49 protein-coding genes, 1 pseudogene and 2 riboswitches (1 of these 52 running past the window's edge) are annotated in these 50301 nt (G+C 66.1%); of the genes and pseudogenes, 35 read left to right on the forward strand and 15 right to left on the reverse strand.

The features are described 5' to 3' along the window. Window positions 1–352, forward strand: the 3' portion of a protein-coding gene (locus tag AC1DT6_RS20910) for an acyl-CoA thioesterase (RefSeq protein ID WP_441631486.1). The gene continues 479 nt to the left of window position 1, outside the view; the window shows 352 of its 831 coding nt (coding positions 480–831); the start codon falls outside the window, past its left edge; its stop codon occupies window positions 350–352. Window positions 353–375: 23 nt separating this feature from the next. On the opposite strand, the gene AC1DT6_RS20915 is transcribed toward AC1DT6_RS20910, so the two are convergent. Next, window positions 376–1632: a muropeptide transporter gene (locus AC1DT6_RS20915; RefSeq protein WP_441631488.1), complete on the reverse strand. Its 1257-nt coding sequence runs from the start codon at window positions 1630–1632 to the stop codon at window positions 376–378. A gap of 259 nt (window positions 1633–1891) precedes the next feature. Here AC1DT6_RS20915 and AC1DT6_RS20920 point away from each other — a divergent pair, with 259 nt between their 5' ends. Beyond that, a complete protein-coding gene (locus tag AC1DT6_RS20920; protein ID WP_477114875.1) occupies window positions 1892–2788 on the forward strand; it encodes a M48 family metallopeptidase in 897 nt (298 codons plus the stop codon). 130 nt (window positions 2789–2918) lie between these two features. Here AC1DT6_RS20920 and argC read toward each other — a convergent pair whose 3' ends face one another. Beyond that, window positions 2919–3866 (reverse strand): N-acetyl-gamma-glutamyl-phosphate reductase, encoded by a 948-nt coding sequence (gene argC, locus AC1DT6_RS20925; protein ID WP_441631489.1) that lies wholly within the window; start codon window positions 3864–3866, stop codon window positions 2919–2921. A 189-nt stretch (window positions 3867–4055) separates the two neighbouring features. Between argC and AC1DT6_RS20930 the strand changes: the two genes are divergently transcribed. Further along, complete coding sequence (locus AC1DT6_RS20930; protein WP_477114856.1) at window positions 4056–4313, forward strand: type II toxin-antitoxin system MqsR family toxin; 258 nt, start codon at window positions 4056–4058, stop codon at window positions 4311–4313. Beyond that, complete coding sequence (locus tag AC1DT6_RS20935; protein WP_477114857.1) at window positions 4310–4711, forward strand: type II toxin-antitoxin system MqsA family antitoxin; 402 nt, start codon at window positions 4310–4312, stop codon at window positions 4709–4711. The genes AC1DT6_RS20930 and AC1DT6_RS20935 overlap by 4 nt, the downstream gene beginning before the upstream one ends. 24 nt (window positions 4712–4735) lie before the next feature. Here AC1DT6_RS20935 and AC1DT6_RS20940 read toward each other — a convergent pair whose 3' ends face one another. Beyond that, window positions 4736–5512: an exodeoxyribonuclease III gene (locus AC1DT6_RS20940; RefSeq protein ID WP_441631494.1), complete on the reverse strand. Its 777-nt coding sequence runs from the start codon at window positions 5510–5512 to the stop codon at window positions 4736–4738. A gap of 30 nt (window positions 5513–5542) precedes the next feature. Here AC1DT6_RS20940 and pyrE point away from each other — a divergent pair, with 30 nt between their 5' ends. The 4 genes from pyrE to AC1DT6_RS20960 all read left to right on the forward strand — a co-directional run bounded on the left by pyrE (window position 5543) and on the right by AC1DT6_RS20960 (window position 9513). After that, a complete protein-coding gene (gene pyrE / locus AC1DT6_RS20945) occupies window positions 5543–6232 on the forward strand; it encodes an orotate phosphoribosyltransferase (RefSeq protein WP_477114858.1) in 690 nt (229 codons plus the stop codon). Between the two features lie 162 nt (window positions 6233–6394). Then, a complete protein-coding gene (locus AC1DT6_RS20950) occupies window positions 6395–7135 on the forward strand; it encodes an acetoacetate decarboxylase (RefSeq protein ID WP_441631498.1) in 741 nt (246 codons plus the stop codon). Window positions 7136–7229: 94 nt separating this feature from the next. Continuing rightward, window positions 7230–8012 (forward strand): 3-hydroxybutyrate dehydrogenase, encoded by a 783-nt coding sequence (locus AC1DT6_RS20955; RefSeq protein ID WP_045236184.1) that lies wholly within the window; start codon window positions 7230–7232, stop codon window positions 8010–8012. 283 nt (window positions 8013–8295) lie between these two features. After that, window positions 8296–9513: a DUF3734 domain-containing protein gene (locus tag AC1DT6_RS20960; RefSeq protein ID WP_477114876.1), complete on the forward strand. Its 1218-nt coding sequence runs from the start codon at window positions 8296–8298 to the stop codon at window positions 9511–9513. Window positions 9514–9570: 57 nt separating this feature from the next. Here the strand turns inward: AC1DT6_RS20960 and AC1DT6_RS20965 are convergent, their stop codons facing one another. From AC1DT6_RS20965 to AC1DT6_RS20980, 4 genes are all read right to left on the reverse strand, one after another. Continuing rightward, complete coding sequence (locus tag AC1DT6_RS20965; protein ID WP_441631500.1) at window positions 9571–10380, reverse strand: polyphosphate kinase 2 family protein; 810 nt, start codon at window positions 10378–10380, stop codon at window positions 9571–9573. A 48-nt stretch (window positions 10381–10428) separates the two neighbouring features. Further along, window positions 10429–11295, reverse strand: a complete 867-nt coding sequence (gene dapF, locus AC1DT6_RS20970; RefSeq protein ID WP_477114859.1) for a diaminopimelate epimerase — start codon at window positions 11293–11295, stop codon at window positions 10429–10431. A gap of 100 nt (window positions 11296–11395) precedes the next feature. Then, the gene (locus AC1DT6_RS20975; RefSeq protein ID WP_441631504.1) at window positions 11396–12289 is read right to left on the reverse strand and encodes a lipid A biosynthesis lauroyl acyltransferase; all 894 of its coding nucleotides are present in this window, start codon (window positions 12287–12289) and stop codon (window positions 11396–11398) included. After that, complete coding sequence (locus AC1DT6_RS20980; protein ID WP_477114860.1) at window positions 12286–13224, reverse strand: lysophospholipid acyltransferase family protein; 939 nt, start codon at window positions 13222–13224, stop codon at window positions 12286–12288. Before AC1DT6_RS20980 ends, AC1DT6_RS20975 begins: the two co-directional genes overlap by 4 nt. 381 nt (window positions 13225–13605) lie before the next feature. Between AC1DT6_RS20980 and metK the strand changes: the two genes are divergently transcribed. Together metK and AC1DT6_RS20990 are read left to right on the forward strand one after the other, a co-directional pair. Beyond that, on the forward strand, window positions 13606–14769 hold the full coding sequence (metK, locus tag AC1DT6_RS20985) for a methionine adenosyltransferase (RefSeq protein WP_035874278.1): 1164 nt from the start codon (window positions 13606–13608) through the stop codon (window positions 14767–14769). A gap of 310 nt (window positions 14770–15079) precedes the next feature. Beyond that, complete coding sequence (locus AC1DT6_RS20990) at window positions 15080–15970, forward strand: Kdo hydroxylase KdoO (RefSeq protein WP_441631527.1); 891 nt, start codon at window positions 15080–15082, stop codon at window positions 15968–15970. Between the two features lie 176 nt (window positions 15971–16146). On the opposite strand, the gene AC1DT6_RS20995 is transcribed toward AC1DT6_RS20990, so the two are convergent. Next, window positions 16147–17550, reverse strand: a complete 1404-nt coding sequence (locus tag AC1DT6_RS20995; protein ID WP_477114861.1) for a coniferyl aldehyde dehydrogenase — start codon at window positions 17548–17550, stop codon at window positions 16147–16149. A 291-nt stretch (window positions 17551–17841) separates the two neighbouring features. Between AC1DT6_RS20995 and AC1DT6_RS21000 the strand changes: the two genes are divergently transcribed. After that, complete coding sequence (locus AC1DT6_RS21000; RefSeq protein WP_477114862.1) at window positions 17842–19521, forward strand: GMC family oxidoreductase; 1680 nt, start codon at window positions 17842–17844, stop codon at window positions 19519–19521. Window positions 19522–19588: 67 nt separating this feature from the next. Here the strand turns inward: AC1DT6_RS21000 and AC1DT6_RS21005 are convergent, their stop codons facing one another. Continuing rightward, window positions 19589–21136 (reverse strand): methyl-accepting chemotaxis protein, encoded by a 1548-nt coding sequence (locus AC1DT6_RS21005; protein WP_477114863.1) that lies wholly within the window; start codon window positions 21134–21136, stop codon window positions 19589–19591. A 273-nt stretch (window positions 21137–21409) separates the two neighbouring features. Continuing rightward, entirely contained in the window at window positions 21410–23071 is a 1662-nt protein-coding gene (locus AC1DT6_RS21010) for an acyl-CoA dehydrogenase family protein (protein ID WP_477114864.1), read from the reverse strand. 267 nt (window positions 23072–23338) lie between these two features. Between AC1DT6_RS21010 and AC1DT6_RS21015 the strand changes: the two genes are divergently transcribed. The 10 genes and pseudogenes from AC1DT6_RS21015 (at window position 23339) to AC1DT6_RS21060 (ending at window position 32310) form a co-directional block, all read left to right on the forward strand. Continuing rightward, the gene (locus tag AC1DT6_RS21015) at window positions 23339–24730 is read left to right on the forward strand and encodes an RtcB family protein (RefSeq protein WP_477114865.1); all 1392 of its coding nucleotides are present in this window, start codon (window positions 23339–23341) and stop codon (window positions 24728–24730) included. Between the two features lie 191 nt (window positions 24731–24921). After that, window positions 24922–25023: riboswitch (TPP riboswitch) on the forward strand. A 104-nt stretch (window positions 25024–25127) separates the two neighbouring features. Beyond that, window positions 25128–27014, forward strand: a complete 1887-nt coding sequence (gene thiC / locus AC1DT6_RS21020; protein ID WP_477103457.1) for a phosphomethylpyrimidine synthase ThiC — start codon at window positions 25128–25130, stop codon at window positions 27012–27014. A 144-nt stretch (window positions 27015–27158) separates the two neighbouring features. Next, entirely contained in the window at window positions 27159–28337 is a 1179-nt protein-coding gene (locus AC1DT6_RS21025; RefSeq protein WP_477114866.1) for an FAD-dependent oxidoreductase, read from the forward strand. Window positions 28338–28358: 21 nt separating this feature from the next. Beyond that, window positions 28359–28556, forward strand: coding sequence for a sulfur carrier protein ThiS (gene thiS, locus AC1DT6_RS21030; RefSeq protein ID WP_035868404.1), 198 nt, complete (start codon window positions 28359–28361; stop codon window positions 28554–28556). 6 nt (window positions 28557–28562) lie between these two features. Then, entirely contained in the window at window positions 28563–29411 is an 849-nt protein-coding gene (locus AC1DT6_RS21035; protein WP_441635675.1) for a thiazole synthase, read from the forward strand. Beyond that, the gene (locus AC1DT6_RS21040; protein ID WP_441635677.1) at window positions 29408–30550 is read left to right on the forward strand and encodes a thiamine phosphate synthase; all 1143 of its coding nucleotides are present in this window, start codon (window positions 29408–29410) and stop codon (window positions 30548–30550) included. The genes AC1DT6_RS21035 and AC1DT6_RS21040 overlap by 4 nt, the downstream gene beginning before the upstream one ends. A 63-nt stretch (window positions 30551–30613) precedes the next feature. Next, entirely contained in the window at window positions 30614–31177 is a 564-nt protein-coding gene (locus tag AC1DT6_RS21045; RefSeq protein ID WP_441635679.1) for a GNAT family N-acetyltransferase, read from the forward strand. Next, window positions 31174–31359, forward strand: a pseudogene (locus AC1DT6_RS21050) (AAA family ATPase); the annotation flags it as partial. The gene AC1DT6_RS21045 and the pseudogene AC1DT6_RS21050, both read left to right, overlap by 4 nt. A gap of 51 nt (window positions 31360–31410) precedes the next feature. Then, window positions 31411–31728, forward strand: a complete 318-nt coding sequence (locus tag AC1DT6_RS21055; RefSeq protein ID WP_441635681.1) for a hypothetical protein — start codon at window positions 31411–31413, stop codon at window positions 31726–31728. Window positions 31729–31863: 135 nt separating this feature from the next. Next, complete coding sequence (locus AC1DT6_RS21060) at window positions 31864–32310, forward strand: PaaI family thioesterase (protein WP_045236253.1); 447 nt, start codon at window positions 31864–31866, stop codon at window positions 32308–32310. A 4-nt stretch (window positions 32311–32314) separates the two neighbouring features. On the opposite strand, the gene AC1DT6_RS21065 is transcribed toward AC1DT6_RS21060, so the two are convergent. Together AC1DT6_RS21065 and thiD are read right to left on the reverse strand one after the other, a co-directional pair. Then, complete coding sequence (locus AC1DT6_RS21065; protein ID WP_477114867.1) at window positions 32315–32755, reverse strand: PGDYG domain-containing protein; 441 nt, start codon at window positions 32753–32755, stop codon at window positions 32315–32317. Window positions 32756–32933: 178 nt separating this feature from the next. Next, on the reverse strand, window positions 32934–33764 hold the full coding sequence (thiD, locus tag AC1DT6_RS21070; RefSeq protein ID WP_477114868.1) for a bifunctional hydroxymethylpyrimidine kinase/phosphomethylpyrimidine kinase: 831 nt from the start codon (window positions 33762–33764) through the stop codon (window positions 32934–32936). Between the two features lie 73 nt (window positions 33765–33837). Continuing rightward, window positions 33838–33918: riboswitch (S-adenosyl-L-homocysteine riboswitch) on the forward strand. 127 nt (window positions 33919–34045) lie between these two features. Between thiD and ahcY the strand changes: the two genes are divergently transcribed. From ahcY to AC1DT6_RS21105, 7 genes are all read left to right on the forward strand, one after another. Then, window positions 34046–35479 carry an adenosylhomocysteinase gene (gene ahcY / locus AC1DT6_RS21075; RefSeq protein ID WP_441635687.1) on the forward strand — a complete coding sequence of 478 codons (1434 nt, stop codon included), beginning with the start codon at window positions 34046–34048 and terminating at the stop codon, window positions 35477–35479. Window positions 35480–35602: 123 nt separating this feature from the next. Next, window positions 35603–35956, forward strand: coding sequence for a phage holin family protein (locus AC1DT6_RS21080; RefSeq protein WP_477114869.1), 354 nt, complete (start codon window positions 35603–35605; stop codon window positions 35954–35956). Between the two features lie 62 nt (window positions 35957–36018). Next, window positions 36019–36849, forward strand: a complete 831-nt coding sequence (gene metF, locus AC1DT6_RS21085) for a methylenetetrahydrofolate reductase [NAD(P)H] (RefSeq protein ID WP_045236164.1) — start codon at window positions 36019–36021, stop codon at window positions 36847–36849. A gap of 23 nt (window positions 36850–36872) precedes the next feature. Beyond that, the gene (locus tag AC1DT6_RS21090) at window positions 36873–37232 is read left to right on the forward strand and encodes a TfoX/Sxy family protein (protein WP_276289833.1); all 360 of its coding nucleotides are present in this window, start codon (window positions 36873–36875) and stop codon (window positions 37230–37232) included. A gap of 55 nt (window positions 37233–37287) precedes the next feature. After that, entirely contained in the window at window positions 37288–38046 is a 759-nt protein-coding gene (locus AC1DT6_RS21095) for a Mut7-C RNAse domain-containing protein (protein WP_441635689.1), read from the forward strand. Between the two features lie 436 nt (window positions 38047–38482). Continuing rightward, window positions 38483–38719 (forward strand): hypothetical protein, encoded by a 237-nt coding sequence (locus AC1DT6_RS21100; protein ID WP_441635691.1) that lies wholly within the window; start codon window positions 38483–38485, stop codon window positions 38717–38719. A gap of 309 nt (window positions 38720–39028) precedes the next feature. Beyond that, window positions 39029–40200, forward strand: a protein-coding gene (locus AC1DT6_RS21105; RefSeq protein WP_477114870.1) for an IS3 family transposase whose coding sequence is annotated in 2 segments (ribosomal slippage) — window positions 39029–39293 and window positions 39293–40200 — 1173 coding nt in all. Because the reading frame shifts where the segments join, the coding sequence is not laid out codon by codon here. Window positions 40201–40329: 129 nt separating this feature from the next. On the opposite strand, the gene AC1DT6_RS21110 is transcribed toward AC1DT6_RS21105, so the two are convergent. Further along, window positions 40330–40938 (reverse strand): 5-formyltetrahydrofolate cyclo-ligase, encoded by a 609-nt coding sequence (locus AC1DT6_RS21110; protein ID WP_441635695.1) that lies wholly within the window; start codon window positions 40936–40938, stop codon window positions 40330–40332. A gap of 96 nt (window positions 40939–41034) precedes the next feature. Here AC1DT6_RS21110 and AC1DT6_RS21115 point away from each other — a divergent pair, with 96 nt between their 5' ends. The 4 genes from AC1DT6_RS21115 to AC1DT6_RS21130 all read left to right on the forward strand — a co-directional run bounded on the left by AC1DT6_RS21115 (window position 41035) and on the right by AC1DT6_RS21130 (window position 46264). Then, entirely contained in the window at window positions 41035–42987 is a 1953-nt protein-coding gene (locus AC1DT6_RS21115; protein ID WP_477114871.1) for a lytic transglycosylase domain-containing protein, read from the forward strand. A 95-nt stretch (window positions 42988–43082) separates the two neighbouring features. Continuing rightward, a complete protein-coding gene (locus AC1DT6_RS21120) occupies window positions 43083–44108 on the forward strand; it encodes a complex I NDUFA9 subunit family protein (RefSeq protein WP_441635698.1) in 1026 nt (341 codons plus the stop codon). A 222-nt stretch (window positions 44109–44330) separates the two neighbouring features. Beyond that, the gene (locus tag AC1DT6_RS21125; protein ID WP_441635700.1) at window positions 44331–45020 is read left to right on the forward strand and encodes a glutathione S-transferase family protein; all 690 of its coding nucleotides are present in this window, start codon (window positions 44331–44333) and stop codon (window positions 45018–45020) included. Between the two features lie 8 nt (window positions 45021–45028). Further along, on the forward strand, window positions 45029–46264 hold the full coding sequence (locus AC1DT6_RS21130; protein WP_477114872.1) for a multifunctional CCA addition/repair protein: 1236 nt from the start codon (window positions 45029–45031) through the stop codon (window positions 46262–46264). 7 nt (window positions 46265–46271) lie between these two features. Here the strand turns inward: AC1DT6_RS21130 and AC1DT6_RS21135 are convergent, their stop codons facing one another. Continuing rightward, window positions 46272–46466: a DUF2905 domain-containing protein gene (locus tag AC1DT6_RS21135; RefSeq protein WP_035870430.1), complete on the reverse strand. Its 195-nt coding sequence runs from the start codon at window positions 46464–46466 to the stop codon at window positions 46272–46274. Window positions 46467–46495: 29 nt separating this feature from the next. Next, window positions 46496–47695 (reverse strand): class I SAM-dependent methyltransferase, encoded by a 1200-nt coding sequence (locus AC1DT6_RS21140; protein WP_477114873.1) that lies wholly within the window; start codon window positions 47693–47695, stop codon window positions 46496–46498. 15 nt (window positions 47696–47710) lie between these two features. Between AC1DT6_RS21140 and AC1DT6_RS21145 the strand changes: the two genes are divergently transcribed. The 3 genes from AC1DT6_RS21145 to ttcA all read left to right on the forward strand — a co-directional run bounded on the left by AC1DT6_RS21145 (window position 47711) and on the right by ttcA (window position 50072). After that, complete coding sequence (locus AC1DT6_RS21145) at window positions 47711–48538, forward strand: SDR family oxidoreductase (protein WP_477104705.1); 828 nt, start codon at window positions 47711–47713, stop codon at window positions 48536–48538. 61 nt (window positions 48539–48599) lie between these two features. After that, on the forward strand, window positions 48600–49001 hold the full coding sequence (locus AC1DT6_RS21150) for a dihydroneopterin aldolase (protein ID WP_035870426.1): 402 nt from the start codon (window positions 48600–48602) through the stop codon (window positions 48999–49001). Window positions 49002–49139: 138 nt separating this feature from the next. Further along, window positions 49140–50072 carry a tRNA 2-thiocytidine(32) synthetase TtcA gene (gene ttcA / locus AC1DT6_RS21155; protein WP_045236154.1) on the forward strand — a complete coding sequence of 311 codons (933 nt, stop codon included), beginning with the start codon at window positions 49140–49142 and terminating at the stop codon, window positions 50070–50072. Window positions 50073–50301 lie beyond the last annotated feature (229 nt).

Here is a 50301-nt window from a genome sequence, read left to right on the forward strand (position 1 = left end):
CAAGCCAAGCACGGAACCGGGCACCGAGCACCCGGACAGCCTGACGCAGTTCTGGCTGCGCGACGCGCCGGCGCGTACGCCGGACTTTGCCGCGATGGCGGCATGGTGCGATACCTTCTACCCGCGCATCTTCCTCAAGCGCGCCGGTTTCGTACCGGCCGGCACGGTGTCGCTGACCACGTATTTCCATGCGGACGCGCCCACGCTGGCCGCGCTGGGTGACAGCCATGTGCTGGGCAGCGCCCAGGCCCAGGTGTTCCGCCAGGGCTTCTTCGACCAGAGCGCGCAGATCTGGAGCCCGCAGGGCGAGTTGCTCGCGACCTCGCACCAGATCGTCTACTACAAGCAGTAAGAGTAAGCGCGTGCTAGCTGGTCTCAGGCCGCGGCGCGGGCCTGCGCCTCGTAGTGGTGCACGGTGTGGCGCATCGCCCATAGCAGCGCCACGCCGGGCAGCGCCGCCACCACGGTGCTGAGGTAGAACGCCGGCCAGCCGAAGGCCTCCACCAGGTAGCCCGAGCTGGGGCCCACATAGACGCGCCCGACCGAGGCCAGCGCCGACAGCAGCGCGTACTGGGTGGCCGAGAACGAGCGGTTGCACAGCGTCATCAGCAGCGCCACGAAGGCCGCCGTGCCCATGCCGCCGCAGAGGTTTTCCACCGCGATGGTGGCGCCCATGGTCCACAGGTGCTGCGGCGTCACCGCCAGGATCCAGTAGCCCAGGTTGGATACAGCCTGCAGGATGCCGAACAGCATCAGCGAGCGATACAGCCCCAGGCGCACCATCAGCGTGCCGCCGAACAGCGCGCCCACGATGGTGGCGGCCAGCCCCAGCGTCTTGTTGACCAGGCCGACTTCGCCAGCCGAAAAACCCACGCCGCGGATCAGGAAGGTGGTGGAGAGGCTGCCGGCAAACGCATCGCCCAGCTTGTAGAGCACGATCAGCAGCAGCAGCCACCAGGCACCGGGGCGCGAGAAGAAGTCGCGCAGCGGGCCCAGAATCGCTTCCTCCATGGAGCGCGGCGTGCGCGCCGGAGATTCCGCCTCGGGCGCCCACAGCAGGCTGAAGATGCCGATGCCCATCAGGCCCGCCATCAGGATGTACATCTGCTGCCAGCCCATCACGCGGTCGGCCAGCCACAGCGCCAGCCCGCCCGACACCAGCATTGCCAGCCGGTAGCCCAGCACCTTGACCGCCGCCCCCACGCCGCGCTCGGGCGCGCGCAGCACGTCGGTGCTGTAGGCGTCGAACACGATGTCCTGGGACGCCGACAGGAAGGCCACCAGCGTGGCCAGTGCCGCCAGCGTCCACAGCGCCTCGTGCGGCGGACAGAAGGCCATGCCCGCGATGCCCAGCACCAGGCCGAGCTGGGTCACCAGCAGCCAGCCGCGGCGCCGGCCCAGCAGCGGCGGCGTGTAGCGGTCCATCAGCGGCGCCCACAGGAACTTGAAGATATAGGCCTGGCCCACCAGGGAGAAGAAGCCGATGGTCTTGAGGTCCAGGCCTTCCACCGTCATCCAGGCCTGCAAGGTGCCGGACGTGAGCGCCAGCGGCAGCCCGGAAGCGAAGCCCAGCGTGAGCATGGCGCCAATGCGGCGATTGCGGAAAATGTCGAGATAGTCTTGGAAGGTCATGAATCAGGATGGCAATCAGGCGGGGCAAGGCGCCGTGTATTATTGCATTACCGTCAGCACAGGCCTGGTGAGCGGGATGCGCCGGGTCCGTGCGGTGCCCTGGCCGCGCCAATCCTTCAGCGCCCTGCTTGCCGAAAACCGCATCCGAGGAATCGCCATGTCCGATCGCCAGCGTTGTCAGAACCGCCACCAGCGGGCCGGGATTGCGTTGCCGCGGCAACTGGCCGCGCTGGCGCTGGCCGCCAGTGCCACGCTTGGCATGGGAGTGGMACAGGCCCAGGGCCAGGCGCAGCCACAGGACGCGGACGAGGGTATCCGCGTGCAACGCGGCGGGGCGTCCATCCGCCAGATCGTGCCGGTGGAGGTCATCGAGCAGCAGGCCTCGCAGGAGTACGAGCAGATCAAGGGGGAAGCGCAGGCCAAGAAGACGCTGGTCGGCGACAACAATCCACAGTTGCAGCGCCTGCGCGCCATCGCCAGGCGCATCCTGCCGCAGACCACGCGCTGGAACGAGCGCGCGAAGCAATGGAAGTGGGAGGTCAACCTGATCAATGCCAAGCAGGTCAATGCCTTCTGCATGCCGGGCGGCAAGATCGCCTTCTACACCGGCCTGCTCGACCAGCTCAGGCTGACCGACGACGAAGTCGCCATGGTGATGGGGCACGAGATCGCACACGCGCTGCAGGAGCATGCGCGCGAGCGGGCCGCCAAGTCCGAGATCACCAACCTGGGCGCCAACGTGATTTCGCAACTGTTCGGCTTCGGCAACCTGGGCAATATGGCGCTGGGCACCGGGGCGCAGTTGCTCACGCTGCGGTTCTCGCGCTCGGACGAGACCGAGGCCGACCTGGTGGGCATGGACATCGCGGCGCGCGCCGGCTACGACCCGCGCGCCGCCGTATCGCTGTGGCAGAAAATGGGCACGGTGTCCCAATCCACGGCGCAGTCAGGCTCGGAGTTTCTTTCCACCCATCCCTCGGGCCGCACCCGCATCGCCGAACTCGAGAAGCACCTGCCCGAGGTGCTGCCGCTTTATGCCCGCGCGATCGACTCCAGCGTCGGCAAGCTGCCGCCTTACCGCGCCAATATGGCCAACCTGGGCGGCGCGCCGATGGACAGCGGCGACGACGACCGGCAAAAGCCGCTGAAGAAGTAAAGGCGCCAGCGGTACAGGGGCGCATCCTGAGCGAGGATGCCGAGCGGGCTGGTCCGGGCGCTTCGGCCCCAGACAAAAAAAGAGCCACACATGGTGGCTCTTTTTTTGTTCTCGAGGACGTTGGCTTGCTTCAGGCGCTCAGGCCGGTCGCTTCATCCGCGCCCACATGCACGTTCATGCATTGCACCGCGGCGCCGGCAGCGCCCTTGCCCAGGTTGTCCAGGCGCGCCATCAGCACGATGCGCTCGGCCGAGCCGAACACGAACAGGTCGACGCGGTTGGTGTCGTTGCTGCCCTGCACGTCGAAGAAGCCGCCGTCGAGGTTGGCTTCGTCGCCCACTGGCATCACGCGCACGAACTGCTCGCCTTCGTAGTGCTTGCGGTAGATATCCGCGATCTGCTCGGGCGTGACCTTGCGCGCCAGGCGATCCGGGTACACCGGTACCGTCACGGCCAGGCCCTTGAGGAAGTTGCCGACGATGGGGTTGAAGATCGGCGCTTGCGCCAGGCCGGCCTGCACGCGCATCTCGGGCAGGTGCTTGTGCGCGAGGCCAAGCGAATACGGACGCGGGCTGTCCAGCTTCGGGTTACCGCCGGCTTCGAACTCGGCAATCATCTGCTTGCCGCCGCCGCTGTAGCCGGTCAGCGAGAACGCCGAGACCGGGTAGTCGGCCTGCATCACGCCGGCTTCCACCAGCGGACGCACCGCCATCAGGAAGGCGCTGGCGTGGCAGCCCGGCACCGCGATGCGCTTGCTGGTTCGGATCTTCTCGCGCTGGCCGCGCGTGAGTTCCGGCAGGCCATAGGCCCAGCTGTCGGTGGTGCGGAACGCCGTGCTGGCGTCGATCACGCAGGTATTGGGGTTGGTCACCAGCGCCACGGCTTCGCGCGAGGCGACATCGGGCAGGCACAGGAAAGCGACGTCGGCGGCATTCAGAAAGCGTGCTCGTTCGGCCGGATCCTTGCGCTTGTCATCGGCGATACGCAGCAGCTCCACGTCGGAACGGCCGGAGAGATAGTCGAGCAACCGGAGACCGGTAGTGCCTTCCTGACCATCTACGAACACTTTGAAAACCATGGCGGACTCACTCGGAAATACGAAAGGTCCCATGCCGGAATCGGATGGGAACCAGCATTGTAACTAGGTTGGGGGACGTCGCAGGGTGCATGCCGCGGTGCATCGCAAATTCCCTTGTTAGTTGTAACCTAGTAGGTTAAATTCGATGGAGAAACATACGCCTCACTGCAGGCTCTCGGTGATCAGGACTTGGCCATCGACGGGCTGATTTGCCTGACCAGCTCTGCTGCCGTTCACAGTCGCAAGCTCGGATTCGACAGTGCCGACGTGATCGCCGTCATTGCTTCGCCGACTTCGGCCGACTTTTACAAGAGCATGACGACCTACGCGGATCACAAGGTATGGCAGGACGTTTACCGGCCGATTACCGCCGCCGGTGCCCTGTATCTGAAACTGACGGTCACCGATGCGGTGCTGGTTGTGTCATTCAAGGAGCTGGAACCATGAAATGTCCAGAATGCGGGGGTGCGGAACTGGTGCAGGACACGCGCGACGTGCTTTATACGTACAAGGGCGAAACTGTCATCATTTCCGCGGTCTCGGGCGGCTTTTGTCCGGCGTGCGGGGAAATCGTGCTGGATCCGGATCAGGCGGACCGGTACGGCGAAGCGGCGGTGGCGTTCCAAAAGCAGGTCAATGCCGCCATCGTCGATCCCGCCTTCATCGTGGCCGTGCGCAAGAAGCTGAGCCTGGACCAGCGTGAGGCCGCCGAGATATTCGGCGGCGGCGTCAATGCCTTCTCGCGCTACGAAACCGGAAAGACCAAGCCGCCGCTGGCGCTGGTCAAGCTGCTCAAGGTGCTGGAGCGGCACCCGGAGCTGCTGGAAGAGGTGCGCTCGGCGTAGCCGGTGCGCCCTTGGCCGTACTCGTTACAGCGGGAAGTCGTAGTCGATCGACAGCGGCGCGTGATCGCTGAACTTCTCGTCCTTGTAGATCGAGGTGGCTCGCGCGGTCTCGGCGATCTTCGCCGTGGTCAGGTGGTAATCGATGCGCCACCCGACGTTCTTCGCATAGGCCTGGCCTCGGTTGCTCCACCAGGTGTACTGTTCGGGGCGCGGGTCCAGCTTGCGGAACACGTCCACATAGCCATGCACGTCGAAGAGTTCGCCGATCCAGCCGCGCTCTTCCGGCAGGAAACCCGAGTTCTTCAGGTTGCCCTTCCAGTTCTTGATGTCGATTTCCTTGTGCGCGATGTTGACGTCACCGCACAGCACGATCTCGCGGCCGCTGGCCTTGAGTTGCAGCAGGTGGGGCAGGAAGGCTTCCATGAAGCGGAATTTCGCCTGCTGGCGTACTTCTCCGCTGGAGCCCGAGGGCACATAGACCGAGATCACGGCGAGGTGCGGATACTGCACCTCGACATAACGGCCTTCGTTGTCGAACTCGGGGACGCCGAAGCCGGTGATCACGCGCTCCGGCTTGTGCCGCGTGTAAAGGCCGACACCGCTATAGCCTTTTTTTTCCGCATAATGGAAGTAGCCGTGGTAGCCATGTGGCGCCAGAAACGCTTCCGTCATGTCGGCAGCCTGCGCCTTGAGCTCCTGGACGCAGACCATGTCGGCGTCCTGCTTGCCCATCCATTCGAAAAAGCCTTTCTTGGCCGCGGAGCGGATGCCGTTGAGGTTGGCGCTGATAATCCGTAACATCTCGGGAAATTTTGAAATCAGAGAGAAAAGATGACGCAGCAGACGACGACGCAGCCCGGCGCTGGCGACCTGAGCCAGACCTTCATCCGCTTCGCGCTGGACGCCGGCGTGCTGTCCTTCGGCGAATTCGTGACCAAAGCGGGCCGCAAGTCGCCGTATTTCTTCAACGCGGGCCTGTTCAACCAGGGCGCGATGCTGGGCCAGGTGGCGCAATTCTATGCGAAAACCCTGCTGGCCTCCGGTTTGGAGTTCGACGTGCTGTTCGGGCCAGCCTACAAGGGCATCACGCTGGCGTCCGCCACGGCGGTTGCGCTGTCCGGTCTCGGACGTGATGTCGGCTTCGCCTACAACCGCAAGGAAGCCAAGGACCACGGCGAGGGCGGCACCCTGGTGGGCGCCAAGTTGCAGGGCAAGGTCGTGATCATCGACGATGTGATCTCGGCCGGCACCTCGGTGCGCGAATCGATGGCGATGATCCGCGCCGCGGGTGCGGAGCCCGCCGCCGTGCTGATYGCACTGGACCGCATGGAAAAGAGCGGCACCGCGGACCAGGTGGGGACGCATTCCGCGGTGCAGGATGTGCAGCGCGAATATGGCGTGCCGGTGATCTCGATCGCCAGCCTGACCGACCTGCTGGCCTACCTGGATGCTTCGCAGGATCCCGCGCTGGGCGGCTCGCGCGAGGCAGTGGCTGCCTATCGGCAGCGCTACGGCGTATAGTCTGGAACCTGTTGCAGGTTGCGTCGCAATGCAGCAGATGACGGGAACCGCGCAGGAAGGACGCCGGTCTGACTGATCTAGCTGGCTGGCCAGCCCGGCCGCCGGCAATTCGCCTTGCCGCCCGGCAAGGCGACGCAGCATCTCTCAGGAGGTTAGCTGGCGATGGACATCAAGACGATCCGCGAGCAGGCATTCGCCATGCCGCTCACCAGTCCGGCCTATCCGATGGGGCCATACCGCTTCATCCATCGGGAATTCTTCATCATCTCCTACCGCACCGATCCCGGGCTCCTGCGCGCCGTGGTGCCGGAACCCCTGGAGATCGCCGATGCGGTGGTCAATTACGAATTCATCCGCATGCCGGACTCCACCGGCTTCGGCGACTACACCGAATCGGGCCAGGTGATTCCCGTCACCTACCAGGGCAAGCCCGGCAACTACACCCACGCCATGTACCTCGACGACCTGCCGCCACTGGCGGGCGGGCGCGAGCTATGGGGCTTCCCGAAGAAGCTCGCCTCCCCGCAGCTGGCCGTCCATACGGATACACTGGTCGGCACGCTCGACTACGGTCCGGTGCGCGTGGCCACCGGCACCATGGGCTACAAGCATCGCGAGCTCGATGCGGCCGCATTGGGGGTGGCGCTGTCCACCACGCCCAACTATCTGCTCAAGGTCATACCCCACGTGGATGGCACCCCGCGCATTTGCGAACTGGTCTGCTACTTCCTCAAGGACGTGGCAATGAAGGGCGCCTGGACCGGGCCGGCGGCACTGTCGCTGTTCCCGCATGCGCTGGCGCCGGTGGCCGGCCTGCCGGTGCTGGAAGTCATTGGAGCCAAGCATTACGTTGCCGACCTCACCCTCGGGCTGGGCGAGGTGGTGTTCGACTATCTGGCCTGAACGGCCTGCATCCACATCGGTCTCCATCGGCTCGACCCATGCGGTCAATCCGGTCAGCCCGATCCACCCGCATCATCCGCAAGGGAGGTACGTCATGAAGCTCCAGGGAAAATCCGCCATCGTTACCGGCGCCGCCAGCGGCATTGGCAAGGCTATCGCTGATTTGCTGGCCAAGGAAGGCGCAGCGGTCGCCATCGCCGACCTGAACCTCGAGGCGGCGCAGAAGGCCGCTGCCGATATCGAGGCAGCAGGCGGGCGCGCTATCGCCGTGGCCATGGACGTGACCAGCGAAGACGCCGTCAACAATGCAACCGACGCGGTCGCCAAGGCGTTTGGCGGCATCGACATCCTCGTTTCCAACGCCGGCATCCAGATCGTCAACCCGATCCAGAACTACGCCTTCTCCGACTGGAAGAAGATGCAGGCCATCCATCTCGACGGCGCCTTTCTCACCACCAAGGCCGCGCTCAAGTACATGTACCAGGACAAGCGCGGCGGCACCGTGATCTACATGGGGTCGGTGCATTCGCACGAGGCCTCGCCGCTGAAATCGGCCTACGTGGCCGCCAAGCACGCGCTGCTGGGCCTGGCGCGTGTGCTTGCCAAGGAAGGCGCGGAGTACAACGTGCGCTCGCACGTGATCTGTCCGGGTTTCGTGCGTACGCCGCTGGTGGACAAGCAGATTCCCGAACAGGCCAAGGAACTCGGCATCAGCGAGGAAGACGTCATCCGCCGCGTCATGCTGGGTGGCACGGTGGACGGCGTATTCACCACCGTGGACGACGTGGCGCAGACCGCGCTGTTCTTGTGTGCGTTCCCGTCGGCGGCTTTGACGGGGCAGTCCTTTATCGTGAGCCACGGCTGGTACATGCAATAAGCGGCAAGGAAACGGCCTTGCGGCGGGATGGCCGGGCGCTGGCGCGCCACGGCACCGCCGCCCGGCCGGCATGGCTGCAGGCAACGTTGTTAAGCAAAGCAATCAAGGAGGGGTCGTGGCAGGCGGACGTCGGCAAAAGCAGGATCAGGCAGTACCAGGAAGGAGCGCGCCGAAGGCGGCCGTGAAGAGCGCAGCGGCAGCCGTTGTGGCGGACCCCGCAGCGCCGGCGATCAAGCGCGAGGCGCGCAAGAGCGAAGCGCTGGACCCGCCGGAGCCAAACCTCCTGCCGCCCGGCGGCTGCGCGCCGCCGGACCCGGAGCCGCAAGGGGACGGCAGCAAGCGGCCGGTTCACCACGAATACACCGTCAGGGCGCTGGTGCTGCAAGGCGGCGGCGCGCTCGGTTCCTATCAGGCGGGGGTGTATCAGGGCCTGGCCGAAGCCGGCATCCAGCCGAACTGGGTGGCAGGCATCTCGATCGGCGCGCTGAACGCCGCGGTGATTGCAGGCAATGCGCCCGAGCGCAGGGTCGAGCAATTGCGCGCCTTCTGGGAGTACATCTGCCGGCAGCCCTGGCTGCCCAGCCTGCTGCCGTATGAGGTCGTTGCCGAGAGCGCCGTGCACTGGCCCGATCCGCTGCGCGTCTGGTTCGACGGCATCGAAGCCGCGCGCGCGGTTTTAGAGGGACAGCGTGGCTTCTTCCAGCCACGCCCCTGGCCCAGCCTGCTCGAACGCCAGGCCGGGCCGGGCGCCTCCAGCTACTATGACACCTCGCCGCTCAAGAGCACGCTGGAGCGTTTCGCCGATTTCGACCGCATCAACGAGCAGCATCACGAGATGCGGGTGTCGGTTGGCGCGGTCAACGTGCATACGGGGAACTTTGCCTATTTCGACAACACCCGCCGCAAGCTGCGTGCCGAGCATTTCATGGCCTCGGGTGCCTTGCCACCCGGCTTCCCGGCCGTTGAGATCGATGGCGAGTTCTACTGGGATGGCGGCCTGGTGTCCAACACGCCGTTGTCCGAGGTGCTGACCGCCCAGCCGCGGCGCGATGCGCTGATCTTCCAGGTGGACCTGTGGAGCGCGCGAGGCAAGTTGCCGCACAACCTGCTGGACGTGGCCGAGCGCCAGAAAGACATCCAGTATTCCAGCCGCACGCGCACCATCACCGACTACATGGCCGAGCAGCAGAACTACCGCCGCATGCTGAGCGAAGTGATGGCGCTGGTGCCGCAGGGCCAGCGCGACAACGACTGGTACCGGAAAGCGGCGGGGTACGCGTGCGACGCGAGACGCAATGTGATCCAGCTCATTTATCGCGATAAGACATTCGAGGGGAATGCCAAGGATTACCAGTTTGGACGACTGACGATGAATGAGCACTGGACCAGCGGGCTGGATGATATTCGGGAGACGTTGAAGCATCCGGAATGGCTGGCTATGCCCACGCATGAGAAGCCGTTTGTCACGCACGATATTCATCGGGGGAACGGGCATTCGTGATTGGGCGGGGAGAAGGCTTGACTGCGGTCGCGGTCGCAGTTAAAGCCCCCGCCAACCCTACACCACCTTCAATTTCGCCAACTCCGGCTTGCCCGGCGGATACTCCGGCTTCAACCTGGTGAACACCTCCATCAGGATCTCAGCCACCATCAGGTTCCGATGCGTCTTGGAATCCGCCGGCACGATATACCACGGTGCTTCCGGCGTGCTTGTGGCGGCAATGGCGGCCTCATAGGCGGTCGCATAGCTCTTCCAGTACTGCCGCTCTTCCAGGTCCTTGGGGTCGAACTTCCAATGCTTCTGCGGATCCGCCAGCCGCGCTTCAAGCCGGGATTTCTGCTCGTCCTTGGAAATATGCAGGAAGCACTTGACGATGGTGGTGCCAGTTTCCAGCAGCATCGTCTCGAATGCGCGTAGCTGCTTGTAGCGGCGCTCGCATTCGTCGTCGTCGATCCATTCGTGTACGCGCGTGATCAGCACGTCTTCGTAGTGGCTGCGGTTGAACACGACGATCTCGCCGGCGCGCGGCACCTGGGCGTGGATGCGCCACAGGTAGTCGTGCGCGAGTTCTTCGGCGGTAGGGGCCTTGAAGGCGACCACGCGAATGCCCAGCGGGTCGAAACTGCGAAACACGCCACGCACGGTGCCGTCCTTGCCGCTGGTATCCATGCCTTGCAGCACCACCAGCAGCTTGCGCTTGTGTTCGGCGTAGAAGATGTCTTGCACCGCGTCGAGCTGGGTGCTCAGCTCGGTCAGGCGGGCCTGGTCGGCGATTTTGTCGCCGCTGGAGAACGGCTTGGCGCCACTGTTGAAGTCGGCAAGGCGAAAGTTCTTGCCCGAGGTGATGCGGAAATCGGCGAGCGACATTGGCACTCCATGGTGGGCGCGGCCGTGGCTGGCCGCAAGCCCCTATGGTCAGGCCGGCAGCCGGTCCAGGTCAATGCTGCCTTCGAATACCGTGGTGGCCGGGCCGGTCATTCGCACCGACTCGCCTTCGCCGTCCCAGGCGATGGAGAGGTCGCCGCCATGCGTATGCACCAGCACCGGCGAGTCCAGCAGACCACGGCGGATGCCGGCGACGACCGCCGCGCACGCGCCGGTACCGCAGGCCAGCGTCTCGCCGGCCCCGCGCTCGAACACGCGCAGGCAAATGGCATGACGCTCCAGCACCTGCATGAAGCCCGCGTTGACGCGGTTGGGAAAGCTCGCGTGATGCTCGATGATGGGACCGTCCTGCAGCACGGGGAACGCCTCGGTGTCATCCACCACTTGCACCGCATGCGGATTGCCCATCGAAACCGCGGAGATCCATTCCGTGCGGCCGTTCACTTCCAGCCCGTAGAGCGTATCGCGGCCTTCGGCCCTGGTCGGCAGGCCGTCGGGGCGGAAGGGGACGCGGGCCGGCTCGAGTTCCGGCGCGCCCATGTCGACCGTGACCTGGCCGTCGTCTTGCAGGGTCAGGGTGATGACGCCATTCATCACTTGCACGCGTACCGAGCGCTTGTCGGTCAGGCCCTGGTCCGTGACGAAGCGCACGAAGCAGCGGGCGCCATTGCCGCAGTGCTCCACCTCGCCGCCGTCGGCGTTGAAGATGCGGTAGCGAAAGTCGACGTCGTCGCGGGTGGGCTTCTCGACCACCAGGATCTGGTCGGCGCCTACGCCGAAATGGCGGCTGGCCAACGCGCGCCATTGCCCGGGCGTCAGGTTCAGGGTCTGGTGGATGCCGTCGAGCAYGACGAAGTCGTTGCCGGCACCGTGCATCTTGGTGAACTGGAGTTTCATAGTGCGATTGTAGTCGGGCTGTCCGGCGCTTGCCGGCGGCTTATCGAAGGTGGCTCGGGCGGCATATCTGACAGGTGGTGCCCGCGCCGTGCCTGCCTGGTCAGTAGTTTTCGCGCTCGCCGTCCGGGCGGTGCTTGAAGCGCTTGTGCACCCAGTAATACTCGGTCACGCGCGGGCGGATGCAATCTTCGAAGAAGGCGTTCATGCGCCGGGTGTCCGCGGTCACGCTGTCGCCGGGATAGTTTTCCCACGCTGGCAGGATGCGCAGCACATATCCCTTGTAGTCGGGCAGCATCTCGGTATAGATCGGCACGACCTTGGCGCCGGTCAGCCGCGCCAGGCGCGATACCGAAGTCAGCGTGAGGGCTTCCACGCCGAAGAACGGCACGTATTCCGAGTCGCGCTCGCCGAAGTCCATGTCGGCGATCAGTTGCAGGGCTTCGCCTTTGCGCAGGCAGCGGATGATGTCGCGCGCACTGTCGTTGCGGGCAATCATCTTGGCGCCGAAACGGCCGCGCGCATGCTTGAGGAAACCGTCGAACAGTTCGTTCTTCTGCCTGGTGTAGAGCGATGCGCCGGAGCGCCTCACGTGTTCGCGCAGATGGATGGTGAGCCGGATCGCGCCGGCCTCCACGCCTGAGAGATGCAGCGTGACAAGGATGTGGGGCGTACCATCCAGCGCCACGAGATCGGCCTGGTCGTCGATCTGGACCCAGCGGCGCATCTGTTTCTCGCTGCCAGTCCAGAAGATGCCGCGCTCGGCAAAGCTGCGGAAGACATTGCGGAAGGTCTGGCGCGAGAGCGATTCGATCTCGGCCTCGGTCCGCTCGGGGAAGCACAGGCGCAGGTTGGTTTGCACCACGCGGCGGCGGCTGCTGGGGATCAGGTAGAGCAGGCTGCCGAGTCCTTCGCCGAAGCGTGCAACAAGCGGATAGGGAAGCTTGCCCAGCACGGTCAGCAGGCCGATGCCAAGCCAGGTGAAAATGCGGCTCATTTTTGGTCGTCAGAGAGGGATGCGGATGCTGTGGGCGGCACTTCCAGTGGATTGCGCGAGGCGTCGCCCGGCGGCGCCCGGGGCGGATCCGCTGGTGGCAACTCCGCGCCACCCGGATGCTTGTAGCGGTTGTAGCCCCACAGGTACTGGGTCGGGCATGCCCTCACCAGCTTTTCGACGGCTTCGTTGATGACAGCGACAGCTTCGGCCGGGTCGGCGGGCAGAAGATGGTTGATGACCTGCATATGGCCGAGATAGCCGACGCCGCGCGGCAGGCGCTCGGCGAAGACCACCGCGATCGGTGCGCCCGTGAGTTGCTGCAGGCGCTGCACCAGCGTCATGGTGTAGGCGGGCTTGCCGAAAAACGGCGCCCAGGCGCCTTCGCCGCCGGTCGGAACCTGGTCCGGCAGGATGCCAATGGCCTCGCCGCGCTTGAGTGCCTTCACCAGCATACGCACCCCGCGCGGCTGCGCGGGCGCCATGGCCAGGTTGGGCCGCGTGCGCATCTTGACGATCCAGTCGCGCAGCCAGGCCTGGTGTGGTGGCTTGTACAGCGCCGTGACCGGATGCCGCAGTGCAAATGCCTGCGGGAGCACTTCGAAGCAGCCCAAGTGAGGCACCAGGATGATCAGCCCGCGCCCCTGCGCCATCAGCCGGTCGAGTTCCGGCCAGAGCCGGTCGGCAAAGCCGTACATGCGCGCCTCGGGATTGCGCCGGCTCCAGAAATAGGGCATTTCCAGGATCATGCGCCCCGTCGAGCGGGCCGCTTCGGCCAGCATCGCCTTGCTGGCATCGGGGTAAGCCTGGCGCAGATTTTCGGCCAGCCGCCTGCCATAGCGTCCTGGCAGGCGTGCCGCCRATAGTCCGAGCACGCCGCCAATGGCGTGCAGCCACCAGAGCGGCAAGCGGGAAATCAGCCAGAACAGGAAGGTCATCGGGTTGCGATAGCGGCCCGGTGGGCCGGGTGGGTAATTAATGTTTTGCCGGGCGGTGCCGTTAGTGGGGCTATCAACAAGCATTCAATGCTGTAACGGGGCCCGCCTTGCGGCGTGCACGGCCTGCGGGCAGGTGCCAAGCCAGCGGTATGCCGCTAACTGGATTGCGCTAGCTGGCGACAGCGCCTGGTATGCAAGCAAGTCCAAGATAACGACACGCTGCAGCACCGCTTGCAGGCGCGTATAATAGCGCGTATCGCCGAGTTAACTGACAACTTGCGGGGCGATACCGTTCTACCGGAACGGCTTGAAAATACCGCTAAAGCGTCGCCGCCCGGGCTGAGAGGTTGGCGCGCAATAGCCAAACCTGGAGAAAAGTTCGTGGCAAACGACTTCCTGTTCACTTCGGAATCTGTCTCCGAAGGCCATCCCGACAAGGTCGCTGACCAGATTTCCGACGCAGTCCTCGATGCCATCCTGGCGCAGGACAAGTACGCGCGCGTGGCAGCTGAAACGCTGTGCAACACCGGGCTGGTAGTCCTCGCCGGGGAAATCACCACGACCGCCAACGTCGATTACATCCAAGTCGCGCGCGACACCATCAAGCGCATTGGCTACGACAACACCGAATACGGCATCGACTACAAGGGCTGCGCCGTGCTGGTTGCTTATGACAAGCAATCGCCCGACATCGCCCAGGGCGTGGACCGCGCCTCCGACGACTACCTGAACCAGGGCGCCGGCGACCAGGGCCTGATGTTCGGCTATGCCTGCGACGAAACGCCGGAGCTGATGCCCTTCCCGATCTACTATTCGCACCGCCTGGTCGAGCGCCAGTCGCAACTGCGCCGCGACGGACGTCTGCCCTGGCTGCGTCCGGACGCCAAGTCGCAAGTGACCGTGCGCTATGTCGACGGTCGTCCGCACAGCGTGGATACCGTGGTGCTGTCGACCCAGCACGCGCCGGATATCAGCCAGGCGCAGATCCGCGAAGCCGTGATCGAGGAAATCATCAAGCCGGTGCTGCCGGCCGAGATGCTCAAGGACACCAAGTACCTGGTCAACCCGACCGGCCGCTTCGTCATCGGCGGCCCGCAAGGCGATTGCGGCCTGACCGGCCGCAAGATCATCGTCGACACCTACGGCGGCGCTTCGCCGCACGGCGGTGGCGCCTTCTCGGGCAAGGATCCGTCGAAGGTTGACCGCTCGGCTGCCTATGCCGCGCGCTATGTCGCCAAGAACGTGGTCGCCGCCGGCCTGGCGCGCCAGTGCCAGGTGCAGGTCAGCTACGCCATCGGCGTGGCCCGCCCGATCAACGTGACGGTGTACACCGAAGGCACCGGCAAGATCTCAGACGAGGCGATCGCCGCGCTGGTGCAGGAGCATTTCGACCTGCGTCCGAAGGGGATCGTGCAGATGCTCGACCTGCTGCGCCCGATCTACGAAAAGACCGCTGCTTACGGCCACTTCGGCCGTGAAGAGCCGGAATTCTCGTGGGAAGCGACCGACAAGGTCGCTGTGCTGCGCGCTGCCGCCGGCCTGTAAGCGCTGCACCCGCCGCACCGGAACGCCGCCCTCGGGCGGCGTTTTTTCGTCTGGCAGGTGCCGCGCGCGGCTTGGGGCGAGCCTTGTCCTGGATCAAGCGGGCCGATGCGGGGCATGGCGGGGCACGGTCGCGAGGGTAGAATCGCGGGATGGCAAAGCGGTGCGGCGAGTGGCGCTTTGTTATCCCGGCGCAGCGTGTGCATGTGCGCACTGAAGCCCGCCGGAGCCCGCATACCGAGGATGCCCCATGTCACCTGATTCGACCCTTACGCCTTCCGCGCCCAGCCCGGCCACCGCGCCAGGGGCAGGCATGCCCGCGCTCAACCTGATCCGGCCTCAGCCCTATACCGAGTGGGCGCCGCAGGTCGATGCCGGCACCAAAGCCGAACTGCGCCGCGAACTGGAGCAGGGCGCGGTGCTGTTCTTCCCCCAGTTGCGCTTTCAGTTCGAGCCGGGCGAGGAACGCTTTCTCGATAGCCGCTGGTCGGACGGCAAATCCAAGAACATCAACCTGCGCGCCAGCGACCAGGCTGTGCGCGGCGCGACTGGCGGCGAGCAGGACCTGAAGGACCTGTACCGCCTGATTCGGCGCTATGCCGAATACAGCGAGAAGCTGGTGCTGAGCCTGTTCCCGGAATATGGCCCGCACATGGTGCGCGCCGGCACCTCATTGCGCCCGAGCGAAATCGCCGGGCGGCCGGTGAGCTGGCGCAAGGACGACACCCGGCTGCATGTGGACTCCTTCCCGTCCAATCCGCTGCTGGGTCAGCGGCTGCTGCGCGTATTCCACAATATCGACCCGCAGGCGCCGCGCGTGTGGCGGGTGGGCGAACCTTTTGGCGACTTCGCGAAGCGCTTTGTGCCGAAGACCAAGGGGATGTGGCCGGGGCAGGCGAAGGTGATGGAGTTGCTGCATATCACCAAGCGCCGGCGTTCGGAGTATGACCATCGCATGCTGCAGTTGCATGATCTTGCCAAGGCCGATCTGGCGTACCAGGCGAGCGTGCCGCAGCAGGAATTCCATTTCCCGCCGGGGTCGACCTGGATTGTGTTCAGCGATCAGGTGCTGCACGCGGCTATGCGGGGGCGGGCCATGATGGAGCAGACTTATTATTTGTCGCCGAAGGCGATCGGGGACCATACGCATTCGCCTGAGGCGGTGTTGTCGCGGATGTTGGGGCGGCCGATGGTGGTGGGTTGAGGCCCATCTTCGAAGTCAAAGGCTTAAAGTCAACGGCGGTTTCACCCCCCTGCGGGGGGCGACCTACTTTCTTGTCTCGCCAAGAAAGTAGGCAAAGAAGGCGCCCCATACGGGATAGGTAAACCTTGACGGCTCGCTTCGCATCGCGGGCCGCACATCCAGTGGCGTGTCTTCCCTCAGCGCAGCAGCAGCCGGATCATCGTTTCGAACCGCTTGCCGTAGGGCGGCTTGAGCAGCCCGGCGCCATTGAGCCGGGACTGGCGGAAGATCGGTTTGAGCTTGGAGAAGGTCTCGAAACCCGCTTCGCCGTGGTACGCGCCCATGCCGCTGGGCCCCACGCCGCCGAAGGGCAGGTCTTCCTGGGCGATATGCAGCAGCGTTTCGTTGATGCTGACGCCGCCGGCCACGGTCTGCGCCATCACCCGGTCGATCGCGCCGGGGTCTTTCTCGAAGAGGTAGAGCGCCAGCGGGCGCGGCCGTGCATTGATGTAATCAATGGCCTCGTCCAGCGTGCGGTAGGCCACCAGCGGCAATACCGGGCCGAAGATCTCTTCCTGCATCACGGTGGCGTCGGCGGGCACGTCAAGCAACAGTACCGGCGCCAGCCGGCGCCGTGCCGGGTCCGATGGTGCCTGGGACAGCGGCACCACGCGCGCGCCCGCGCGTTCGGCGTCGTTGACCAGCCCGTCCAGCCGGGCAAAGTGGCGCGGGCTGATGATGGTGGTGTAGTCGGGGTTGCCGGCCAGGTCCGGGTAGAGGCGGGCGGCGCAGGCGCGTGCCGCCGCGACGAACGGCTCGCGCATCGCTTCCGGCAGCAGCACATAGTCCGGCGCGATGCAGGTCTGGCCCGCGTTAAGCAGCTTGCCCACCAGGATGCGCTCGACCGCGTGTTCCAGGTCGGCGCCCGGGCCGACGATGGCCGGCGACTTGCCGCCCAGCTCGAGCGTCACCGGCGTGAGGTTGGCCGCCGCCGCGCGCATGACATGGTGGCCGACCTGGGTCGAACCAGTGAACAGCAGGTGGTCGAAGGGCTGGGCGGAGAAGGCACTCGCCACCTCCGCGTCGCCATTGATCACGGCGACCTCATCGGCGGCGAAGTGTTGCTGCGCCAGGCGCGCGAACAGCGCGGCGAAGCGCGGGGTGTACTCGGAGAGCTTGACCATGGCGCGGTTGCCCGCGGCCAGCGCGCCCGCCAGCGGGCCCACCGTCAGGTAGAGCGGATAGTTCCACGGCACCACGATGCCGATCACGCCCAGCGGCTGCGGCATCAGCCGCGACGTGGCGGGTTTGAACCACAACCCGGTGCGCGCCCGCCGCACCTGCATCCAGCGTTTGCCATGACGCAGCGCATCGTCGATCCCGGCCACGCTGGGAAAGACTTCGAGCAGCGCGGTTTCCTGGTGAGCGCGATTGCCAAAGTCGGCGCTGATGGCCTGCGAGATCCCGTCCCGGTGTTCGGCCACCAGCTTGCGCAGCCGCCGCAGACGGTCGGCACGCACGGCCCAGGCAGGCGACTGGTCCCGCCGCGAGGCGGCGCGCATGGCGTCGAATATGGATGACATCTCGGGCACTTCTCTCATCTCTCGTTCTCCCGGGGCCGCGCGCTGCCCGTGGCGCGCGCGGCGTTTCAATTCCCGCACCATATGTCATGCGGCCGCCACTGACAATGGAGGCTGGCCACCAGCCTCGTGCTTCAAACAGCCGTATTCATCGCCCTTCCTTTACCCTTTCCAGCGCCCCGGCAAAGCCCTACACTGATTTCGCGGCATGCTCTCGGCGTGCCCGCCAGACCGGGTTGCCCGGCATGCCCGGCCTGCCCCAGCGTCCGGCGCAACCCCGGCAGACTGACCTCCGACCACGCGGGGAGACGGATGGAAACCACCTTTGACTATCTTGTCGTTGGCGGCGGTTCGGCGGGGTGTGCCCTGGCCGGGCGCCTGGCCGACAGCGGCAGCGACAGCGTGGCGCTGCTCGAAACCGGAGGCCACGATCACCATGTGCTGGTGTCGACGCCGGCAGGCTGCGCGGCTTTGCTGCCGCGCGCCGGCAGCCGCAACTATGGCTACCACACCGTGCCGCAGCCGGGGCTGGACGGGCGCCGCGGCTACCAGCCGCGCGGGCGTGGCCTTGGCGGCAGTTCCTCGCTCAACGCCATGATCTACACGCGGGGCACGCCGTCCGACTACGATGGCTGGGCCATGGCCGGGTGCGATGGCTGGGCCTGGGACGACGTGCTGCCCTATTTCCGCCGCGCGGAATGCAACGAGCGCGTGGCCGGGCGCGACGACGATCCCTTGCACGGCGGCAGCGGTCCGCTCCATGTGTCGGACCTGCGCACGCCCAATCCGTTTGGCCAGCGTTTCATCGAGGCGGCCCAGCAGGCCGGCTACCGCCGCAACGATGATTTCAACGGCGTGGACCAGGAAGGCGCGGGCTGGTACCAGGTGACACAGCACGGCGGCGAGCGCTGGAACGCGGCGCGCGCCTACCTGCATCGCGGCGATGCCGCCGACCGCGCCAGCAATGGCGGCCGCGCCAACCTGCATGTGCTGACGGGCGCGCAAGTGCTGCGCATCGAGTTTGAAGGCCGCCACGCGGTGGGCGTTGTAGTGCGGCTGGATGGCCGCGAGACCGTGCTGCGGGCGCGCCGCGAGGTGATCGTGTCGGCAGGGGCGTTCGGTTCGCCGCAACTGCTGATGGTGTCGGGCGTGGGCCCGGCGGCGCATTTGCGCGAGCTGGGCATTCCCGTGGTGCATGACCTGCCAGGCGTGGGCACCAACCTGCAAGACCATCTCGACGTCATCGTGCACAAGCGCGTGGCGGCATCGGAGCTGTTCGGCGTGTCGGTGGGCGGCGCCTTCCGCATGCTGGCGGAGATACTGCGATACCGGCGCGAACGCACTGGCATGATGACTTCCAATTTCGCCGAGGCGGGCGCTTTCCTCAAGAGCGATCCCGGACTGGAAGAACCGGACCTGCAGCTACATTTCGTGGTCGGCATGGCCGACGACCATATGCGCCGCCTGCGCTTCGGCCACGGCTATTCCTGCCACGTCTGCGTGCTGCGCCCGAAAAGCCGGGGAGAGGTGCGGCTGGCCTCGCCCGATATCCGCGAGGCGCCGCTGATCGATCCGCGCTTCCTGTCCGACCCGAGTGACCTCGACGGCCTGGTGGCGGGCGTGCGCATCGTGCGCCGCATTCTTGCGCAGCCGCAACTGGCGGCGTTCGGCGGCAAGGAGTTGTATTCGGCGCACCTGCGCGCGGATGGCAGCGACGACAGCGCGATCCGCGAGATGATCCGCGCGCATGCCGACACCATCTACCATCCCGTCGGCACCTGCCGCATGGGTATGGATGAGAACGCAGTGGTCGACCCGCAACTGCGCGTGCGGGGTGTGGAAGGGCTGCGGGTGGTGGACGCGTCGATCATGCCGACGCTGATCGGCGGCAACACCAATGCGCCGGCCATCATGATCGGCGAGCGCGCGCATGACCTGATCCGGCACGGTCCCCGCGTGGTACTGCGCATGGCGGAGGTGTTGGCGGTGTGAGCTCCGGCCCGGCGCCGGGCCGGACTCGCGCTGGCTCTCGGGCCGGCATTGCGAAGATACTGCGCCGTCAGGCCGCGTTCGCCAGCCGGAAGGTCGACACCGTATCGCGCAGCTTGCCGGCCTGGTCGTCCAGCGATTGCGCCGCGGCGGCGGCTTCTTCCACCAGCGCGGCGTTTTGCTGCGTGACCTCGTCCATCTGGCCGACCGCCTTGTTGACCTGTTCGATGCCGGCGCTCTGCTCGTCGGAGGCCGCGGCAATCTCGGCAATGATGTCGGACACGCGCTTTACTGCATTCTGGACTTCGCCCATGGTCTTGCCGGCGTCCTCGGCCTGTGCCGAGCCGGTGCGCACGGTGTCGACCGAGCTGTCGATCAGGTCCTTGATTTCCTTGGCGGCGCTGGACGAGCGCTGCGCCAGGCTGCGCACTTCGCCCGCCACCACCGCGAAGCCCCGGCCCTGTTCGCCGGCGCGCGCGGCTTCCACCGCGGCATTCAGTGCCAGGATATTGGTCTGGAAGGCGATACCCTCGATCAGGCTGGTGATTTCGGCGATGCGGCTGGAGCTGGTGCTGATCGCGCCCATGGTTTGTACCATCTGCTGAACCGCGGCGCTGCCGTGCTCGGCGACGCTGGCGGCATTGCCGGCCAGGCCGCTGGCCTGGCGCGCATTGTCGGCGTTCTGCCGCACGGTGGTGGTCAGCTCCTCCATGCTCGATGCGGTTTGCTCCAGCGAGGCCGCCTGCTGTTCGGTGCGCGCCGACAAGTCGGTGTTGCCCGCGGCGATCTGGCGTGCCGCCACGCCCACGGATTCGGTCGAATGGCGCACTTCGTGCAGCGCCACCGCCACGCGTTCGAGCAAGCGGTTGAAGGCGGCCGCGGTGCGGCCGATTTCATCCATGCGCCCGACCGGCGCGCGGCGCGCGAGGTCAAGGGAGTCGCTGACGTATTCCAGGGTCTGCTCGATCTCGGCCAGGCTGCCATGGATGCGCCGGTAAAGCGTCACCGCCAGGAAACCGGTGCCCAGCACGGCTACGGCGATCAAGACCGAGAACACCATGACTGCAGTGTGGTACTGCTCGCGATTGTTCAGGACGGCGTGCTCGCCTAGTTCCGCGTTGTAGGCGATGTGATCCTCGATCGTCTTGCGCATCGCGGTCGACGCCTCATGCAGTTCACCACTCACGAGCATGGCCTGCGCGGCTGCGTAATCGTTGGCGTGCGATTTCTCCAGCAAGGCGGCGCGTCCGGCGCGGTAGCGCTTGAGGGCGGCCCGGTCGGCCTCGAGCATCTTGCGATCGGTCTCGTCGGAGATATCCTCGCGTTCGTATTTGGCGGCGGTAGTGTCGAAATGCTGGTCCGCACTGGCGAGCGACTGTTCGGCTTCAGTCTTGCCCTTGAGGTCGTCGGTCATGGTATGCCGGTAAAGCGCGATGCGCATGGCGTTGACGTCGTCCTTGAGGCTGACAAGGATGCGCACGCTGTCCAGCGTGTTGTTGTTGAAGTACTCGAAGCGCTGTTCCGACTGGTGGAGTTGCCAGATGCCACCAAGGCCCACCCCGAGCAAGGCGAATAGTGCAAGAGATAAGGAAAGTAGCAGGCGTTGGCTGATGTTCATGTCGGGATGTCGGCGCCCGCCGCGGCAAGGCGCTCCGCTTGATATTTAAAGATGACTATCGGGCACTTATGTATTAAATGTATGCCCTTTATATCAACGGTTTACGGCATCACTGGCCTTGGCTGTAGCGAGGCGGGGAATTAATCCGGGGGGGCATGTTGCGAGGCCAGGTGCGCACGGACGAATCGCGCCATGCGCCAGCATGACAGCGTGCGGCCGTGTCAGCTGCCTGGGCGCCTCTGGGCGTTCACGCGCGGCGATGCACCGGCGGCTTCACGCCGGCCATGCGCGCGCCACCACGCCCGCCAGCGCGGCTTCGTCGCCCTCCAGCGTGCCGAACACGCGGCCATGCTGGCGTCCAAGCCGGCTGGCCACGAAGCGCTCGGCATCGTCGGTGTCGGCATGGGCGAGCATCAGCGCCGCCTGCGCGGTCAGCACCAGGCCCTGGGCAAAGCGCCGCGCGCCGGCTTCGAGATGTTCCGGCGCGTCGCGCAGCATCGCCTGCAGCGAGGCGAGTTCGGCGCGCACCGCCGGATGGCCGCCGGCGCGCCGTCCTAGGTCCTGCAATAGCCGCCCCGCGTCCTCGGGATTGCGCTGGAGCGCGCGCAGCACGTCCAGGCACATGATGTTGCCGGAGCCCTCCCAGATCGAGTTGACCGGCGCCTCGCGGTACAGCCGGGCCATCGGGCCTTCCTCCACGTAGCCGTTGCCGCCCCATACCTCCATGGCTTCGCCCGTCACCTCTATGGCGCGCTTGCAGACCCAGAACTTGGCCGCCGGCGTGACGATGCGCTTCCAGGCGGCGGCCAGCGGATCGGCATCGGCCCGCTCGAAAGCATGTGCCAGTTCCATCATGAGCAGGGTGGCGGCCTGGCTTTCCAGCGCCAGGTCGGCCAGCACGTTGCGCATCAGCGGCTGCTCCGCCAGCAGGCGGCCGAACGCCATGCGGTGCCGCGCGTGGTGGATGGCCTGCACCAGCGCCGCGCGGATGATGGCGGCGCTGCCGATCACGCAATCCAGCCGGGTATAGGTGGCCATCTCGATAATGGTCGGGATGCCGCGGCCTTCCTCGCCGATCAGGATGCCGGTGGCCTCGCGGAATTCCACTTCGCTGCTGGCGTTGGAGCGATTGCCCAGTTTGTCCTTGAGACGCTGGATCTGCACCGGGTTCTTGCTGCCGTCGTCGCGAAAGCGCGGCACGAAGAAGCACGACAGCGGCCCGTCCTCCGCGCCCATGCGCGCCACCACCAGGTGGGCATCGCACATCGGCGCGGAGAAAAACCACTTGTGCCCGGTGATCGCGTACTCGGCGCCGCGGCCCTCGCCGCGCACGGCGCGCGCGACGGTGGTGTTGCTGCGCACATCGGAGCCGCCCTGCTTTTCCGTCATGCCCATGCCGATCATCACGGCATGCTTGTCGCGCCAGGGCAGGTCGCGCGGATCGTGCTCGGTGGCAAACAGTTTCGGCCCCAGTTCCGCGAACAGGGCAGCTTCCTTCTGCAGCACCGGGATGCTGGCGAAGGTCATGGTGGGCGGGCACAGGGATCCGGACTCGGCCTGCGCCTGCAGGAAATAGCCCGCGGCGCGCGCCACCCACGCGCCCTCCCGGGGCTGCGCGAACGGCAGCGCCTGCAACTGCTGGCTTCGTAGCAGGGCCAGCAACGCGTGCCATGCGGGCGGAAATTCCACTTCGTCGATGCGCTCGCCGGTGCGGCTATGCGTGCGCAGCTCGGGCGAGCGGCGGTTGGCCTCGGCCGCCCACTGCTGGACATCGGGTTTGCCCAGGCGCGCCCCGAAGACATCGAGCGCACTGGCGTGCCACCCGCCGCCAAGCCGCTCCAGCGCGTCGCGCAAGGCGGGGTCGCCGGTGAACAGGTTGTGGCCGGTGAGGTCCGGGACCTGGTTGAACACGCGGTGGGTGGCAGCTTCAGTCATGAGGTCTCCTGTGCGGTCTTCTGCGAGCGTTGCGCATGGGCATGTCTGATTGCATGGTAGAGCAAGCGGCGCGCTATGTGCGTGGGCTTGCACTGTGTCCGGCCCCCAACACTTTGCGCCGTCATGGCTGGGCTCGCGGGCCGGGCGCTTGCCGTTCGCCGCTTCCCGGCGATACACTGCACGCTCCTTTCTCGACGCTGCTGCGCAGAAGGTACTTTTTGCCCCGGTCCGCCGGAGGCACCCCCGTACCTTGTATTCCCGGCAGCCATGTCTTCCCTTCCCCGTCTTGAAAAAGCCCTGCAGCGCCAGGGCATCCATGTCGAGCGCATCCAGGGTGTCTATCACCTGCGCAACGAACACGCGCAAGCCTCCGTGCTGTTGCCCGCCACGCTTCCCCTGGAAGCGAAAGCCGTACGGCAGTTGCTCGACTTTGCCGCGGTGCGTTCGCCGGACGGCCACCATGGCGTTTGCAAAGCCTGCGCCACGCCGGACTTTCATCCCGGCGGCATCGCGCCGGTCGGATCGATCGTTGCCACCGACGCGGATTTCGTCATTCCCGCCGCGATTGGTACCGACATCAATTGCGGCATGCGCCTGATTACTACAAGCCTGAAGCAAGCCGCCCTGCTGCCGCAGCAGGATGCCCTTGTGAGCAGGCTGACGCGTGCGCTGCTCGATAACGGCCGCGACATGCCGGTGCATAGCGCCGCGTTCCGCGCCCTATTCGACGAGGGACCCGCCGCGTTCATCGATCGCGTGGCGCCGCAAGGCTTGTGGGCGCAGGTCGATCGTGCCCGGCTGGAGGCCGAACTTGCCGCTTGCGTCGGACTGGATGCGTTTGGCGGGAGTGCCCGCTATGCGCCGGATGCGCACGTCGGCAATCGCGAGGTCTTTCGCGATCCCTGTCTCGGCACGCCGGGCGGGGGCAATCATTTTGTCGAACTGCAGGTGGTGGACGAGATCTTCGACAGGCACGCGGCATATCGCGTCGGCCTGGCGCCCGGCGATGTCGTGGCGATGATCCACAGCGGCTCGCGCGATGTCGGCTTCTACGTGGGCCGGCGCTGGATGGACCGGGCGCGCCAGGCCTGGCCCGCAGGCCTGAAGCATCCGACGAGCGGGCTGTACGGCTTGGCGGGCAGCCTGGCGCACGAGTACCTGGTGGCCATGGGTACGGCGGCACGCTATGCCTGGGCCAACCGGGTGGTGCTGGCCGAACTCGTGCGCAAGGAACTGGCCGAGTTGTGCGGCGCGACGGCTTCACGGCTGGTGGTCGACGTGCCGCATAACGTGGTGCTGCGCGAAAACGGCCTCAATATCCACCGCAAGGGCGCGACACCCGCGCATCACGGCGACCTGGCCCTGATCCCCGGTTCCATGGGGGATGCTTCCTATATAGTGAGCGGTTTGGGTCACACCGATTGGCTCTCGTCATGCAGCCACGGAGCCGGCCGCAGTGTCCGGCGCCAGGCTTTGCGCCGCTTGAAAAGCGATCATGCCAACGCCGGCTGGCGCTGCGTCACGCTGCGCGAGGAGCGCAGGGTGGAAGAAGCGCCCGAGGCCTACAAGCCGATCGGTCCGGTGCTGCAGGCACAGGAAGAGGCCGGGCTGATCGAAGCAGTGGCGCGGTTGAAGCCTTGGGTGACCTTCAAGGCTTGAAATCGCGGCGGTGTTCGAATGGTGTTCGAATGGCAGTGCATGCGCACGCTAAGTCATGGTGCGTTGCAGCGTAATGGTGTGCATGTTAATGCCTGGGGGCCGCATGGCCCTCAGCCATACCTTGACGCACGACACTCCAGATTGAAACAGGGGTGGTCAAGCTCCGAGCCTTGTGCTTAAATTCACCCCGTTGGATGAAACAGGGGTGCCGTACGGATGGGCCGTGCGGCTGAGAGAGTCCCTTCGAACCCGATCCGGCTAGTACCGGCGTGGGAAGTTTCATGGTTACCGAAAAGCTCCTGCCTTCTCCAAGGCACATGATCCCGGCCCCGGCGCCGCGGCCATGCTCACAGGGCTCCTGGTTTCGTCCATCCCCGCAAGAGAGAGGACGACACCCATGGCCCGCACAAATACCGCCCCCGCCGCATCTTTCGAGTCGCTTGAAACCGATCTCGACAAAAAATTCGCCTATCCGGCATCCAGCAAGACCTACCTGACCGGCAGCCGCCCCGATATCCGCGTGCCGCTGCGCACGATCCTGCAGACGTCCACGCGCACGGACAAGGGCGAGATGTCCAATCCGCCGATTCCCGTGTACGACACCTCGGGCCCGTACAGCGATCCGGACATCCATATCGACCTGAAGGCCGGCCTGCCATCGGTGCGCGGCAAGTGGATCGAAGAGCGAGGCGACACCGAAGTGCTGTCCGGCCTGTCGTCGGAATACGGCCTGGCACGCGCCGCTGATCCGGCCACCGCGCACCTGCGCTTTGCCCAGCTGACCAACCCGCGCCGCGCCAAGGCCGGCGCCAACGTGTCGCAGATGCACTATGCGCGCCGCGGCATCATCACGCCCGAGATGGAATACGTGGCGCTGCGCGAGTCGCTGAACCTGCAAGCGCTGTACGACAAGCCCGAATACAAGGCGCTGCTGCGCCAGCACCCCGGCAATGCGCTGGGTGCCGCGCTGCCGCTGCGCCCGGAAGACATGACGCCGGAATTCGTGCGCAAGGAAATCGCCGCCGGCCGCGCCATCATTCCCGCCAACATCAACCACACCGAACTGGAGCCGATGGCGATCGGGCGCAATTTCCGCGTCAAGATCAACGGCAACCTGGGCAACTCCGCCGTGACGTCGTCGCTGGCCGAGGAAGTGGAAAAGATGGTGTGGTCGATCCGCTGGGGCGCCGACACCATCATGGATCTGTCCACCGGCAAGCACATCCATGAAACCCGCGAGTGGATCCTGCGCAATTCGCCGGTGCCCATCGGCACGGTGCCCATCTACCAGGCGCTGGACAAGACCGGCGGCATCGCCGAGGACCTGACCTGGGAAATGTTCCGCGACACGCTGATCGAGCAGGCCGAGCAGGGCGTGGACTACTTCACCATCCACGCCGGCGTGCTGCTGCGCTATGTGCCGATGACCGCGGACCGCGTCACCGGCATCGTCTCGCGCGGTGGTTCGATCATGGCCAAGTGGTGCCTGGCGCATCACAAGGAAAACTTCCTGTACACGCACTTCGACGAGATCTGCGAAATCATGAAGGCGTACGACGTGTCGTTCAGCCTCGGTGATGGCCTGCGTCCCGGCTGTATCGCCGACTCCAACGACGACGCCCAGTTCGGCGAACTGCGCACGCTCGGCGAGCTGACCGACAAGGCCTGGAAGCACGACGTGCAGGTCATGATCGAAGGCCCGGGCCACGTGCCGCTGCAGCGCATCCAGGCCAACATGGATGAAGAGCTGAAGCACTGCTACGAAGCGCCGTTCTACACGCTCGGACCGCTGGTGACGGACATCGCCCCCGGCTACGACCACATCACCAGCGGCATCGGCGCGGCCAATATCGGCTGGATGGGCACGGCCATGCTGTGCTACGTCACGCCGAAGGAGCACTTGGGCCTGCCGGACAAGGAAGACGTGCGCGAAGGCATCATCACCTACAAGATCGCCGCCCACGCGGCCGACCTTGCCAAGGGCTGGCCGGGCGCGCAGCTGCGCGACAACGCACTGTCCAAGGCGCGCTTCGAGTTCCGCTGGGAAGACCAGTTCAACCTCGGCCTGGACCCGGAACGCGCGCGTTCGTACCACGACGCCACGCTGCCGGCCGAAGGCGCCAAGATCGCGCATTTCTGCTCGATGTGCGGTCCCAAGTTCTGCTCGATGAAGATCACGCAGGAAGTGCGCGACTACGCCGCTTCGCTCAAGCCGGAAGCCGAGAAAGGCATGCAGGAAAAGTCGATCGAGTTCGTCAAGAGCGGCAGCAAGATCTACTCGTAAGGCAATGCAATGGGTGCGGCGCTCGCCAACGTGGGCGCCGCACGCGAAGTTCTGTGCCCTTCCCGATGGACAGGGCACGCCATGACTTAAAGGAGGCCGGCGCGCCGCCGCGCAGTCGCGGCGAGCACCGGCACAACCATCCCCATGACAACGCAGTCGTTTGATGTGGCCGTGCTCGGCGCCGGTCTGGCCGGGCGCCTTTCCGCCTGGCAACTGGTACGTGCCGGCCTGCGCGTGGCGCTGGTCGAACGCGCCGGCCCCGATGGCGCCGGCTCGGCCGCGCATGTGGCGGCGGCGATGCTGGCGCCCCTGGCGGAATCCGCCATCGCCGAGCGCCGCATCGTCGAGCTGGGCACCGCCAGCGTCGACCTGTGGCGCGCCTGGGTGGCCGAATTGCCGGAGCCGGTGTTCTTCCAGGAGGACGGCACGCTGGTGGTCTGGCATACCCGCGACCGCAGCGAGATGTCGCTGTTCACCAGCCGCGTGCGCGCGGTGGCGCCGCCCGAGCTGGTGGCGGAGCGCATGCGCGCGCTCGACGGCAACGGCGTGGCCGCTCTCGAGCCTGCGCTGGCGGGCCGCTTTTCCCAGGGCCTGCTGCTGGCCGGTGAAGGCCAGCTCGACAATCGCGGCACGTTGCGCGCGTTGCTGGCCTGCGCGGTTGGCGGCGGCCTGCATTGCGTGTGGGAAGCCGGCGAAGTCGAGGCCGGCGACCTGCCGGCGCTTGGCATCTGCGCACGCGTGGTGCTGGATTGCCGCGGCCTTGGCGCGCGCGCGGCGTGGCCCGGGCAGCCGGCCGCGCACGGCAGCATGCCGGGTTTGCGCGGGCTGCGCGGCGAAGTGGTGCGCGTGCACGCGCCCGAAGTCAAGCTGCATCGCCCGGTGCGCCTGCTGCATCCGCGCTATCCGATCTATATCGCGCCCAAGCCCAACGATCTGTACGTGATCGGCGCCACTGAACTCGAAAGCGAGGACGATTCGCCGATGAGCGTGCGCTCGGCGCTGGAACTGCTGTCGGCGGCGTATTCGCTGCATCCGGCGTTCGGCGAGGCGCGCGTGCTGGAACTCAATGTGCAGCGCCGCCCGACGCGCCCGGACCACCTGCCGGCCATCCGCGTCGACCAGCATGCCCGCATCGTGCGCCTCAACGGCCTGTACCGGCATGGCTTCCTGATCGCGCCGGCAGTCACCGAGGCAGCCTGCCAGGTAGTGCGGGCCCTGCTCGATGACGACCCCGCGGCCCATGCCGTGCCGGCAGCGCTGCGCTGGCCCGGCATGATCGTGGCCGCGCTTGATACCGTTGCCGGCTCGCCGGTGCTGCACTGAACGGAACAGAACAGAACGCCCATGGATATCGTGCTCAACGGCCGTCCGCTGGCTCTTGCCGACAACGCCACCCTGGCCGACGCGGTGGCTGGCGCCGGCATCGCGCCGCCCTTTGCCGCCGCGCTCAACGGCCAGTTCGTGCCGCGCGCCGCGCATGCGGCCACCGCGCTCGCCGCCGGCGACCGCATCGACCTTGTGCAACCCGTGACGGGAGGCTGACCCAACATGACCCTCAATACCGCTGAATCGCGCCGCGACCTGCTCGGCGATCCCTTCGTGCTCTATGGCGAGTCGTTCGCCTCGCGCCTGTTGCTGGGCACCGCGCGCTATCCGTCTCCCGCCACCTTGCAGGCCGCGGTGGAAGTGGCAAAGCCTGCCATGCTGACGGTGGCGCTGCGCCGCCAGGGCGCGGTCGGAGAAGGCGAGGGCGGCCAGGCCTTCTGGCAGATGCTCAGGTCGCTGGACGTGCCGGTACTGCCCAATACCGCCGGCTGCATGGCGCCGCAGGAAGCCATCACCACCGCCATGATGGCGCGCGAGGTGTTCGAGACCGACTGGATCAAGCTCGAGCTGGTTGGCGACGACTACACCCTGCAGCCCGATACGCTCAACCTGCCTGCCGTGGCCGAGACGCTGATCAAGGAAGGCTTCAAGGTGCTGCCGTATTGCACGGAAGACCTGGTGCTGTGCCGCCGGCTGCTTGATGTCGGCTGCCAGGCGCTGATGCCCTGGGCCGCGCCGATCGGCACCGGCAAGGGCGCCGTCAACCCGCACGCCATGCGCCTGCTGCGCGAACGGCTGCCGGATACGCCGCTGATCGTCGATGCCGGCCTTGGCCTGCCATCGCATGCAGCCCAGGTACTGGAGTGGGGCTACGACGGCGTGCTGCTGAACACCGCCGTGGCGCAAGCCGCCTACCCGGTGAACATGGCCCGCGCTTTCGCGCTGGCCGTCGACGCCGGCCGCACCGCCTACCTGGCCGGCCCCATGCCCGAGCGCGACATTGCGCAGGCGAGCACGCCGGTGGTGGGCATGCCGTTCTGGCACGCCGAAGGCGTGGAGGACCGCGCATGACGAGCCACAGTATCCAGGCCGGTGTCGACGCCGCGCTGCACGACACACTGCTGGCGCGCTACGGCGCCACATTCGGCAGCAATGAGAAAGCGTGGCGCGTATGGACGCAGGCCGCCGTGCCCGCCGCGCTCGGCGATGCCGACGTGGTGCTGTTCGACGGCGAAGCCGATGCCGGCACGCTGGCGCGCATCGGCGCCGCCGGCGCCATCGCCATCGAAAGCGACCGCGAGGGCGGGCAATGGAGCGATACCGTGCGCTCGCCGATGGGCACCTGGGTGTTCAACGCCCATGCCGACGGCGACACCGCGCACTCGCCGGCCTTCGTGGCCGTGCTGCTGGCTTGCCTGGCACTGCATTTTCCCGCGCATGACGCACTCTGCCTGGCGCGTGCATGGCAGCCCGGCTCGCAGGAATGGCCGGTGGAATTCGCGCGATTCCCACGCGTGCGCCATGCCGCGCTGGTCGCGCCGGAGTCGCGCGTCGAGCCATTCGCGCCGTGCCCGCCGCTGGGCTTGTATGCGGTGGTGCCGAGTGCCGAGTGGATCGAGCGCCTGGTGCCGCTGGCGGTGCCCACGGTGCAGTTGCGCTTCAAGTCGGACGATGCGCAGGCCGTGCGCAGTGAAATCGAGCGCGCTGCGAACGCCGCGCGTGGCAGCGCGTCGCGCCTGTTTATCAACGACCACTGGCGTGCGGCTATCGACTATCACGCCAGCCACGGCAACGACAGCGCGGCCAGCGGCATCTACGGTATCCACCTCGGCCAGGAAGATCTCGACGAAGCAGACCTCGATGCGCTGCGCGCCTCCGGGCTGCGGCTTGGTGTGTCCACGCACGGCTATGCGGAGATGCTGCGCGTGGCGATGATCGGCCCGAGCTACCTGGCGCTGGGCGCGATTTTCCCGACCACCACCAAGGTGATGCCGACCGCGCCGCAGGGGCTGGGGCGCTTCCATGCGTACGTCAGGCTGATGCGGCCCGTGGTGCCTTCGCTGGTGGGCATCGGAGGCGTCGACGCGGCACGGTTGCCGCAGGTGCTGGCCGCGGGCGTGGGCAGCGCGGCGGTGGTCCGCGCGATTACCGAGGCGGCGGATGTGCCGGCCGCGGTGAGCAACCTGCTGGGAATGTTCCCGGAGGCATGAATGCCTCCGGCCCGTAGGTTGGCCAGGCGGGAACCCGGGCCCGCCACCACTGCCATAACACCCATGCCACCTGCAGACATCCGCCTTGCCACGCCGGCGGACATATCCACTCTCCCCGCCATCGAACGCGCCGCCGCCGCGCTATTCCCTGCGGTTGACCTGCCAGCGGCGCTGCGCGAGCAAGTCACCCCGATCGAAGACTTCCGGCGCGCGCAGCGCGAGTGCCGCCTGTGGGTTGCCATCGCCACCGACGGCACCGTCGCCGGCTTCGCGCTGGCCAGCCTGCATGGACATCACGCCTACCTCGACGAGATGGATGTGCATCCCATCCATGCCCGCCGCGGCTTCGGCCGCGCACTGGTGAACGCCGTAGCCGTTTCTTTCCGTCAGCAGGGCGTGCAATCGCTAGGCCTCACCACGTTCAGCCACCTCCCCTGGAACGCGCCGTTCTATGCGCGCCTCGGCTTTCGCCGGCTCGACGACGCCGGCCTCTGCCCCCGGCTGGCCGCCGTGCTGACGCACGAGGCCATTCTTGGCCTGCGGCAGCGCATTGCCATGCGCCTGGTGCTGCAGGCGCCGCATTGCGTTACGATAGCGCCGTGTCATCCACCCCGGCGAACACCGTGATCTCGCCCCAGTTCATCAGCCGCGTCTGCCTGCGGCGCGACATCGTCGACAGCTTCGAGCGCTATCCCTTCTGCCTGCTGGCGGTGCGCACGCTGGATGCGATAGCGATGCATCCCAAGGTCACCTTCCTGGTCGGCGAGAACGGCTCGGGCAAAACCACGCTGATGGAGGCCATCGCCGTGCTGCGCGTGCTGCTCGATGGTGAGCCGGGCGAAGCGAAAGAGCCGACCTGAATGCTGCGCTGTCCCACTCTGGTCGCTTCCTTGTTGATGCTGCTTGTCACATTCAGTGCAGGGGATGCGCGCTGGATGGACGGCGTTGGTTTTCTTGACCACGCGTTGCAGGGCGGTGTCCTTGTCTGGATATTCCTGTTTTGCCTGCTGGCCTACATTCCGCTGCTGGTGCTGGTCGCCAGCTACGCGCTGCGCGATCTGATGGCGCTCTACCTCTATAGAACCCGGCGCGCAGTCGTCAGCCTGCTCTTGTTTGTCGTGATTCCGTCCATTGCGCTTTACCGCTTCAATGCGTGGTTCGTCCGGGAGATCCTGTAGGGCACAAGAGCGTGCGGTGAACGGCCAGGTCCGCACCATGCGCATCGCGTTGGCGTTACGATTGCGGCCGGCGATGCCGTGGCCGAAGGCCAGGCCGTGGTGGAATTCGCAGAACTCGAACAAGGAAACCCTGTTTTGGAAAGTCCCGCTCAGATTGTCCCGGTTGCGCCGGGCACGCCCGAGAAGCCCTATTTCGGCATCGACGTGCCGCTGATGCGCCATCTCGGCCTGCAACCCGTGCAGATGGAGGCGGGCCTGTGCCGCACGCGCCTGCCGGTCAGCCCGTTCCTGGTCAACAGCCGGGGCGACGTACATGGCGGCACCTTGATGGCGACGCTGGATTTCACGCTCAGCGGCGCGGCGCGCTCGCATGCGCCGCTCGATACCGGCGTGATCACCATCGATATGTCCACGCACTTCCTGGCCGCCGCACGCGGTGAACTGCACCTGGAAGCGCGCTGCATGCGGCGCGGCGCGCGCATCGCTTTTTGCGAAGGCGAAGTGAAGAATGCCGCCGGCGAGGTGGTGTGCGTGGCGCGCGCGGCGTTCAAGCTGGTGCCGCTGAGCAGCGGCGGCGACTGACGCTTCAGGCGTTGCCGCTGGCCGGACGGTAGACCTGGGCGAAGCGCGCCTGCTGGACGATGCCGTAGTCGTTCGGGGCGTACTGCATCAGCCAGTCGCCGGCCGCGCCATGCAGTACGTCGCCGCCGGTGGAGCGGGCAATGCTGAAGGCTTCGTTCATGCGTTTGGCGAGCACGACGCCCGGGATGTTCCGGTAGGCGCCGTCCTGGCCGTGCGTGCCGGCTTGCAGCGGTTCGTACTTCGGGTCGAAACGCTCGCGCGATACGACCCAGCGGTCGCCGGTGGAGCCGGTGATGATGGCGTCGCCGGGCTGGTAGCGGTTGGGGCCTTCGAGGCTGATGAGTTCGCCGGGTTCCTTGGCGAAGGCTACCTGGACGACTTCGTGCTTTTGGTAGGGGGCGGCGGCGGGGTCGGTGCGCAGGTCGATGTGGGTCAGGGTGGGCATGGTGCGATAAGGGCCTGAAAGCTCAAAGTCAAAGTCAAAGTCAAAGGCAGTTTCACTCCCCTGCGGGGAGCGACCTACTTTCTTGGCTTGCCAAGAAAGTAGGCAAAGAAGGCGCCCCATACGGCCTCTAACGCCGTCACGGCTCGCTTCGCTTCGCATTGGGGGGGCTGCTCGTGTTTCACCCCAGTACCCGCGGCGCAAAGCCGTGGTTCAGCGGCCCGTTGCCCGCCCCAAGCTCAAAGTCGGCGCCCGCCACGATCGCATCGGCCACAAAATCCAGCGCCACTTCCACCGCATCTTCCAGCGTATCGCCGCGCGCGAGTTGCGCCGCGATGGCCGCCGCCAGCGTGCAGCCGGTGCCATGCAGGTTGCGGGTTTCAACGCGTGGATGGGAGAACACGCGCACGGTGCCGTCGGCGCCCAGCAGCAGGTCGTCCAGGCCGGCATCTTCCGGATCCAGGTGCCCGCCCTTGAGCAGCACCGCCGGGCAGCCCAGCGCGGCCAGGTCGCGTGCCGCCTGCTCCATTTCGTCACGCCGGGTGATCTTGCGGCCCAGCAGATAGGACGCTTCCGGCAGGTTGGGCGTGACCAGCGCGGCGCGCGGGAACAGCAGGCTGACCATGGCCCGGGTGGTGGCGTCGTCCGCCAGCGTGGCGCCGGAGGTGGAGATCATCACGGGGTCCACCACCAGCCGGCGGATGCCGTGGCGGTCCACCGCGGCGGCTACCGCTTCGACGATGGCCGCCGTGCCCAGCATGCCGGTCTTGGCCGCATCCACCCCGATATCGCTGGCCACCGCGTCGATCTGCGCCGCCACCATGTCGGCCGGGATGGCGTGCACGCCGGTCACGCCCAGGGTGTTCTGGGCGGTGATGGCGGTGATCGCGCTCATGCCGAAGCAGCCCAGCGCGGCAAAGGTCTTGAGATCGGCCTGGATGCCGGCGCCGCCGCCCGAGTCGGAGCCGGCGATGGTCAGGGTGCGCGGGGGGCGGTGTGTCGTCTGGGTCATGTATCGGACGGGCGGCAAATAAAAAACGTGTTGGCGGCAATGCGCAGCGCCTTTTGGCAGGCTACAATACCGCCACTCCGAGGAGCGTTGCAACGAATGGGCCCCATTGTGCCATTCGCCAGGCTCGGACTGTCTTCAACGGCGCTCGCTGATCCGTGGCACATACACGGAGGCGAGTCGACCTATCCGCCCGTTATGCAAAGTGGCTTTTTCCGCCACGGCATGGCGCGGCCGTATCCCCCGCACTTGTCCTTCGTCGCCACTCTTCATCGGAGTGAAACATGAACGCAGTGACTGACCTCAAGAACGACTACCTGGTGGCCGACATCAACCTCGCAGGCTGGGGCCGCAAGGAAATCGCCATCGCCGAGACCGAGATGCCCGGCCTGATGGCCATCCGCGACGAGTTCGCCGCCGCCCAGCCCCTGAAGGGCGCGCGCATCGCCGGCTCGCTGCACATGACCATCCAGACCGCCGTGCTGATCGAGACGCTGGCCGCGCTCGGCGCCGACGTGCGCTGGGCTTCGTGCAACATCTTCTCGACCCAGGACCATGCTGCCGCGGCCATCGCCGCCTCGGGCACGCCGGTGTTCGCCTTCAAGGGCGAATCGCTGAAGGAATACTGGGACTTCACCCATCGCATCTTCGACTGGGCGGATGGCGGCACCCCCAACATGATCCTGGACGACGGCGGCGACGCCACGCTGCTGCTGCACCTGGGCGCCCGCGCCGAGAAGGACGCATCGCTGATCGCCAAGCCGGGCAGCGAGGAAGAGACCTTCCTGTTCGCCGCGATCAAGGAAAAGCTGGCCAAGGACCCGTCCTGGTACAGCCGTAACCTGGACGCCATCAAGGGCGTGACCGAGGAAACCACCACGGGCGTGCACCGCCTGTACCAGATGGCGCAAAAGGGCGAGCTCAAGTTCCCCGCCATCAACGTCAACGACTCGGTGACCAAGAGCAAGTTCGACAACCTGTATGGCTGCCGTGAATCGCTGGTGGACGGCATCAAGCGTGCCACCGACGTGATGATCGCCGGCAAGGTTGCGCTGGTGGCCGGCTACGGCGACGTGGGCAAGGGCAGCGCGCAGGCACTGCGTGCCCTGTCGGCCCAGGTGTGGGTGACCGAAGTCGACCCGATCTGCGCGCTGCAGGCCGCGATGGAAGGCTACCGCGTGGTGACCATGGAATACGCTGCCGACAAGGCCGACATCTTCGTCACCTGCACCGGCAACTACCACGTCATCACCCATGACCACATGGCCAAGATGAAGGACCAGGCCATCGTCTGCAACATCGGCCACTTCGACAACGAGATCGACATCGCCTCGCTGGAAAAGTACGAGTGGGACGAGATCAAGCCGCAGGTCGACCATGTGGTCTTCCCCGCAGTTGGCGACCAGCCGGGCAAGAAGCTGATCATCCTGGCCAAGGGCCGCCTGGTGAACCTGGGCTGCGGCACGGGCCACCCGTCGTACGTGATGAGCAGCTCGTTCGCCAACCAGACCATCGCCCAGATCGAACTGTGGCAGGAACGCGATAGCGGCAAGTACCCGGTCGGCGTCTACACGCTGCCCAAGCATCTGGACGAGAAGGTCGCGCGCCTGCAGCTGAAGAAGCTCAACGCGCAACTGTCCGAGCTGACCGAGCAGCAGGCAGCCTATATCGGCGTGAAGAAGGAAGGCCCGTACAAGGCCGATCACTACCGCTATTGATCCGCTGATCAGCAGATCGGCTTTTGATCTGTTTCTGACCGATCCCCGGATCGTCAACCCGCGGCGTGCCCACGCCGCGGGCGTGCTGCCCCGAATCCGTTTCACCCAAGCGAAGGAGTCGTCATGAGACTGTTGGCCGTCTGGATCATCAATGCCGCCGCGCTGTTCCTGGTGGGTAGCCTGATCGATGGGATTCATCTTGGCGGCTTCGGCTCGGCCATGATTGCCGCCCTGGTGCTCGGCCTGGTGAATACCTTGATCCGCCCGATCCTGGTGATCCTCACCTTGCCGGTGACGCTGCTGACGCTTGGCCTGTTTATCTTCGTGRTCAACGCGCTGCTGTTCCTGTTCGTGGGCAAGCTGCTGGCCGGTTTCGTGGTCGCCGGCTTTGGCGCGGCCTTGCTAGGCTCGATCCTCTACAGCGTGATCTCCTGGGCGCTGTCCAGCCTGCTGCTGGGCGAGCGCCGCAGCGCCTGACGCCTGCTGGCGTCCCATGCCAATTTTTCAGCGCGCCGCGCCATAGGCGGCGCGCCACCATCATGCAAGACCGCTACTTCAGCTTCGAATTCTTCCCGCCCAAGACGGCGGAGGGCGCCGAGAAGCTGCGCAACACGCGTGCGCAACTCGCTCCGCTGCATCCCAAGTTCATCTCGGTGACGTTCGGCGCCGGCGGCACCACCCAGCAGGGCACGCTGGATGCCGTGCTGGAAATCCAGCGCGAAGGCATTGAGGCCGCGCCGCACCTGTCGTGCGTGGGTTCCTCGCGCGAGAGCATCCGCGATATCCTCAAGACCTATCGCGATGGCGGCATCCGCCATATCGTGGCGCTGCGCGGCGACATGCCATCGGGCATGGGCGAGATCGGCGAGTTCCGCTTTGCCAATGAGCTGGTGGAATTCATCCGCGCCGAGACCGGCGACTGGTTCAATATCGAAGTGGCGGCCTATCCCGAGTACCACCCGCAGGCCAAGTCGCCGCGCCACGATCTCGAGAATTTCGTGCGCAAGGTCAAGGCCGGCGCCGACTCCGCCATCACCCAGTACTTCTTCAACGCCGACGCGTACTTCCGCTTCGTCGACGACGTGCGCGCCATGGGCGTGGAAGTGCCGATCGTGCCGGGCATCATGCCGATCACCAATTCCTCGCAGCTGATGCGCTTCTCCGAGATGTGCGGCGCCGAAGTGCCGCGCTGGGTGGCCAAGCGGCTGGAAGGCTTTGGCGACGATCGCGAATCGATCCGCGCCTTTGGCCTGGACGTGGTCACCGCGCTGTGCGAGCGTTTGCTGGCGGCCGGCGTACCGGGGCTGCATTTCTATACGCTCAACACGGCCAGCGCGACCAAGGCGATCTGGCAGCGCCTGAAGCTCTAAGGCATCTCTCAGCGCCAGACGCGATGCCACGCCGCCCCGATCCCTTCATCGACCATCTGCTCGAACTGATGGGGCCGCTGGCGGCGCGCATCGGGCCGATCACCTCGCGCCGCATGTTCGGCGGCCATGCCTTGTACTACGACGGCCTGGTGTTCGCGCTGGTCCTGGGCGGGCGCTGCTTCCTGAAAGTCGACGACAAGACGCGGGCGCGTTTCAAGGCCGAGGGCGGCGAGCCGTTCCGCTACAACCGTGCCGGGCGCGAGATCGCCATGCTTCACTACCTGAGCGCGCCGCCGGCCTGCCTGGAGTCGGCCGAGGCCATGACGGCCTGGGCGCGCCTGTCGGTGGAATCCACGCTGCGGCTGGCCAACCAGGCTGGCTGAACGGCGGACCGGAACCCGTTCCGGCACCCGGCCGCGCGGTGGCATACTTTGGCTCATGGTCACCGCCGTCACCGCTACGTTTCGTTTCTACGAGGAACTGAACGACTTCCTGCCGCGTGCGCAGCGCGGACTGGACTGCGTTTGCGCCTGCGCGCGCGCCGCCACCGTCAAGCACATGATCGAGGCGCTGGGGGTACCGCACACCGAGGTCGAGCTGATCCTGGTGAACGGCGAGTCATGTGGATTCGAGCGCCCGCTGCAGGATGGCGACCGCGTGTCCGTTTATCCCAAGTTCGAAGCCTTCGACGTCACACCGTTGCTGCGCGTGCGCGACGAGCCACTACGCACCACGCGCTTCGTTGCCGACGCCCATCTGGGCGGGCTGGCACACCTGCTGCGGCTGACCGGCTTCGACACCCTCTACGACAACCATTTCGCCGATAGCGAGATCGAGGCCATCGCCATGCGCGAGGGACGCATCGTGCTCACGCGTGACCGCGAACTGCTCAAGCGCCGCGGCGTCACCCACGGCTGCTATGTGCGCGCCATCAAGGCCACGCCGCAGTTGCGCGAGATCTTCGCGCGACTGGACCTGGCCCGCAGCGCGCGGCCGTTCTCGCTGTGCCTGGATTGCAATGTGCCGCTGCGGCCGATCGGCAAGGCCGAGGTGGATGGCCGCGTGCCGGCGGGCGTGTTTGCGCGGCAGGAGCGGTTTGTGACTTGCGGGTGCTGTCAGAGGGTGTTTTGGGAGGGGTCGCATTGGCGGCATATGAGGGATTTGGTGGATGAGTTGGTGCCTGCGGGGCGGATTTAGTTGGTGGCTTGTTTGTTTGAGGCGATGGCCTTTGGACCCGAGAGCCTTACAACATCCCTCTGCTGGGGTGGTCGCAGTTTCTTTGATCGGCGATGGTTATTGCACCCAAGTGCGTACGACATCCCCCTGCGGGGGACGCCGGTCACTCTTTTTTGCTTCGGCAAAGAAGACTAACGAGAAGAAAGCCGACCCTGCCGGGGGCAGAGCAATCGCGGGTGCGCAGGGTGCTGGTTTCGTCGTATGGGCAGCGGTTCTGCTGGTATCTGCCGTTACCGGCTTGCAGGGCAGCGCAATGGCGTGCCCCATGGGTTTCGTGGTGCGGCCCCTGACCTCGTGTGCAGTGCCCATTCCCACATCTGCCGTTCGCGGTGCGAGGGGCTGCGCCGTTTCGGGTGTGGCTGGTTTCGTGGTTTTGTCTCGGAGAGCAGGCGCGGTGATGTTCGAGCGTGACCCTCGCGAACCGGGCCACCACCACGAAACCAAGGGCATTGAGAGCAAGGTGCCGCTCGCGCCGGTACGGCAGGGCATCAAATGGCAGGGCGCCCGCCGCCAGAGACAAAACCACGAAACCACCAAGGCGGGCAGCGTCGTGGCGCTCGGCACCGCGAACGGCAGATGGCCGAATGGTCACCGCGCCCGAGGTTGGGGGCCCCACCACGTGACCAATGGGTAATGCAGTGGCGATGTCCTTCAAGCCGGTGAGGCACGCCAGCCAACACTCAGGGCCGTACGACGAAACCACCGAGGCCCATCAGCCTTATTGCTCTGCCCCCGGCAGGGTCGGCTTTCTTCTCGTTAGTCTTCTTTGCCGAAGCAAAGAAGAGTGACCGGCGTCCCCCGCAGGGGGATGTCGTACGCACTTGGGTGCAATAACCATCGCCGATCAAAGAAACTGCGACCAACCCCACAGGGGGTGAGCTTCCCCCGAAATTTCGCCTTCCAAGAGGTGAGGTATAACCTCAACCAGTTGGAAGGAAGCGAAATGCGAAAGATACCGAAACAGGAATTCACTGCGGAGTTCAAGGAACAGGCCGTCAGGCAACTGCGTGCCGGGAAGACGACAGGAGAACTGGCTGCGGAATTGGGCGTGTCTGATCAGACACTGCGCAACTGGCGCAAGGCCGCCGAGGCGGGCAAGCTCAATGGGGCCGGTGCCAAGCCTGTGACTGCTGAACAGATGGAACTGTCGCGCCTGCGTGCGGAGAACAAGCGCCTGGCGATGGAGCTTGAAATCGCAAAAAAGGCAGCGGCGTACTTCGCGAGGGACCTTCTGTGAAGTACGCCTGGATCGAGCGGGAACGAGCCACCTATCCGCTGGCGATTCTCTGTAATGTCCTGACGGTTAGTGTGAATGGCTATCGGGCCTGGAAGCGCGGCGGCACACCGTCGCGCAAGCGCCTGACCGATACGCAAATGATGGCGTTGATCCGCGCGACCCATGCCCAACTCAAAGGCGCATATGGATCGCCACGCATGCTCCGGGAAATCCGTGCGCGAGGCTTCCCAGCCTCCAAGGAACGGGTCGAGCGACTGATGCGCGAGAACGGCATTCGTGCCCGGCACAAGCGACGCTGGCGGGCAACGACGAATTCCAGGCACTCGCTGCCGATCGCGCCGAACCGACTGGAGCGCAACTTCACGCCCGCAGCGCCGAATCAGGTTTGGACGGCGGACATGACCTACATCTGGACCGACGAAGGCTGGCTGTATCTGGCCATCGTGCTTGACCTGTTCAACCGCGAAGTGGTTGGCTGGTCGATTCGGCCCCGGATGACGGCAGATATCGTGACAGACGCGCTGGCGATGGCTTGGTTCCGCCGCAAGCCCGCATCGGGATTGATTCACCACTCGGACCGAGGCAGCCAGTATGCTAGCCAGGCCTTCCAGGCCAAGCTGGTGGATTACGGCATGGTCTGCTCGATGAGTCGCAAAGGGAACTGCTGGGACAATGCCCCGAGCGAGAGCTTCTTCAACAGTCTGAAAAACGAGCGGGTGCATGGCCAGCGCTACGCCACGCACGAGCAAGCCAAAGATGATCTCTTTGACTACATCGAGATCTTTTACAATCGGAGCCGCCGACACTCCACGCTCGGCTATGTGTCCCCGGCACAGTACCTCCGGGACTGGGAACACCCACGGGACATGGCGGCTTGACTCCCTTACCCTTGGAAGGCGAAAAACAAGGGGAATCTCAGGGGATGTCGTACGGCCCGTTGGGCGCAAGAGCCACCGCCGCTCAAAGAAACCGCGAGCACCCCCACAATAAGACACATCCCCAATCCCTCAAAACACCCCCCCCTCACTAACCACCCAATCCATCGGCAAATCATGCTCCTGCGGCTCCAACGCAATCCGGCAGGCCTCATGCCCGATGCCGATCGCAACCGGCGCGTTCCCGCCGGCAGCCAGCGCCGCCAGCGTGCGGTCATAGAACCCACCCCCATAGCCCAGGCGGAACTTATTCGCGCTGAAACCGACACATGGAATCAGCAGGGCGTCTGGCAGCAAGGGCGGCGTGCCGTCGGGCACGGGAATGCCGTAATGCCCGGCAATCATCGGCGTAGCCGGCTCCCACAGGTGGAAATCCAGCGGCGAGCCCGGCCGGCTTACCACCGGCAGGGCCGCTTGCCGCCCGGGGGCGCTGGCCAGCCAGCGCGAGACCACGGCACGGGCGTCGAACTCTTGCTGGATTGGCCAGTAGAAGCCCAGGCGATGCACGGGCAGGCGCTCCAGCAGTGCGCTCAGCGTGGCTTCGATGCCGGCATCTGCGGCGCTGCGCTGTGGCAATGCGCCGCGCAGCGCCAGCAGCTGGCGGCGCAGCGCCGCTCGCTGCACGCCGGGATCAGGCTTTCCGGGCTCGCCGGAGGGGTCGCGAACGTCGTCGCTTGGCATGGCTGCGTGGGATAATGTCTGCGGTTGACCAAACATTGCACGGTCGGACGAGCGCCCTCGAATGGGCTTGCCCGACCGTCACAACAAGGAAGAAGAATGCCGAAGGGAGTATATCCGCAGCGTGCGGCCAAGGCCGCCCTGGCGGCAATCGCGTGCGCGCTGCTCGCCACGCCGGTATTTGCGCAGAAGAAGCCCCAGCCGCAACAGCAACCGCAGTCGCTCACCATCCCGAGCAACCCCGACGACGCTTTCGTGGCGCTGCGCGAAGCCGCCCGCAAGAACGACGTGGTCCGCGCCGACGCCATCTCCGCCACCCTGGTGGACTACCCGATCTCGTCCTACGTCGAGTACTTCCGCATCAAGCCGCAGATGTTCGACGCCAGCGGCCTGGCCCGTATCGACGCCCCCGACGACCAGGTGCGCGCTTTCCTGCAGCGCTACAAGGGCGAAGCCATTGCCGACCGCATGCGCAACGACTGGCTGCTGGTGCTGGGCAAGAAGCGCGACTGGGCCAATTTCGACGTCGAATACCCGCAGTTCGTGCTCAAGGACGATACGCAGGTCGAATGCTATGCGCTGCTGTCGCGTGCGCTCAAGGGCCAGAACGTGGCGGCGGATGCACGCGCCGCGCTGAGCGATCCGAGGTACTACGGCGAAGGCTGTGTCGACCTGATCGGCTACCTGGCACAAAGCCGCCAGATCGAGCCCAGCGACGTGGCTTTCCAGGCGCGCCAGGCGCTCGAGCAGAACTATGTGACCCTGGCCGCGCGCATCGCCGCCACCGCGCCTGACACGCGCGGCGACAGCAACACGCTCGCCACCGTGGTCAAGATGGCGCGCAACGATCCCGCCCAGGCCGCGGCTTACCTGAGTGCCAACGCCGGCAGCCTGTCGCGCGACGAGCAGGGCTCCGGCTGGGGCGTGATCGGCCAGTTCGCGGCCAAGAAGCTGGCGCCCGAAGCCGCCGGCTACTACCGCCGCCAGATCGACCAGGGCGGCAACCAGTGGCTGTCCGACGAAACCCAGGAGTGGCGCGTGCGCGCCGCGCTGCGCCAGGGCGACTGGAAGCAGGTGCGCCAGGCGGTGGAACTGATGCGCCCCGAACTGCGCGCCAAGGACCCGGCCTGGACCTACTGGTACGGCCGCGCGCTCAAGGCGGACAACCGTGGCGCCGAGGCCGAGAAGCAGTTCCAGTCGATTGCCGGCCAGTTCAGCTTCTACGGCCAGCTGGCCAGCGAGGAACTGGGCAATCGCATCGTGCTGCCGGCCCGCACCCAGGTCAGCGATGCCGAGGTCAACGCCATGCGCACCCGCCCGGGCTTCCTGCGGGCGCAGAAGTTATACGATCTCAACCTGCGCTTCGAGGGCAACCGCGAGTGGAACTGGGAGCTGCGCGGCATGACTGACCGCCAGTTGCTGGCCGCCGCCGACTACGCCCGCCGCATCGAGCTGCTGGACCGCGCAGTCAACACCGCCGACCGCACCCAGGCCGAGCACGACTTCTCGCTGCGCTTCCTGATGCCGTACCGCGACATCATGCAGCGTGCCACCGACGAAGTGGGCCTGGACATGGCATGGGCCTACGGCCTGGTGCGCCAGGAATCGCGCTTCATCATGAACGCGCGCTCCTCGGCGGGCGCCCACGGGCTGATGCAGGTGATGCCGGCCACCGCCAAGTGGGTCGCACGCAAGATCGGCATGTCGGACTTCTCGCCGTCGATGATGAGCGATCCCAATGTCAACATCATGCTTGGCACCAACTACATGAGCATGGTCTTTACCGACCTGGACAGTTCCTGGACGCTGGCATCGGCTGCCTACAACGCGGGTCCCGGCCGACCCAAGAGCTGGCGCTCCAGCCTGCAGCGCCAGGTCGAGGGCGCGATCTTCGCCGAGACCATTCCTTTTTCGGAGACCCGGACCTACGTCAAGAACGTGCTGTCCAACGCCACGTACTATGCTGCATTGATGAGCGGCCGGCCGCAGTCGCTCAAGGATCGCCTGGGCATGGTGGCACCGTCGCAGGTCACCACCACCAGCCTGCCCTGAGCCTCAGGGGCGCGCGGTCTGCCGGCCAATGCGGTTGCCGGTGCGTTCACCAGCCCTGGAGAACGCGCCAGTCATGCCTTGCCACGGAGAAATCCATGCAGATCAGCAATGTTCTAGTGATCGGAGGGGCCGGCTTCGTCGGCAGTCATCTGGTAGCCCGGCTGGCAGGCGTTGCCACCGCATCGGCCACGCCGCTGGAGCCTGGCACCGTCGTGGAGCCGCCCCTCGACCCTGAACGCATCGTGGTCGCCACCCGTGACGCGGAGCACGCGCAGCACCTGCTGCTGCTGCCACGGGTGGAGGTGACCGGGCTGGACGTGAGAAACGATGTCGCGCTGGACGCGGCCATCGGCACGCTCGGCACCGAGGGCATCGTCGTCAACCTGATCGGGATTCTCCACGGCGAACGCGCCGAGCCCTACGGCGAGGCTTTCGCCTTTGCGCATGTGGAGGTGCCGCGGCGCATCGTGGAATCCTGCAGGCGCACCGGTGTCCGCAGGCTGTTGCACATGAGCGCGCTGGGCGCCGACAGCTCGGGCCCGTCGATGTACCTGCGCAGCAAGGGCGACGGCGAGCGCGTCGTGCGCGACAGCGGCCTGGACTGGACCATCGTCCGGCCGTCCGTGATCTTCGGCCCCGACGATCATTTCCTCAATCTCTTCGCCCATATGCAGCAACTGGCGCCGGTGGTGCCGCTGGCCTGCGCGCAGGCGAAATTTCAGCCGGTGTACGTGGAGGACGTGGCGCAGGCCTTCGTCAACGCCATGGCCGCGCCGGCTACCATCGGCCGCGCCTACGACCTGGCGGGACCGCAGGTCTATACGCTGGAGGAACTGGTGCGCTATGCCGGCCGCGCCAGCGGCCATCCGCGCCCGGTCCTGCACCTGCCTGACGCGCTCGCGCGCGTGCAGGCGGCCATGCTGGAACATTTGCCGGGCGCGCCGGTGATGTCGCGCGACAACCTCGACTCCATGCGGCTCGACAGCGTCATGCACGGGGCTATCGCGCCCGAACTTGGCCTGCGCCAGCCGGTGGGGCTCGAAGTGGTGATGACCGACGTGCTGGCGGGCCGTGGGCACGAGAGCTATATGCAGGTTCTGCGGCGTAGCGTATATCGCTGAGCCATCAGCCGCCCGGCGCGGCCGGGCGCAGGTTGATCAGGCACCCGGCCAGGCTGCCCGCTTGTGACCTGGATTCACATCGCTGCGAGCGTAATTCGCTTTGAGGGGCTCGGCGCGGCTGGCTACAATGGTTCGTTCGCCGGCGCGTTGTCCCGCCCGCCCCATCGCGTGGCGGTTTGCCCCGGCCTCACTCTCCCCCATGTTTCCTGCAAGGATTTCGCGATGAAGCTCGTCATCGGCAACAAGAACTACTCGTCCTGGTCGCTGCGCCCCTGGTTGCTGATGCAGCATGCCGGCATCGCCTTCGAGGAAATCAAGGTGCGCCTGTTCGCGCCGGGGTTTGAGGAAGCCGTCGCGCAGCACTCGCCCACTGGCAAGGTGCCGGTGCTGGTCGATGGCGACATCACCGTGTGGGATACGCTGTCGATTGCCGAATACCTGGCCGAATCCTTCCCCGAGAAGCAACTGTGGCCTGCCGACCGCGCGCAGCGGGCGTACGCGCGCTCGATCTGCGCCGAGATGCATTCGGGTTTCGTCAACCTGCGCAGCCAGTTGCCGATGAACGTCACCGCGGTGCTGCCGGGCCGCGGCTGGAACGTGGCGGTACAGCGCGATGTCAGCCGCATCGCCACGATCTGGTCCGAGCTGCGCGCGCGCCATGCCGCCGACGGTCCGTTCCTGTTCGGCACCTTCACCATCGCCGATGCGTACTTCGCGCCGGTGGTCAGCCGCTTTGCCACCTATGGCATCCACCTGCCCGATGCCGCCAAGCAATACGCGGACTTCATTCTCGCGCTGCCGGCCATGCAGGCCTGGATCGCCGATGCGCGCGAAGAGCGCGACTTCCTGGCGTCCGACGAGCCCTACCGGCTGGCCCCCGATCGCGCCGACGCGATCGTGATCAACCATTGAGCATGTCCATGCAGGTGTATGCCGTAGGCGGTGCCATCCGCGACGCCTTGCTGGGCCAGCCCAGCCAGGACCGCGACTACGTCGTGGTGGGCGCGACCCCGGCCGAGATGGAAGCCGCCGGCTACAAGCCGGTGGGCAAGGATTTCCCGGTCTTTCTCCATCCCCGGACCAGGGAGGAGTACGCGCTCGCCCGCACCGAGCGCAAGACCGCGGCGGGTTACAAGGGCTTTGCTTTCTACTGCTCGCCGGACGTGACGCTGGAAGACGACCTGGTGCGGCGCGACCTCACCATCAACGCCATGGCGCAGGCGGTGGACGACGGCGGCGCGCTCGCCGGCCCCGTGATCGATCCCTACGGCGGACAGCGCGATCTTGCCGCGCGGCAGTTCCGGCATGTATCGGATGCCTTTGCCGAAGATCCGGTGCGCATCCTGCGCGTGGCGCGCTTTGCCGCGCGTTTCATCGATTTCACCGTGGCGCCCGAGACGCTGGTGCTGATGCGGCGCATGGTGGAGGCCGGCGAGGTCGACGCGCTGGTGGCCGAGCGCGTCTGGCAGGAACTCGCGCGCGGCCTGATGGAGGCGCGGCCCTCGCGCATGTTCGAGGTGCTGCGCGAATGCGGCGCGCTGGCGCGCCTTCTGCCCGAGCTGGACCGGCTGTGGGGCGTGCCGCAGCGTGCCGATTACCATCCCGAGGTGGATACCGGCGTGCACGTGATGATGGTCGTGGATACCGCCGCCGCGATGGGAGGCTCGCTGGCGGTGCGCTTTGCCGCGCTGGTGCATGACCTGGGCAAGGGCACTACGCCGGATGATGTGCTGCCGCGCCATCTCGGACATGAGCAGCGCAGCGTGGAATTGCTCGAAGCCGTCTGCAAGCGCCTGCGCGTGCCGACCGACTGCCGCGATCTGGCGGTGGTGGTGGCGCGCGAGCACGGCAATATCCATCGTTCGGAGGCGTTCGGCGCGGCGGCATTGACGCGCCTGCTGGAGCGTTGCGATGCGCTGCGCAAGCCGGGGCGTTTTGCGCAGGCGCTGCAGGCATGCGAGGCCGATGCGCGCGGGCGGCTCGGGTTCGAGGACCGGGCGTATCCGCAGACGGCGCGGTTATTGATGGCGCTGGAGGCGGCGGCTTCGGTGGATGCGGGGGCGGTGGCGCGGGAATGCGCTGACAACGTCAGCCTGATCAAGGATCGCGTGCATGCGGCGCGGGTGGCGGCGGTGGCGGCGCGGCTGGGAGAGTAGGGGGCCGCTACAGCAGCTTTCCTACCAGCAACGCCACCATCGACAACAAGATCGTCGAAGCAAACGGCAACACAATCTCCCGTCCGAACAACCGGAACCGCAGGTCCCCCGGCAACCGGCCCAGCCCCAGCTTTTGCAGCCACGGCAGCGCCGCCGATAGCACGATGACGGCCAGGAAGATGGTGAAAGTCCAGCGCAGCATGTTGGCGTGCCTGAGGTGAGGTGCCTGGACTATAGCGCGTGRCTGCGGTCGCCGCGCGCGAATCCCGCCAGCGGCAGCGCCGCATCGAAGTCGCGGGTCAGCGCGATGACCTTGAACAGCTCGCCCATTTCGGCCTCGGACAGCAGCTTTTGCACCGCATTGGCCGCAGGCAGGAAATTGCGCGTGTCGTTGGGGTCCAGCGCCATCAGCAACTCGGTGATGCCGGCATTCATCAGGAAGCGCGCCTGCGAGGCGAAGCCGGCGACGGTCAGCCCGGCATCGGCGGCGGCGTGGGCGATACCGCTGAAGTTGACGTGGGCGGTGATGTCCTGCAGGCCGGGGTAGAGGAAGGGATCCGGGTGGGCGTGATGGCGGTAGTGGCACATCAGCGTGCCGCCGACCCGCTGCGGATGGTAATACTCCGCAGTGGGAAAACCGTAGTCGATCAGGAATACCGCGCCACGCGTCAGCATCGTACCCACCGCCCGCATGAAGCCTTCCGCCTCGGCGTGGGTTTCGGTGACGATGTCGTGGTCGCCGGGCACGGCGTGCAGCGCTTCGGGCAGGGCGTCGGCTGCTACCGGGCGGTCGGAAAAGACAAAGGCGGCGTCCGTTTCACCGGCATCGTCGTCCCGGCGGGCTACGCCGCGCTCCAGCCAGCGGCCATGGCTGCGGGCAAACAGCCGCACCGGCATGGCATCGAGCACTTCATTGCCGACGACGATCCCTTCGAAATGTCCGGGCAGCGTATCCAGCCAGCTCACGCGCGGCGCCAGGTGCGGGGCGCGTTCGGCCAGCGTGGCCTGCTGGCGCGCGCGCAGCTCGCCGGACAGTTCGACGATGTCGTAGCGCTCAGGCAACTGGCCTTCCTGCTCCAGCGCGAGCAACAGGTCGGCGGCGAGCCGGCCGGTGCCGGCGCCAAATTCCAGCAACTGCGACAGGCCCTGCGCCAGCAGCGGCGCGAACTGGCGTGCGAGCGTACGGGCGAAGAACGGGCTCAGTTCGGGGGCGGTGATGAAGTCGCTGCCGTCGCGCGCGTCGCGGCCGAACTTGGCGGCGCCGCCGCTGTAGTAGCCCAGGCCGGGCGCATATAGCGCAAGCGCCATATAACGGTCGAAACCAAGCCAGCCGCCTGCGTCGTCGATGGCCTGGCCGATGTGCGCGGTCAGCGCGGCGGACGCCGAGAGTGCGTCCGCGGGGGGAAGGGGTAAACTAGCGCCTTTGTGCATACCGCGATTGTAGCAATGCCAGCCTCCGAATCTCCTGACTCCGCATCGCCTGCCGGCGCCACCGCCGCCGCAGCCTCCGCTACCCCCGCGCGCGGCGTTGCGCTCGTGACCGGCGCCGCGCGCCGGCTCGGGCGCGTGATCGCGCTGGAACTGGCCGCCCGCGGCTGGGACGTGGCGGTCCACTGCCACCGCTCGCTGGCCGAGGCCGAGACGCTGGCCGGGCAGATCCGCGCCGGCGGCCGCCGGGCGGCGGTGCTGCAGGCTGACCTGGCCGACGAGGCGTCCACCGCCAGACTGATCGCTGCCTGCAGCGAAGCGCTGGGCGTGCCGACCTGCCTGGTCAACAATGCCTCGCTGTTCCAATATGACGTGGCGACCAGCTTTTCCTATGCCTCGCTCGACACGCATATGCGCACCAATGTGGCCGCGCCGCTGCTGCTGGCGCGCGAAATGCATCGGGCGCTGTCGGACAAGCAGCGCGGCGTGGTGATTAACCTGCTCGACCAGAAGCTGGACAACCTCAATCCGGATTTCCTGTCATACACGCTGTCCAAGGCGGCGCTGCAGACCGCCACGGTACAACTGGCCCAGGCCCTGGCGCCGAAGTTGCGCGTGGTGGGCGTGGCGCCGGGCATCACCATGGTTTCAGGCGACCAGTCGAGCCCCGGCTTCAAGCGCGCCCACCGCATGACGCCGCTGGGCCAGTCGTCCACTCCCGAGGACATCGCGCAGGCCGTGGCCTACCTGGCCGAGGCGCGCGCCGTGACCGGCACCACGCTTTACGTCGACGGCGGCCAGCACCTGATGCCGCTCGCGCGCGACGTGATGTTCCTGACCGAATGACGTACCCGGCGCGCGTCCCAGACCGCGCGTGCCTTTTCCTACTTTTTCCCCTCTCTCCATCATGACCATGCTCGCCGCCCTCACACACCCCAGCCTGCAGGACTGCCGCCGCATGTTCCTGCGCAACTACGAAGTGCAGATCAATATCGGCGTGCACGAATTCGAGAAAAAAGGCGAGCAGCGCGTGCTGATCAATATCGACCTGTTCGTGCCGCTGGCCCAGAGCACGCCGCACGACGACAAGCTGCAGGAAGTGGTGGACTATGACTTCATGCGCAACACCGTGGCCGAGCGCATGGCGCAAGGCCACGTCCACCTGCAGGAAACGCTGTGCGACGACGTGGCGCGCGCCATGCTCAAGCACCCCAAGGTGCGCGCCGTGCGCGTATCGACCGAAAAGCCCGACGTCTACCCGGACTGCGATTCCGTCGGCGTCGAGGTTTTCCATATCAAGAGCGAGTAAGCCGGCCGGCGCGGGGAGGCCGGCCACGGTAAAATACCCGGTTGTCCGGCCCCGGCAGCCTGCATGTGATGCAACTGCCGCACTGTGCGCCGCTTCGCCTTTTCCTTGTTGTCTCCGTCGCCCCGTCGCCTTATTGCCATGACCGCCACCACGCATTCCAAGAACTTCTTCCGCCTGGAGACCTATCTCCAGTCGCAGACGGGCCGTGCCATCGGCGATTTCAAGATGATCGAGGATGGCGACACGGTGCTGGTGTGCCTGTCTGGCGGCAAGGACTCGTACACCATGCTGTCGGTGCTGATGGCGCTGCAGAAGCGCGCGCCGGTCAAGTTCAAGCTGATCGCGATGAACCTTGACCAGAAGCAGCCGGGCTTCCCCGCGCATATCCTGCCCGCCTACCTGAAATCGGTGGGGGTGGAATATGTGATCGTCGATGCGGATACCTATTCCATCGTCAAGGAGAAGGTGCCCGAGGGCAAGACTACCTGCTCGCTGTGCTCGCGGCTGCGCCGTGGCGTGATCTATCGCACCGCCAAGGAACTGGGCGCCAACAAGATCGCGCTGGGCCACCACCGCGACGACATCATCCAGACCTTTTTCCTGAACCTGTTCTTCGGCGGCAAGATGAAGGCGATGCCGCCCAAGCTGGCCACCGACGACGGCCAGCATATCGTGATCCGTCCGCTGGCCTACTGCCCGGAAAAGGACATCGCCGCCTACGCGCGCGCCATGGAGTACCCCATTATTCCGTGCAATCTGTGCGGTTCGCAGGAGAACCTGCAGCGCAAGAAGGTCAAGGAGATGCTGGTCGAGTGGGAGCGGCAGAATCCAGGCCGCACCGACAATATCTTTGCCGCGCTGCGTAGCGTGGTGCCTTCGCATCTGGCAGATACGGATTTGTTTGACTTCAATGGGCTGGCTACCGGGTTGGCGAAGGTGGATGAGGCTGCGCTGTTTGGCGAGACCACCTTTTCGCAGCAGCCGTTGGTTTTTGCTGGTGGGATGGAGGAGAACAAGTTGGAGTTTGTTCGGTTTGAGAAGGGGGTGGTGGGTGGGGCTGTTGTTGAGTGAGGGTTTGTTGTTGGTTGCAACTTGCAACTTGCAACTGCCTAACGTCAACGTCAAAGGCTTAAAGTCAAAGGCAGTTTCACCWCCCCTTCGGGGMGGCGACCTACTTTTTTSTCTTGCCAAAAAAGTAGGCAAAAAAGGCGCGCCGGATGGGGCGACMCCCTCCTCGTCGGCAGGTGAAAAGAGCGGCCGGGGGCCAAACTCACATCGCCTTAAGGCGATGCTCAAACAT

Source organism: Cupriavidus sp. 01L45, from assembly GCF_056399885.1.

Bases quoted from the DNA above. Each gene is read 5' to 3' on its own strand.
- AC1DT6_RS20915 (WP_441631488.1), bottom strand. From the start codon at position 1,632: ATGACCTTCCAAGACTATCTCGACATTTTCCGCAATCGCCGCATTGGC.
- argC (WP_441631489.1), bottom strand. From the start codon at position 3,866: ATGGTTTTCAAAGTGTTCGTAGATGGTCAGGAAGGCACTACCGGTCTC.
- AC1DT6_RS20935 (WP_477114857.1), top strand. From the start codon at position 4,310: ATGAAATGTCCAGAATGCGGGGGTGCGGAACTGGTGCAGGACACGCGC.
- AC1DT6_RS20940 (WP_441631494.1), bottom strand. From the start codon at position 5,512: ATGTTACGGATTATCAGCGCCAACCTCAACGGCATCCGCTCCGCGGCC.
- AC1DT6_RS20950 (WP_441631498.1), top strand. From the start codon at position 6,395: ATGGACATCAAGACGATCCGCGAGCAGGCATTCGCCATGCCGCTCACC.
- AC1DT6_RS20955 (WP_045236184.1), top strand. From the start codon at position 7,230: ATGAAGCTCCAGGGAAAATCCGCCATCGTTACCGGCGCCGCCAGCGGC.
- AC1DT6_RS20965 (WP_441631500.1), bottom strand. From the start codon at position 10,380: ATGTCGCTCGCCGATTTCCGCATCACCTCGGGCAAGAACTTTCGCCTT.
- AC1DT6_RS20975 (WP_441631504.1), bottom strand. From the start codon at position 12,289: ATGAGCCGCATTTTCACCTGGCTTGGCATCGGCCTGCTGACCGTGCTG.
- AC1DT6_RS20990 (WP_441631527.1), top strand. From the start codon at position 15,080: ATGCCCGCGCTCAACCTGATCCGGCCTCAGCCCTATACCGAGTGGGCG.
- AC1DT6_RS20995 (WP_477114861.1), bottom strand. From the start codon at position 17,550: ATGAGAGAAGTGCCCGAGATGTCATCCATATTCGACGCCATGCGCGCC.
- AC1DT6_RS21000 (WP_477114862.1), top strand. From the start codon at position 17,842: ATGGAAACCACCTTTGACTATCTTGTCGTTGGCGGCGGTTCGGCGGGG.
- AC1DT6_RS21005 (WP_477114863.1), bottom strand. From the start codon at position 21,136: ATGAACATCAGCCAACGCCTGCTACTTTCCTTATCTCTTGCACTATTC.
- AC1DT6_RS21010 (WP_477114864.1), bottom strand. From the start codon at position 23,071: ATGACTGAAGCTGCCACCCACCGCGTGTTCAACCAGGTCCCGGACCTC.
- AC1DT6_RS21015 (WP_477114865.1), top strand. From the start codon at position 23,339: ATGTCTTCCCTTCCCCGTCTTGAAAAAGCCCTGCAGCGCCAGGGCATC.
- thiC (WP_477103457.1), top strand. From the start codon at position 25,128: ATGGCCCGCACAAATACCGCCCCCGCCGCATCTTTCGAGTCGCTTGAA.
- AC1DT6_RS21025 (WP_477114866.1), top strand. From the start codon at position 27,159: ATGACAACGCAGTCGTTTGATGTGGCCGTGCTCGGCGCCGGTCTGGCC.
- thiS (WP_035868404.1), top strand. From the start codon at position 28,359: ATGGATATCGTGCTCAACGGCCGTCCGCTGGCTCTTGCCGACAACGCC.
- AC1DT6_RS21035 (WP_441635675.1), top strand. From the start codon at position 28,563: ATGACCCTCAATACCGCTGAATCGCGCCGCGACCTGCTCGGCGATCCC.
- AC1DT6_RS21040 (WP_441635677.1), top strand. From the start codon at position 29,408: ATGACGAGCCACAGTATCCAGGCCGGTGTCGACGCCGCGCTGCACGAC.
- AC1DT6_RS21045 (WP_441635679.1), top strand. From the start codon at position 30,614: ATGCCACCTGCAGACATCCGCCTTGCCACGCCGGCGGACATATCCACT.
- AC1DT6_RS21055 (WP_441635681.1), top strand. From the start codon at position 31,411: ATGCTGCGCTGTCCCACTCTGGTCGCTTCCTTGTTGATGCTGCTTGTC.
- AC1DT6_RS21065 (WP_477114867.1), bottom strand. From the start codon at position 32,755: ATGCCCACCCTGACCCACATCGACCTGCGCACCGACCCCGCCGCCGCC.
- thiD (WP_477114868.1), bottom strand. From the start codon at position 33,764: ATGACCCAGACGACACACCGCCCCCCGCGCACCCTGACCATCGCCGGC.
- ahcY (WP_441635687.1), top strand. From the start codon at position 34,046: ATGAACGCAGTGACTGACCTCAAGAACGACTACCTGGTGGCCGACATC.
- metF (WP_045236164.1), top strand. From the start codon at position 36,019: ATGCAAGACCGCTACTTCAGCTTCGAATTCTTCCCGCCCAAGACGGCG.
- AC1DT6_RS21090 (WP_276289833.1), top strand. From the start codon at position 36,873: ATGCCACGCCGCCCCGATCCCTTCATCGACCATCTGCTCGAACTGATG.
- AC1DT6_RS21095 (WP_441635689.1), top strand. From the start codon at position 37,288: ATGGTCACCGCCGTCACCGCTACGTTTCGTTTCTACGAGGAACTGAAC.
- AC1DT6_RS21100 (WP_441635691.1), top strand. From the start codon at position 38,483: ATGTTCGAGCGTGACCCTCGCGAACCGGGCCACCACCACGAAACCAAG.
- AC1DT6_RS21110 (WP_441635695.1), bottom strand. From the start codon at position 40,938: ATGCCAAGCGACGACGTTCGCGACCCCTCCGGCGAGCCCGGAAAGCCT.
- AC1DT6_RS21115 (WP_477114871.1), top strand. From the start codon at position 41,035: ATGCCGAAGGGAGTATATCCGCAGCGTGCGGCCAAGGCCGCCCTGGCG.
- AC1DT6_RS21120 (WP_441635698.1), top strand. From the start codon at position 43,083: ATGCAGATCAGCAATGTTCTAGTGATCGGAGGGGCCGGCTTCGTCGGC.
- AC1DT6_RS21125 (WP_441635700.1), top strand. From the start codon at position 44,331: ATGAAGCTCGTCATCGGCAACAAGAACTACTCGTCCTGGTCGCTGCGC.
- AC1DT6_RS21130 (WP_477114872.1), top strand. From the start codon at position 45,029: ATGCAGGTGTATGCCGTAGGCGGTGCCATCCGCGACGCCTTGCTGGGC.
- AC1DT6_RS21135 (WP_035870430.1), bottom strand. From the start codon at position 46,466: ATGCTGCGCTGGACTTTCACCATCTTCCTGGCCGTCATCGTGCTATCG.
- AC1DT6_RS21145 (WP_477104705.1), top strand. From the start codon at position 47,711: ATGCCAGCCTCCGAATCTCCTGACTCCGCATCGCCTGCCGGCGCCACC.
- AC1DT6_RS21150 (WP_035870426.1), top strand. From the start codon at position 48,600: ATGACCATGCTCGCCGCCCTCACACACCCCAGCCTGCAGGACTGCCGC.
- ttcA (WP_045236154.1), top strand. From the start codon at position 49,140: ATGACCGCCACCACGCATTCCAAGAACTTCTTCCGCCTGGAGACCTAT.